Source organism: Streptomyces sp. DSM 120436 (genome assembly GCF_055778765.1).
On the sequence record NZ_JBSKBS010000001.1, the window covers coordinates 1,354,391 to 1,410,845 of the forward strand.

The window sequence follows — 56,455 nt, forward strand, 5'->3', positions numbered from 1 at the left end:
TCCTGGAGCATGCGCTGGGCGTCCTCGAGCCTCTGGTTGTTGACCTTGGGCACGGCCACCTTCTCGACTTCCTTCGCCTTGCCGATGAAGATCTCCACCGCGGTGCCCTTGGAGACCTGGGTGTTCGGCGGGATCGACGTGCGGATGACCTTGCCGACCAGGTTCGGGTCGTCGGTCTCCTCCTCGACACAGGTGCCGGTGAGGTTGTTCGGCCCCATCTGGGCCAGGGCCTCGTCACACGTCTTGTTGATGACGTTCGGGACCGTGGCCTTCTCCTCGGCCTTGGCGACGGTGAGGGTGACGGTCGTGCCCTTCTCCACCTCTTCACCGAGATCCGGCTTCTGCTCGATGACCGTGCCCGGCTCCTCGCCGCTGATCTCTTCCTCGACCTCGACGGCGAACTCGTACTTCTCGCCCTCGAGTTCGGCCTTGGCGTCCTCGAGGCTGTCGCCGATCACACTCGGCACCGCGACCTTCGGCGCACCGGTGGAGACCACCAGGTTGACAGTGTCCCCCTTCTCCACCTCGGTCCCGGCCTCCGGGTCCTGGTCGCAGATGTTGCCCTTGGCCTGGTTCTCGCAGGGCTTCTCCGTGAAGCTCAGCTGCAATTCGCTGTTGGCGGCGCGTTTCTCGGCGTCCGCCCTGGTCTCGCCGATGAAGTTGGGGGTCGCGACGACGCTGTTGTCCACTCCGTCACCGCTCATCACCCAGCGGCCGATCAAGATGGCGCCGATCAGGACCAGGACGCCCGCCACGACCAGCAGTATCGTGCTGGTGTTGTTCTTCTTCGGCGGGCGGCGCCGGCTCTGGCGGTCGTCGTAGCCGTAGCCGCCGTCGTCCGGGTTCATGGGCGGCAGCATCGAGGTGGCGCCCGCACCCGGGCCGGCGTCCGAGCGCAGCGCCGTCGTCGGCTGGTCGTCCGGGTAGCCGCCGTAGCCGGCGGCGCCCATGGCGGCGGTCGCCGCGACGGGCTGGCCGTCGAGGCAGGCCTCGATGTCGGCGCGCATCTCGTCGGCCGACTGGTAGCGGTAGTCGGGGTCCTTGACGAGCGCCTTCAGCACGATCGCGTCCATCTCGGGCGTGATCTCGGGGTCGAAGACGCTCGGCGGCTGCGGCTCCTCCCGGACGTGCTGGTAGGCGACCGCGACCGGAGAGTCGCCGACGAACGGCGGCCGGACGGTGAGGAGTTCGTACAGCAGGCAGCCGGTGGAGTACAGGTCGGACCGGGCGTCCACCTGCTCGCCCTTGGCCTGTTCCGGGGAGAGGTACTGGGCGGTGCCGATGACGGCGGCGGTCTGGGTCATCGTCATGCCGGCGTCGCCCATGGCGCGGGCGATGCCGAAGTCCATGACCTTGACCTGGCCGTTGCGCGTCAGCATGACGTTCGCGGGCTTGATGTCGCGGTGGACGATGCCGGCCCGGTGGGAGTACTCGAGTGCCTGGAGGATGCCGATGGTCATCTCCAGCGTCCGCTCCGGAAGGAGCTTGCGACCGCTGTGCAGCAGCTCACGGAGGGTGGAACCGTCGACGTACTCCATGACGATGTACGGGATGGAGACCCCGTCGATGTAGTCCTCGCCCGTGTCGTAGACCGCGACGATCGCGGGATGGTTGAGCGAGGCGGCCGACTGGGCCTCCCGGCGGAACCGGGCCTGGAAGGACGGGTCACGCGCGAGATCGGCGCGCAGCGTCTTCACTGCCACGGTGCGGCCGAGACGGGTGTCGTGGGCGAGGTAGACCTCCGCCATTCCACCACGGCCGAGCACCTGGCCCAGTTCGTACCGGCCGCCGAGGCGACGCGGCTCTTCCATAGCTACCTACCAGCCCTCTCCGTCGGTCCCGACCGGCACCCTTGTGCGATCGGAGGCTGCGTTCCGGGCCTACCGTACCCGGCTCTTTTTCTGTGGCCCTGGCAAAGTGCGTCAGCCGATACCGGACCGGTACCGCAACGTGCACCGATGTGAAGCGGACGTGACCGGGGTCACTGCTTGCTCTTGAGGACCGCCTCCATCACGTTCTTCGCGATCGGAGCGGCGAGACCACCACCGGAGATGTCACCCCGCACCGCGTTCTCGTCCTCGATGACGACCGCCACGGCGACGGGCGAGCTGCCGTCCTCCGCCTTGGCGTAGGAGATGAACCATGCGTAGGGGTTCTTGCTGTTGTTCTCACCGTGCTGGGCGGTACCGGTCTTGCCGCCGACCGTGACGCCGTCGATCTTTGCGTTGCCGCCGGTGCCGTCGTTGACGACCGTCTCCATCATCGACTGGAGGATCTGGGCGTTCTTCGCCGACATCGGCTCGCTCAGCTTCTCCGGGTCCGTCTTCTCGACGGTGTCCAGGCTGGGCGTCTGGAGCTCGTCGACCATGTAGGGCTTCATCAGGGTGCCGTTGTTGGCGACGGCGGCGGCGACCATGGCCATCTGCAGCGGGGTCGCCGCGGTGTTGAACTGGCCGATGGAGGAGAGCGCGACCTCCGACGGCTCCATGTCCTTGTCGAACACGGAGGCGTTGGCGCGCACCGGCGTGAAGTGCTCCTGGCCGAAGCCGAACTTCTCGGCGGTCTCCAGCATCTTGTCGTTGCCGATCTCGGTGCCGAGCTTGCCGAAGACGGTGTTGCAGGACACGCGCAGCGCCTCACGGAGGCTGGCGTCCTTGCAGGGCAGGTCGCCGTCGTTCTTCAGCTCGGTCGTGGTGCCCTTCATGATGTACGGCAGCGGGGTGTCGGTCTTCTGTTCCGCGTCCTCGACCTTGCCGTGCTCCAGCGCGGCCGCCGCCGTGACGACCTTGAAGGTCGAGCCGGGCGGGTACACCTCGCGCAGCGCCCGGTTGAGCATCGGGTCGTCCGGGTTGTTCTTCTTCTGCAGCTTCTGCCACGCCTTGGCGTCCGTCTCGAGGCTGTTGCCGGCGATCGTGGACGGGTCGTACGACGGGTAGGAGGCCAGCGCGAGGATCTTGCCGGTGGTCGGCTCCAGGGCGACGACGGAACCCTTGCCGCCCTGCTTCTTGAGGCCCTGGTAGGCGGCCTTCTGGGCGGCGCCGCTGAGGGTGGTGACGACGTTGCCGCCCTGCTTCTTCTCGCCCGTCAGCATGTCGAGCGTGTTGCGGAAGAAGAGACGGTCGTCGTTGCCGGTGAGGATGCCGTCCTCGATGGCCTCCAGCTGGGTGGCGCCGAAGGCCTGGGAGACGTAACCGGTGACCGGCGCCCACATGGCGCCGTCCTTGTACGTGCGCTTGTACGCGAAGTCGCCGCCGGTCGCCTTGTGGCCGGTGATGGGCTCGCCGTCGACGATGATGTCGCCGCGCGGTGTGGCGTACCGCTCGATCGCCACGCGGCGGTTCTTCTCGTCCGTCCGCAGCTTGTCGGCCTGGGCGTACTGGATCCAGTTGTCCCTGATGAGCAGGGCGAGCATGAGCAGGCCGCAGAAGATGGCGACCCGGCGCAGGGGCTTGTTCACGGGCGGACCACCTGGGTCATCTCGGCGTCGGGGTGGGAGGCGGGGGCGGGCGCCGGACGGCGGGCGGTGTCGCTGATCCTGAGCAGGATGCCGATCAGCGCCCAGTTGGCGATCACGGAGGAACCTCCGTACGCCAGGAAGGGCATCGTCATACCGGTCAGCGGGATGAGGCCCATGACGCCGCCGGCCACGACGAAGACCTGGAGGGCGAAGGCCCCGGAGAGGCCGATGGCGAGCAGCTTGCCGAACGGGTCGCGGGCGGCGAGGGCGGTCCGCACGCCCCGCTCCACGATCAGCGCGTAGAGCAGCAGCAGCGCCATGACGCCGGCCAGGCCCAGCTCCTCGCCGAAGGTGGCGAGGATGAAGTCGGAGTTGGCGGCGAAGCCGATGAGGTCGGAGTGGCCCTGGCCCCAGCCCGAGCCGAGGGTGCCGCCGGAGCCGAACGCCCACAGCGCCTGCATGGCCTGCTCGGAGTGGACGATGCCGTCCTGGACGCCGGCGCGGCTGAGCTCGAACTCGCGCATCGGGTCCAGCCAGGCCTGCACGCGCGTCTGGATGTGCGGCTCGAAGCTTGCCACGCCGACGGCGCCGGCCGCGGACATCAGCAGACCGAACACGATCCAGCTGGTCCGCTCGGTGGCGACGTACAGCATGATCACGAACATGCCGAAGAACAGCAGCGAGGTACCGAGGTCGGTCTCGAAGATCAGGATCAGGATGGAGATGATCCAGACCACGATGATCGGGCCGAGGTCACGGCCGCGGGGCAGGTAGAGGCCCATGAAGCGGCGGCTGGCGAGGGCCAGGGCGTCGCGCTTGACCATCAGGTAGCCCGCGAAGAAGACCGCGAGGACGATCTTGGCGAACTCACCGGGCTGAAGCGTGCCGAGACCCGGGATCTTGATCCAGATCTTGGCGCCGAAGACGTTGTGGCCGAGACCCGGGACCAGGGGCAGGAGCAGCAGCACCAGCGCGCCGGCCATCGAGATGTAGGTGTAGCGCTGCAGGACGCGGTGGTCCTTGAGGAAGAACAGCACGGCCACGAAGAAGGCCACACCGATCGCCGAGTACATCAGCTGCCGCGGCGCCGCCTCCACGAAGGTCCGGCTCGCCTGCAGCCTCTCGGACTGGTCCAGGCGCCAGATGGCGACCAGGCCCAGGCCGTTGAGCAGCGTGGCGAGCGGCAGCATCAGCGGGTCCGCGTACGGGGCGAACTTGCGTACGGCGAGATGGCCCAGGCCCGCCATCAGACCGAGTCCCAGGCCGTAGCTCAGCAGCCCGGCGGGCACCTGGTCGTCGAGGGCGAGTCCCACGTTGGCGTAGGCGAAGACCGGGATGACGACGGCGAACACCAGCAGCGCGAGCTCGGTGTTGCGGCGGCTGGGCGCGCCGATGGCACCGATCGTGGACGTGTGCTGCGTCGACGGGTTGGTAGTACTGCTCATCGTGTGACAGGGCCTCTCACGGCTTGCCTACTGCTTACCGCACAGCGAGACGACCTTCTGCTCTTCCTCCGAGAGGCTGGGGCCGGGGCTGGTAGTGGGTGCGGTCGTGGACGGGGGCGTGGACTGCTCCGGTGCCTTCGCCGGGCCCGAGGGGTTCGGCGTCGGCGATGCCTTGGACGCGAAGGAGGCGGGGGTGGTTCCCGTGGTGCCCCCGGCCTCGCCCTCACCGGTGCGCGCGTTCCTCTCGCCGGCGGCGGCGCGCCGCTCGGCCTGCTTCTTGCACGCGGAGGCCTGGACGGCCAGTTCCTCGATCTTCTCCCGCGCGCCGTACAGATCGCCCTCGACGATGGTCGCCTCGACCTGCTTGCGCTGGTAGGGCGGCAGGTACTTGAGTTCGATCTCGGGGTGATCCTTCTCGACCTTCGACAGGGACACCCAGGCCAGGTCCTGGTTGATGCCCCGGTACAGCGCGACGTGCTCGCCCTTGGCGCCGACGTAGTACTGCGTCTGCGTCCAGCGCCAGCCGCCGTACAGTCCGGCGCCGATGACGGCGAGCGCGAGCAGGCCGTACGCGGACCTCTTGAGCCACCGGCGGTTCTTGGCGGGCTTGACGAAGTCGTCGTCGCCGTAGTCGAAGCCGTCGGTCTGGATGAAACCGGTGACGTCGCCGCTGCCGGGCGGGCCGAACTCGCCGCCCCCGCCGCCCCCGCCGCGCCGCCGCCCGAGGCCGGAGGCGCGGCCCGCGGGCGTCTGCATGATGCCGTTGTCCTGCGGCTGGTTCTGGTTCTCCGCGACGGCGCCGACCACGACCGGGGCGTCGGAGAGCTGCCCGGCCAGGGTGTCCCCGGTGTCCAGGTCGAGGACGTCGGCGACGATCACGGTGATGTTGTCGGGCCCGCCGCCGCGCAGCGCCAGCTCGATCAGGTTCTGGACGGTCTCCTCGGGGCCCTGGTAGCTGGCCAGGGCCTCCTCGAGGGTCTGGTGGGAGACCACGCCGGACAGGCCGTCGGAGCAGATCAGGTAGCGGTCGCCGGCCCGCACCTCGCGGATGGAGAGGTCGGGTTCGACGTGCTCGCCGCTGCCCAGGGCCCGCATCAGCAGGGACCGCTGCGGGTGGGTGGTGGCCTCCTCCTCGGTGATCCGGCCCTCGTCCACCAGACGCTGCACCCAGGTGTGGTCCTGGGTGATCTGGGTGAGGACGCCGTCGCGCAGGAGGTAGGCGCGGGAGTCGCCGACGTGCACCATGCCCAGGCGCTGACCGGTCCACAGCAGCGCGGTCAGGGTGGTGCCCATGCCCTCGAGCTGGGGGTCCTCCTCGACCATCATGCGCAGCTGGTCGTTGGCCCGCTGGACGGCCGTGCCGAGGGAGGTGAGCAGGTCGGAGCCGGGCACGTCGTCGTCGAGGGCGACGATGGTGGAGATCGCCTCGGAGGAGGCGACCTCACCGGCGGCGGCGCCGCCCATGCCGTCGGCGATGGCGAGCAGGCGGGGACCGGCGTAACCGGAGTCCTCGTTGCCCTCCCGGATCATGCCTTTGTGCGATCCGGCGGCGAAGCGCAGGGACAGACTCATGCGCACCTCGCCCGTCGGCTCCGGGTACAGCCGGTCGTGTCGAGCCACACTGCCCACCCTCCGGTCGGGAGCGCGCCGGGACCCTGGGTGAGGACCCGCACCGCGTGCTCGCTCCGCTCGCTCATTCTCGTACTACTTCCGCAGCTCGATGACGGTCTTGCCGATGCGGATCGGTGCGCCCAGCGCGATCGGCGTGGGGGTCGTCAGCCGGGTCCGGTCCAGGTAGGTGCCGTTGGTGGAGTTCAGGTCCTCGACGATCCACTGCCCGTCGCGGTCCGGGTAGATCCTGGCATGGCGGCTGGAGGCGTAGTCGTCGTCCAGCACGATCGTGCTGTCGTGCGCCCGGCCCAGGGTGATGGTCTGGCCCTGGAGGGCGACGGTGGTGCCGGTCAGGGTGCCCTCGGTCACGACCAGCTTGGTGGGGGTGTTGCGGCCGCGGCGGCCGCCGCCGGCCTGCTGGCGCTGCTGGGGCGGCGCCTGGCGGGCCGCCTGCTGCCGGCCGGTCTCGCGCCGGGCTCCGCGCTGGGTGACGCGAGTGCCGAACAGATCACTCCGGATGACCTGCACGGCCACGATCACGAACAGCCACAGAACGGCCAGGAAACCCAGCCGCATGACCGTGAGGGTCAGCTCTGACATTGCCCCCGCTTCACCCTTCGGCTTGCCTATAGATAACGGTGGTGCTGCCCACGACGATCCGCGAGCCGTCGCGGAGCGTAGCGCGGGTGGTGTGCTGCCCGTCCACCACGATGCCGTTGGTGGAGCCGAGATCCTGGATCGTCGAGGGCGTTCCGGTCCGGATCTCGCAGTGCCGGCGCGAGACGCCGGGGTCGTCGATCCGCACGTCGGCCTCGGTGCTGCGGCCCATCACCAGGGTGGGGCGGGAGATCTGGTGGCGGGTGCCGTTGATCTCGATCCAGTAGCGGGTGCGGCCGCCGGGCACGGGACCGGGGGCCGCGGCCGGCGGGTAGCCGTAACCGCCGGGCCGGCCGGGCGGCGGCGCGACGGGCATGGGCGGGGCGCCCGCAGGGGCGGCCGGCGGGTAGCCATAGCCTCCGGGGCGGCCGGCGGGCGGAGCGGGAGCGGGAGCGCCGGGGGCCGCCGCCTGGCTGGCGGAGGAGGCGAGCGTGCGGCTGCGCACGCGGTACAGGCCGGTGTCGAGGTCCTCGGCCTTCTCCAGGTGCACCTTGATCGGGCCCATGAAGGTGTAGCGCTGCTGCTTGGCGTAGTCGCGGACCATGCCGGCGAGCTCGTCGCCGAGCTGGCCGGAGTACGGGCTCAGGCGCTCGAAGTCCGGGGTGCTCAGTTCGACGATGAAGTCGTTGGGGACGACGGTGCGGTCGCGGTTCCAGATGGTGGCGTTGTTGTCGCACTCCCGCTGGAGCGCACCGGCGATCTCCACGGGCTGGACCTCGGACTTGAACACCTTGGCGAAGGTGCCGTTGACCAGACCTTCGAGACGCTGCTCGAACTTCTTCAGGACTCCCATGGGGCACCTCCTCCGTCGCTGCCGTCCTGTGTACTGCCCCGTGCACCGTTGTGTGCACCGCTTACCTGGTACTGCTTACTGATCGTATCCACGCGCCGCCCGATCGGCTGGTTCCCCCTGCCCGCCCGGCCGCCGGGTGTCGACGCCTGACGAAGTTCCCTCCGAGGCTCCTCTTCGAACTCCGTCGGCCGTGGTGGTGCCCGTCGTTCTGCCATGGATCGTAGAGGGGGCCACAGACCAGTGTCCCGCACCCTGCGGCGGACTCCGTCCCCCTCTGGGGGAGACGGCCGGTACCGGTACGAGGTTGATACGTGAGGCGGTCACGGCTGCGGCACGGGTGGGCGTCCGGCGCGGGCCGGCAGGGGGGCCGTGGGCGGCGGAGGCACGGAGGGCGCGGAGGGCGCGGAGGGGGCGTACAGAGGGAGAAAGGAACGGCCGCGGGTTTTCCGCGGCCGGGTGTGAACGGAACGCCGGAGAGACGCCCGGAAGGGGTGGTGACGGCGTCGTTCCCGGTCGGAGGCGGTCCGCGCAGAAGGGATGTGAATCCACCCCGGACAGCGTGCTAATGTTCTCGATGTCGGAAGGCGCCAGGCCCCAGGGGGCAAGGACCGGAAGGCACACCCAATGCGCGGGTGGCGGAATAGGCAGACGCGCTGGATTCAGGTTCCAGTGCCCGAAAGGGCGTGGGGGTTCAACTCCCCCCTCGCGCACACCGTCGAACGGGCGGCATCCATCGGATGCCGCCCGTTTCGCATGTCCGGACCCGGTGGGGGCGGGGTGGGCGTGTGAGGAACATCTCATGATCGAATCGGGTGCGCAGGGGCGGCAAGAGGGGTGATCTCCGGTCGTAACGGGCCGTGGGGGTGTGGGCCGAGTCGCGCGCCGGGGGCGGGCGACCGGGCGTGGTCGAACGGCGGGCGGGCCGGCCGTGCGGGGCGTTCGTCCACGGTTGTCCACAAGGCGTGCGCTGTCCACAAGGCGTGCGCTGTCCACAGGGCTGACGCCCGCGCCCCCACCGGCTGTACGGTCGGCTCGATCGATGACGACACGTGTGCACCGCACACCTGTGCAGGGGAGAGGCGGTCGGGATGAGCGACGCCCGAGCCGGAGGGGCCGACGTGGCCGCCGGGGAGCCCGGGGCCCCGGCCGGGGAGACCGGGACCGGACGGCGGCTGCCGCAGGTGCCGGGATTCGGCCGCCGGCCCGCCGCGGGCAACCCCAGGCGGGAGGGCAAGACACTGCGCGGACGGGTGCCCCGGAGCGCCCACGCCGCCCTCGTCCCGGACGCCTCCCGGCCCGACGCCGTGACCGCCGTCGAGGAGTCCAGCCGCGGCCGGCTGCCCGGGCTGACGCCCCTCCGCGTCGGCCGCATGGCCGCCACCCCGTTCGCCTTCCTGCGCGGCTCGGCGGGACTCATGGCCCACGATCTGGCCCGCACGCCGGTGACCGGCATCGGCGCCCAGATCTGCGGCGACGCCCACGCGGCCAACTTCGGCCTCTACGGCGACGCCCGCGGCGGCCTGGTCATCGACCTCAACGACTTCGACGAGACCGTGCACGGTCCCTGGGAGTGGGACCTCAAGCGGCTCGCCGCCTCCCTCGTGCTCGCCGGGCGGGAGGCCGGCGCTGACGAGGACGTGTGCCGTGCGGCCGCCCAGGACGCGGTGGGCGCCTACCGCCGCACCATGCGCCTCCTGGCCAAGCTGCCGGCGCTGGACGCGTGGAACGCCATCGCGGACGAGGAGCTGGTCTCCCACGCGGACGCGCACGACCTCGTCGGCACCCTGGAGCGGGTCTCCGAGAAGGCCCGCGTCAACACCAGCGGCCGTTTCGCCGCCAGGTCCACCGAGCGCACCGAGGACGGCGGACGCCGCTTCGTCGACGCGCCGCCCGTGCTCCGCCGCGTCCCGGACTCCGAGGCGGCCGCCGTCGCCGCGTCCCTGGAGCAGTACCTCGGCACGCTCCCGGCCGACCGCCACCCCCTGCTCGCCCGGTACGCGGTGCACGACGTGGCGTTCCGCGTCGTCGGCACCGGCAGCGTCGGCACCCGCTCCTACGTCGTGCTGCTGCTCGACCATCGGGGCGAGCCGCTCGTGCTCCAGGTGAAGGAGGCCCGCCCCTCCGCCCTGATGCCGCACCTCCCGGCCGCCGGTTTCGACGCCCGGGACGCGGAACACGAGGGACGCCGGGTGGTCGAGGGCCAGAAGCGGATGCAGGTGATAAGCGACAGCCTGCTGGGCTGGACCACCGTCGACGGCCGTCCGTACCAGGTGCGGCAGTTCCGCAACCGCAAGGGCAGCGTGGACCCGGCCGCGCTGGCCGCCGACCAGATCGACGACTACGCCCGCATGACCGGGGCCCTGCTGGCCCGCGCCCACAGCCACAGCGCCGACCCCCGCCTCGTCGCCGGGTACTGCGGAAAGAACGACGAACTGGACGAGGCGGTCGCCGCGTTCGCCGTCGCCTACGCCGACCGCACCGAGGCGGACCACACGGATCTGGTGGTGGCGGTGCGCACCGGCCGGATCGCCGCGGAGACGGGGATCTGAGGCGGTCCGCCCCAGGACGGCCCGGCCCGGGCGCACGCCCCGGCGACGGGACGTGCGCCCCCGCAGGTGGCCTACGCTGTCCGGGTGACGACCCCGGAAGGTGACCAGGGAGAAGGCGCCGGCGCGCAGCGTACGCCCGCCGACGGTGGCGCGACGCGGCCCGAGGAGCGGCTGGAACAGGCCGTGCGGGCGGCGGAGAAGGCGCTGATCGAGTTCGAGATCGCCGTGGAGACGTTCCGCGTCGAGGTCGAGAACTTCTCCCGGCTGCACGAGCAGAAGCTGGGCCCCGTGTACGCCCGCCTCGAGGAGCTGGACGCCCGGATCCTCGAGGCCAGGGCGGCCCGCAGCGACGACCCCGAGGACCGGCGGCGGGCCGACGAGGCGCGCGCCCGGCTGGTGCCGATCCCCGGCGTCGAGGAGCTGATGAACGGCTGGATGGACGGGGACGGCCTGTTCCCCGAGGCCACCGCCATGCTCACGGACCGGCCGGTGCGGCCCCCGGAGCGGGTGCGGCCCAGCGAGGAGGCCCGCAAGCTCTACCGCGAGCTCGCCCGCAAGGCCCACCCCGACCTGGCGCAGGAGGACAAGGAGCGCGCCCGCCGCGAGGAGTTCATCACCCGGGTCAACGCCGCCTACGCCCGTGGCAACGCGGAGGAGCTGCGCGAGCTCGCCGAGGAGTGGGCCGCGGGACCGGAGCTGAAGCGCGCCCCGAGCCCGGCGGAAGAGCTCTACGCCCGCCTGGAGTGGCTCTCCCAGCGCAAGGAACTGCTCACGCTGGTCGCCAGGAACCTGGAGGAGAGCGCCATCGGTTCCATGCTGCGGCTGGCGCCCGACGACCCCGACCAGCTCCTCGAGGACATCGCCGCGCGGCTGCGGGCCCAGGTGGCCGAGCGCGAGGCGGAGCTGGCGGCGCTGCGGGACTGAAACCGGGTGTGCCCCGGGGTCCGGTAGCGTCGGGTGCATGAGTTTTGGAGCTGGTGTGCCCACGGTCCAGGTCGGCGATCTCAAGGACGGCGACTTCCTGCTGGACGTCCGTGAGGACGACGAATGGAAGGCCGGTCACGCCGAAGGCGCGCTGCACATCCCCGTCAGCGAGTTCGTCGCCCGCTACGGCGAGCTGACCGAGGCCGCCCCGCAGGACGGCCGGATCCATGTGATCTGCCGCTCCGGCGGACGGTCGGCCCAGGTCACCATGTACCTGGCCCAGCAGGGCATCGACGCCGTGAACGTGGACGGCGGGATGCAGGTGTGGGAGGCCGCGGGGCGTCCCGTCGTCACCGACGACGGGCAACCGGGGCACGTGCTCTAGCGGTCGCCCAGGACGCCCCGAGAAGTGTCCGAGCCCGCCGGTCCCGCCCCGCGGGACGGGACCGGCGGGCTCAGCCGTCCCAGTGGTCTCGGACGGGTCAGCGGTCGAAGTCGAGTTCCACCTTCTCCGTCACCGGGTGCGACTGGCAGGCCAGGACGTATCCCGCCTCCGTCTCCTCCGGCTCCAGGGCGAAGTTGCGGTCCATGCGCACCTCGCCGGAGACCAGGAACGCCCGGCAGGTGCCGCACACGCCGCCCTTGCAGGCGTAGGGCGCGTCGGGACGGTTGCGCAGCACCGCGTTCAGCAAGGACTCGCCGGCCTGGACGGGCCAGGTGCCGCCGCGTCCGTCGAGCCGTGCCGTGACCGTGCTGTGCGCGGGGGCGGCCGAGGCGGCGGCCGGGGCGGGCGGTCCGGAGTCCACGTGGAAGATCTCCTGGTGGATGCGGGAGCGGGGGACGCCCAGCCCGCGCAGCGCCCGGTCGGCGCCCTCCACCAGCCCGTACGGTCCGCACAGGAACCAGCCGTCCACCTGGTCCACCGGCAGCAGCGCCGGGAGCAGTGCGGTCAGCCGCTCCCGGTCCAGCCGCCCGGACGGCAGTCCCGCCTGCTGCTCCTCCCGGGAGAGCGCCGTCACCAGCTGGAACCGGTCGGGGTGGCGGTCCTTCAGATCGGCGACCTCTTCCAGGAACATCGTCGAGGCGGCCGTCCGGTCGCTGCGTATCAGGCAGAACCGTGCCCCCGGCTCGCGGGCCAGGAGTGTGGAGACGATCGACAGCACCGGCGTGATGCCGCTGCCGCCGACCACGGCCGCGTACAGACCGGGGGCCGGGGGGAGCGTGAAGCGTCCGGCGGGGGTCATGACCTCCAGCTCGTCGCCGAGGCCGATCTCCTTGAGCGCGTACGTGGAGAACACGCCGCCCTCCACGAACCGCACCCCGACCCGCAGGGTGCTCGGCGCCTCGCCGTCGGGGGCGGGGGAGCAGATCGAGTAGGTGCGGCGGATCTCCTCGCCGTCGGCGACGCGGCGCAGCGTGAGGTGCTGCCCGGGGAGGTGGCGGTACTCCTCGCGCAGTTCCGGGGGGACGGCGAGGGTGAGGGCGACGGAGTCGTCGGTGAGCCGGTCGACCGCGGCCACCCGGAGCCGGTGGAAGCGGGCCATCACAACTCCTTGAAGTGGTCGAACGGTTCGCGGCAGGACAGGCAGCGGCGCAGCGCCTTGCACGCGGTGGAGGAGAAACGGCTGAGCAGCTCGGTCTCGGGGGAGCCGCAGTGCGGGCAGCGCACGGGCTCCGGCCCGTCGGCGGGGCCGCTGTCGCGTGCGCGTGTGGGGCCCAGCTCGACGCGGGCGGGGCCGGGGGCGGCGCCCGTGCGGGGCGGGGCGATGCCGAACTCCCGCAGTTTGCGGCGGCCTTCGTCCGTGATGTCGTCGGTCGACCAGGCGGGGGCGAGGACCGTGCGCACGGTGACCTCGCGTACGCCGTGCTCGCGCAGCACGCGCTCTATGTCCAGGCTCATCGCCTCGACGGCCGGGCAGCCGGTGTAGGTCGGGGTCAGGTCGACCTCGACGCTGTCCGTGCCGTGCGCCCGCACCGCGCGGACCACGCCCAGCTCGCGCAGGGTCAGCACGGGCAGCTCGGGGTCGGGCACCGACCCGGCGAGCTCCAGCAGCCGCTCTTCCAGGGGCGTGGTGGTCACCATGTCGCCCCCGGGTGGCTGCGGTGCAGGTGCTGCATCTCGGCGAGCATCCGGCCGAAGGGCTCGGTGTGCAGGCCCTGGCGGCCCGCGCCGGCTCTCCAGGCCCCCGAGCGCGGCCCGTCCGGCAGCGTGAGCGTGGCGCGTCGCAGCACGTCCTCGATCACTTCCAGCCAGGTGCGCTCCAGACCGGTCCAGTCGACGTCGTCGATCCCCTCGACGGGCTGGAACATCTCGCCGGTGTAGCGCCACAGCGCGTCCACGGCCCGCTGCATCCGCGCGTGGCTCTCGTCCGTGCCGTCGCCGAGGCGCAGCGTCCACTGCTCGGCGTGGTCGCGGTGGTAGGCGGCCTCCTTGACGGCCTTGCCGGCCAGCGGGGCGAACGGGCCGTCGCCGGAGGCCAGCCGGCCGTGCAGGAGGTGCTGGTACACGGAGAAGTAGAGCTGGCGGGCGATGGTGTGGGCGAAGTCGCCGTTGGGCTGCTCCACCAGCTGGAGGTTGCGGAAGGCGCGCTCCTCGCGGAGGAAGGCCAGCTCGTCCTCGTCGCCGGCCATCGACAGCAGCACCCGGGCCTGGCCGAGCAGGTCGAGCGCGATGTTGGCGAGGGCGACCTCCTCCTCCAGCACGGGGGCGTGCCCGGCCCACTCGCCGAGGCGGTGGGAGAGCACCAGGGCGTCGTCGCCGAGGGCGAGCGCGGCGGTCGTGGGGACGGTGTCCGCGGGGGGTGTCGTGGTCACAGGTGCTGCACCCCCTCGGGGATCTCGTAGAAGGTGGGATGCCGGTAGGGCTTGTCGGCGGCCGGCTCGAAGAAGGGGTCCTTCTCGTCGGGCGAGGAGGCCGTGACGGCGGAGGACGGCACGACCCAGATGGAGACGCCCTCGCCGCGCCGGGTGTACAGATCGCGGGCGTTGCGCAGGGCCAGCTCCGCGTCCGGGGCGTGCAGGCTGCCGGCGTGGGTGTGGGACAGGCCCCGGCGCGAGCGCACGAAGACCTCCCACAGCGGCCAGTCGGTGTGGGTCATGCGCGCGTCGCTCCCGTCGTGTCGTTCCTGTGCCTGGCCGCGTGGGCCGCTGCCGCCTCCCGGACCCAGGCGCCCTCTTCGTGGGCCTTGCGGCGCCGGGACAGGCGCTGTTCGTTGCACGGGCCGTTGCCCTTGAGGACCTCCCAGAACTCCGACCAGTCGATGGCGCCGAAGTCGTAGTGCCCGCGCTCCTCGTTCCACCGCAGGTCCGGGTCGGGGAGAGTGAGGCCGAGCGACTCCGCCTGCGGGACGCAGATGTCGACGAAGCGCTGGCGCAGTTCGTCGTTGGAGTGCCGCTTGATCTTCCAGGCCATCGACTGGGCGGAGTGCTGCGACTCGTCGTCGGGCGGGCCGAACATCATCAGCGACGGCCACCACCAGCGGTCCACCGCGTCCTGCGCCATCGCGTGCTGCTCCGGCGTGCCCTTGCTGAGGGCCAGCAGCAGCTCGTACCCCTGGCGCTGGTGGAAGGACTCCTCCTTGCAGATGCGGACCATCGCGCGGGCGTACGGGCCGTAGGAGCAGCGGCACAGGGGGACCTGGTTGGTGATCGCGGCGCCGTCCACCAGCCAGCCGATGGCACCGACGTCGGCCCAGGTCAGCGTCGGGTAGTTGAAGATCGAGGAGTACTTCTGCCGGCCGGTGTGCAGCTTGTCCAGCAGCTCGTCGCGGCTCACGCCGAGGGTCTCGGCGGCGCTGTACAGATACAGTCCGTGCCCGGCCTCGTCCTGGACCTTGGCCATGAGGATGGCCTTGCGGCGCAGGGAGGGCGCACGCGTGATCCAGTTGGCCTCCGGCTGCATGCCGATGATCTCGGAGTGCGCGTGCTGGGCGATCTGCCGGACGAGCGTGGCGCGGTAGGCGTCCGGCATCCAGTCGCGCGGCTCGATCCGCTCGTCGGCGGCGACCGCCGCGTCGAAGGCGCTCTGGAGCGCGGCGGCGTCACCGGGGTCCGCCGGTGCGTCGTACGCGGTCGGACCGCCGGCCGTATCGCGGGCGGTTGCTGTCGCCATGGGGTCCCCCTCGACCTGGATGCTTTCCCTGAGCACGCTCCCGACCGATCGTTCGGTTCGTGCGATTCCATGGTGAGACGGGGGCCGCGAGGTGTCAACCGCTGTGGATAACCTGCCGGTGCCGGCCGCCGGCGCCTGCCCGGTGGCCGTATGCGGCGACCGCCACGGGGCGGAGCGCCGACGGGGCTGTGCCCGGGTGGCCGGGCTGAGTACCGTTCCGTGCGACGCGGCGGAGCGGCCGCGCCCCGCGCCGCGGGGGCTCGCGGCCGGGCGGACGCGGCGAGGGGCCGGGGAACTCGGGGATCGGGGCGGAATGGACGCGCAGGACAAGGGTTCGGACGCCCGGTACGGGCCCGCGGAGCCGGGCGCGCCGGGGTCGCGACCCCCGCTGCCCGGGCTCCCGCTGCCCGGGCCCCCGCTGTCCGGGCCCGCGGCGTCCGGGCCCGCGGCGTCGGCGGACGTACCGGACGAACCCGTCGTACCGGATGAGCTCGTCGTACCGCGGCCGCAGGTGTCACCGGAGAGTGAGGAGAGGACCGCTCGCGATCAGGTCGGCGGGCAGTCGCTGAGTGACGTCTCCGGTGAACCCGGTGCCGGGGTGGCCGGAGAGGATCAGCCCGGCGGGCAGTCGCTGAGCGAGGCTTCCGGCGAGCCCCGTACCGGAGTCGCCGCCCTCTCCCCGCGCTACCGGATCGGCGCCGTGCTCGCCCTCGCGATCGTCGCCATCGTGGTGTGCGTGCATCTCGGGATGGTGTTCCTGCACGTCGCGCCGCCGAACACGGTGAGCAGGAAGCACAGCGAGGCCATCGCCGACTGGATCTACCCGGAGTTCGAGCAGAACTGGAAGCTGTTCGCGCCGAACCCGTTGCAGCAGAACGTGTCCGTGCAGGTCAGGGCCGAGATCCGCACGCCGGACGGCGCCAGCCGCACCACCGGCTGGTACGACCTGTCGGCCCAGGACGGACGCGACATCGACGGCAACCCGGCGCCCAGCCACACCCAGCAGAACGAACTGCGCCGGGCCTGGGACTTCTACGTCTCCACGCACGACGACGACAACCGCCCGGTGGGTCTGCGCGGGGCGCTGTCCGAGACGTACCTGCGGCGGATCATGGTCATGCGCCTGGACCGGGCGGACGCGGCGGGACCGGACGGCGAGGTCGCCCGGGTCCAGGTCCGCTCGCGCACCACCGACGTGCCGCCGCCGTCGTGGAGCGAGGAGAAGGCGTCGGGCAAGACCGTGTACCGCGTGCTGCCCTGGTGGTCGCTGCCCGAGGACGAGGCCCGGGGAGGCATCGGGTGAACCGCTTCTCGCTCGCGGTCTCCCGGGCGATCGCCCGGGCCACCGACTCCGCCCTCGGCCCGTACCAGACCGCCGTGCTGCGCATCGGCTTCGGCCTCACCTGGCTGCTGTTCCTGCTGCGCGAGTACCCCCACCGGCAGGAGCTCTACGGCCCCGACAGCCCCTGGGCCTGGGACCTCGCCGCCCAGCTGGTCGCCTCGAACGACGCCTTCACCGTGCTGCTCTGGTCGGACAGCCGGATCTGGTTCGAGGCGGTCTACGCGCTGGCCGTGCTGTTCAGCCTCCTGCTGCTGCTCGGCTGGCGCACCCGCACCATGGCGGCGCTGTTCATGGTGGGTGTCCTGACGCTGCAGAACCGCAGCGTCTTCATGGGCGACGGCGGCGACAACGTCCTGCACATCATGGCGATCTACCTGGTCTTCACCCGTTGCGGCCGGGTCTGGTCCCTGGACGCGCGGCGGGCGCACCGGGCCGCCGAGGCACGCGCGCGTGGGGAGCGGCCGCGCGATCGGGTGGGCCCCGCGCTGTGGGCGGGGCTCGGCATCGTGCTGCTCCTGGGCTCGCTGGCGGGCCGGACGGACGGGGACTGGTTCATACCCGCGCTGCTGTGGACCGTGTGGCTCGGGCAGGCGGTGTGGTGGCTGGCCGGGCGGCCGGCGAGGACGGAGCAGCCGCGGATCCTGCTGGACGTCGCCGCGAACGTCGTGCACAACGGCGCGCTGCTGGTGATCATGGCGGAGACGTGCCTCATCTACGCCACGGCCGGCTGGTACAAGGTGCAGGGCTCCCGCTGGCAGGACGGCACCGCGGTCCACTACCCGCTGCACCTGGAGTACTTCTCCCCCTGGCCGTCGCTGGCGGAGCTGCTCACCGCCAGCGGCACCCTGGTGATGCTGGTGACCTATGTGACCGTCGTCGTGCAGGTCGCCTTCCCGTTCACGCTGTTCAACCGGCGGGTCAAGAACGCCCTGCTGAGCTTCATGATCCTGGAGCACGCGGTGATCGCCGTGGTGCTCGGGCTGCCCTTCTTCTCCCTGGCGATGATCGCGGCCGACGCGGTCTTCCTGCCCACGTCCTTCCTGCGCCGGACCGGCCGCCTGGCGGGACGCGCGTGGGGACGGCGGCGCCCGCGCGGGGAGGCGGCCCGGCTCCCGCCGCCGCGCCGTCCGGACGGTCCGCCCGTCAGGGGTCCGGCGCAGGCCGACCCGGCGGCCGACGGAGCGCCGGGCCCGCGCACGTAGGCTGCTCGACATGAGCGATCCCGTCCACGACCCGTCCGCCGTGTCACCGGCCGGCCCGGTGGCCGCATGGCGCCGGGCCGGCCCGGACGCGGTGCTGCTCGACGGCTTCCACGCCCTCAAGCACGCCGTGCGCTTCGGCGCCGAGGTGCTCGTCGCGCTCACCGCCGACCGGGCCGCCGCCCTGGCGCTCGCCGACGAGCTGGCCGAGGACGTGCGGGACACGCTGGCGGCGCTGCTGACGGAGGTGCCGTACGGGACGTACGCCTCGCTGGTGCCGCGTCCGCACCCCACGGCCGTCGCGGCGCTCGCCGTACGGCCGGACCGCGCGGACAACCTGACGAGGCTGGCGCACGCGCCGCGCACCGCGCCCGTGGTGGTCCTGGACCAGCCGCGCAACCTGGGCAACGCGGGGGCCGTGGTCCGGCTGGCCGCCGGCTTCGGGGCGGCCGGCGTCGTCACCACCGGGACGCTGGACCCCTGGCACCCCACCGTGGTGCGCGGCGGGGCGGGGCTGCACTTCGCCACCGCCGTGGAGCGCCTCACCGTGGACGAGCTGCCGCCCGGACCGGTCTTCGCGCTGGACCCGGAGGGCGAGGACATCCGCTCCCTGGAGCTGCCGGACGACGCGCTGCTCGCCTTCGGGTCGGAGCGCACCGGCCTCACGGCCGAGCTGCGGGAGCGGGCCGACCGTCTGGTGGCGCTGCCGATGCGCCCCCAGGTCTCCAGCTACAACCTCGCGACCAGTGTGGCCATGACGCTGTACCACTGGAGCGCCACCGGGGGCGCACCCTCCTGAGGCGGCTCACGCCTCCCGGCGCACCTCGACCACCCGGAAGCGGTTGGCGACGAAGGCGCCGTCGCACAGGGCCGCGTTGGCCGCCGGGTTGCCGCCGGAGCCGTGGAAGTCGGAGAAGGCGGCCGTCTGGTTGACGTAGACCCCGCCGGTGAGGTTCAGCGAGAGCTGGGCGGCCTCCTCCAGGCAGACCTCCCGCACGGCCTCCTCGACCTCCGGGGAGGTCGTGTACGCGCCGACGGTCATCGCGCCCTTCTCCCGGACCGTGCGCCGCAGCAGCTCCGTCGCGTCGGCGGCGGAGTCGACGGCGACCACGAAGGAGACCGGGCCGAAGCACTCGCTCAGGTAGGCGGCCTCGGCGTCCGGCTTGGAGCCGTCCAGCTTCACGATCACCGGCGTGCGCACCACCGCGCCCGGGAACTCCGGGTGGGTGATCTCGCGGGAGGCGAGCGCGACCTCGCCGAGCTCGGCGGCGGCCTCCAGGCGGGCCTTGACGTCCGGGTTGACGATCGCGCCCAGCAGGGCGTTGGCGCGGGCGTCGTCACCCAGCAGACCGTCGACCGCCCCGGCCAGGTCGGCGGCGACCTCGTCGAAGGACTTGGGGCCCTGGTCGGTGGTGATGCCGTCGCGGGGGACCAGCAGGTTCTGCGGGGTGGTGCACATCTGGCCGCTGTACAGGGACAGGGAGAACGCCAGGTTGGACAGCATCCCCCGGTAGTCGTCGGTCGACTCCACGACGACCGTGTTGACGCCGGCCTTCTCCGTGTACACCTGCGCCTGGCGCGCGTTGCTCTCCAGCCAGTCGCCGAACTCGGTGGAGCCGGTGTAGTCGATGATCCGGATCTCCGGGCGCGTGGCGAGCGTCTTGGCGATGCCCTCGCCGGGCCGCTCGGCGGCCAGCGCGACCAGGTTGGGGTCGAAGCCGGCCTCGGTGAGCACCTGGCGGGCGGCCTGGACGGTGAGCGCGAGCGGCAGCACCGCGCGCGGATGCGGCTTGACCAGGACCGCGTTGCCCGTGGCCAGGGAGGCGAACAGGCCCGGGTAGCCGTTCCACGTCGGGAAGGTGTTGCAGCCGATGACCAGGCCGATGCCGCGCGGGACCGGGACGAAGCTCTTGGTGAGGACGAGCGGGTCGCGCTTGCCCTGCGGCTTGGTCCACTCCGCGGTGCCGGGCGTGCGCACCTGCTCCGCGTACGCGTAGGCCACCGCCTCCATGCCGCGGTCCTGCGCGTGCGGGCCGCCGGCCTGGAACGCCATCATGAACGCCTGGCCGGAGGTGTGCATGACCGCCTGGGCGAACTCCATGGTCCGGTCGCTGATCCGCCGGAGGATCTCCAGGCAGACCACCGCGCGGGTCTCCGCGCCCGCGTCCCGCCAGGCGCGCATCCCGGCCTTCATGGCGGGCAGCAGCACGTCCGGGTCCGCGTGCGGGTAGCTCGTGCCCAGCTCGACGCCGTACGGGGAGGTCTCGCCGTCCACCCAGCCGTCCGTGCCGGGCTGGTCCAGGTCGATGCGGGTGCCGAGCAGGGCGTCGAAGGCGGCCTTGCCCGCGGCCATGTCCAGGCTGCCGTCCTCCCCGTACGCCTTCGGGTGCTCGGGGTGGGGGGACCAGTACGCGCGCGTGCGGATCGCTTCCAGGGCCCGGTCCAGGGTGGGACGGTGGCGGGCGATCAGCTCGGGCGCGGTGAGTTCGGCGGCCATGGGGGACCAACTCCTCGTCTCAGGAACTCTTCGTCGAGCTCTTGGACCTGTGCGGAAACGTAGTCAGGAACGGGCGGTCAGAGTTAGAGTAACCGAACGATCGGTCGGGACAAGGGGGTCCGCCGCATCTGTGGAAAACACCGTGCGGGAGGATCGCGCACATGACAGCACTCGACCTCAGCAGTCCCGTGGCCGTGGTCGGCACCGGCACCATGGGGCAGGGAATCGCCCAGGTCGCGCTGGTCGCGGGCCACCCCGTGCGGCTGTACGACGCCGCCCCGGGCCAGGCCCGCAAGGCCGCCGACGCGATCGGCGCCCGGCTCGACCGCCTGGTGGAGAAGGAGCGCCTCACCGCGGACGAGCGGGACGCGGCCCGCGCCCGCCTGACCTCCGTGGACGACCTGTCCGGCCTCGCCGGCTGCTCCCTCGTCGTCGAGGCGGTCGTGGAGCGCCTCGACGTCAAGCAGGAGCTGTTCCGGGCGCTGGAGGACGCCGTCGCCGACGACTGCCTCCTCGCCACCAACACCTCCTCCCTGTCGGTCACCGCGATCGGCGGCGCGCTGCGCGTCCCCGGCCGCTTCGTCGGCCTGCACTTCTTCAACCCGGCGCCGCTGCTGCCGCTCGTCGAGGTCGTCTCCGGCTTCGCCACCGACGTCGCCTCCGCCACGCGCGCGTACGAGACGGCCCGCGCCTGGGGGAAGACGCCGGTCGCGTGCGCCGACACCCCCGGCTTCATCGTCAACCGCATCGCGCGCCCCTTCTACGCCGAGGCCTTCGCGGTGTACGAGTCGCAGGGCGCCGACCCGGCCACCATCGACGCGGTGCTGCGCGAGTCGGGCGGCTTCCGGATGGGCGCCTTCGAGCTGACCGACCTCATCGGGCAGGACGTCAACGAGTCCGTGACGCACTCGGTGTGGCAGGCCTTCTTCCAGGACGTGCGCTTCCAGCCGTCCCTGGCGCAGCGCCGGCTGGTCGAGTCCGGCCGCCTCGGCCGCAAGACCGGCCGCGGCTGGTACGACCACCGGGAGGGCGCCGAGCGCCCCGAGCCGCACACCGCCGAGCCGGCCGAGCCGCCCGCGTACGTCGTCGCCGAGGGCGGCCTCGGGCCCGCGGCGGAGCTGCTCGACCTGATCCGCGGGGCGGGCATCGAGGTGCGCGAGGCCGAGGAGGACAACGGCACCCGCCTGGTGCTGCCGAGCGGCGGCCAGCTGGTCCTGGCCGACGGACAGACCTCCGCGGAGTTCCGCGACGTCGTCTACTTCGACCTGGCGCTGGACTACCGCAGGGCCACGCGCATCGCCCTGTCCCACGCCGCGCACACCTCCGCCGCCACCGTGGCCCAGGCCACCGGGCTGTTCCAGGCGCTCGGCAAGAAGGTGAGCGTCATCGGGGACGTCCCCGGGATGATCGTCGCGCGGACGGTGGCCCGGATCATCGACCTCGCCGCCGACGCGGTCGCCAAGGGCGTCGCCACCGAGGAGGACGTAGACACCGCGATGCGGCTCGGTGTGAACTACCCCCTCGGACCGTTCGAGTGGAGCCGCCGCCTCGGCCGCGGCTGGGCCGAATCCCTGCTGGACGACCTGCACGAGGTCGACCCGTCCGGCAGGTACGCGCCGTCCCTCGCGCTCTACCGGTACGCGTACGCCGCCGACCGGCCGGAGGACACCCCATGACCACCGCCAGGCGGGACACCTACACCCCGGAGACGCTGCTGTCGGTGGCGGTCCAGGTGTTCAACGAACGCGGCTACGACGGCACGTCCATGGAGCACCTCTCCAAGGCCGCCGGCATCTCCAAGTCGTCGATCTACCACCACGTGGCCGGCAAGGAGGAACTGCTGCGCCGCGCGGTGAGCCGGGCGCTGGACGGTCTCTTCGGGATCCTCGAGGAGGAGCACGCCCGCGTGGGGCGCGCCGCCGAGCGCCTGGAGTACGTCGTACGGCGCATGGTCGAGGTGCTGATCGCCGAACTGCCCTACGTGACGCTGCTGCTGAGGGTGCGCGGCAACACGGACACCGAGCGCTGGGCGCTGGAGCGGCGGCGCGAGTTCGACCACCGGGTGGCCGAGCTGCTGAAGGCCGCGGCGGCCGACGGGGACGTGCGGGAGGACATAGAGGTGCGGCTGGTGACCCGCCTGGTCTTCGGCATGATCAACTCCATCGTGGAGTGGTACCGGCCGGACGGGCGCGGCATGAACGAGCGCGAGGTGGCCGACGCGGTGGCGCAGCTCGCCTTCGGAGGGCTGCGCAAGGCGGGCGACGGCCGCGGGTGAGGACCGCGCCGGTGGACGACCGGTGGGGAGCGGACGGCCGGTCCCCTGCGCCCGCTGCCGATGGAGACGTCCTTCCGGAAGCTGCCGGACGGCCGGCACGAGGTCCTGGTACGGCGTGACAGAGGGCCGGACGTCCGGCTCCCCGCCCCGCCCGCCGGACCGTGCATGCCGTACGGTCTGGTCCGTGCGGTGAGGGGACCGCGCCCGGCGGCGAGGCTTCCGGCATGCGGTGGCACGCGGCGCCGCCTTCCAGGGCTTCGAGGTCGTCACCCCGAGCCGTCACCGCCGGTCCGGGACGAAGGTGCTCCGCCGGGACGGTGCTGCGGCGACGGACGCCGAGCCGCGCGTGGCCCGGGCCTGCCGGGCGTGGAGCGGCCTGCCCACCGAGGGCCGCGGTGCCGGGCCGGCGCCGCTCGACGCGGACGCGCCGGCCAGGACCGGACCGCGGCTGGACGCCGCCGCGAAGCGCTGGACCGCCGTGCCGGTCGGCGGGGAGCTGCTCCGGCGCTGGGGAGTGGACGGCTGACGGCTGTCGTCCGGGTCACCACTGCGGCTCCAGGTCCTCCTCCTCGAACACCAGCAGCGTGCGGGTGCTGAGCACCTCGGGAATGGCCTGGATCCGGGTCAGCACCAGCTCGCGCAGTGCCCGGTTGTCCGGCGTGTGCACCAGCAGCAGCACGTCGAAGTCCCCGCCCACCAGGGCGATGTGGGAGGCGCCGGGGAGCTGCCTGAGCTGCTCGCGCACCGTGCGCCAGGTGTTCTGCACGATCTTCAGCGTGATGTAGGCCGATGTGCCGTGGCCGGCGCGTTCGTGGTCGACGCGGGCGCCGAAACCCCGGATGACGCCGTCCTCCACGAGCCGGTTGATCCGCGCGTAGGCGTTCGCCCGGGAGACGTGCACCCGCTCGGCGACCGACCGTACCGACGCGCGGCCGTCCGCCTGCAGCATCCGCAGGATGTCCTGGTCGATCGCGTCGAGAGGCCGTGCCGGCGGCAGTGGCCCCGTCCCCTCCTGGCCCTCGGCCATTTGTTCAGATGCCACCCGCCCCCACCTCTCAGCCGTGGACGTCCTGCCTCTATCCCATGGTGTGGAGAACCGTTTGTCCACAGCCTGGTGCCACCCGTAGCCAAAATGTGCCGACGACCGAACAATCGGTTGGTGAGGCGCGTCACAGACGCCGCGCCTCCGTCAGTCGTCCCACGAGGAGGTGCCGTCATGACGGTGATGGAGCAGCGGGGGGCCTACCGGCCGACTCCGCCGCCCGCCTGGCAGCCCCGTACCGACCCCGCCCCCCTGCTGCCCGACGCGGAGCCGTACCGCGTGCTCGGCACCGAGGCGGCGGCGAAGGCCGACCCCGGGCTGCTGCGCCGGCTGTACGCGGAGCTGGTGAAGGGCCGCCGCTACAACGCGCAGGCCACCGCCCTCACGAAGCAGGGCCGTCTCGCGGTCTACCCCTCCAGCACCGGCCAGGAGGCGTGCGAGGTCGCCGCCGCCCTGGTGCTCGAGGAGCGCGACTGGCTGTTCCCGAGCTACCGCGACACCCTCGCGGTCGTCGCGCGCGGTGTGGACCCGGTCGAGACCCTCACCCTGCTGCGCGGCGACTGGCACAGCGGCTGGGACCCCTACGAGCACCGGGTGGCCCCGCTGAGCACCCCGCTCGCCACCCAGCTGCCCCACGCCGTCGGCCTCGCCCACGCCGCCCGCCTCAAGGGCGACGACGTGGTGGCGCTCGCCATGGTCGGCGACGGCGGCACCAGCGAGGGCGACTTCCACGAGGCGCTGAACTTCGCGGCCGTCTGGCAGGCCCCGGTCGTCTTCCTCGTCCAGAACAACGGCTTCGCGATCTCCGTCCCGCTCGCCAAGCAGACCGCTGCCCCCTCGCTGGCCCACAAGGCCGTCGGCTACGGCATGCCCGGCCGCCTGGTCGACGGCAACGACGCGGCCGCCGTGCACGAGGTCCTCGCCGACGCGGTGCGCCGTGCCCGCGCGGGCGGCGGGCCGACCCTGGTCGAGGCGGTCACCTACCGCGTGGACGCCCACACCAACGCCGACGACGCGACCCGCTACCGCGGCGACGCCGAGGTCGAGACGTGGAGACGGCACGACCCGATCGCCCTGCTGGAGCGGGAGCTGACCGGCCGCGGCCTGCTGGACGAGGCCGGCGTCGAGGCCGCCCGGCAGGACGCCGAGACCATGGCGGCGTCCTTGCGCGCCCGCATGAACCAGGACGCGGAGCTCGACCCCATGGACCTGTTCACGCACGTCTACGCCGAGCCCACCCCCCAGCTGCTGGAGCAGCGTGAGCAGCTGAGGGCCGAGCTGGCGGCCGAGGCCGAAGCGGAAGGAGCGCGGCCATGACCACCGTCGCCGTGAAGCCCGCCACCATGGCGCAGGCCCTCACGCGCGCGCTGCGCGACGCCATGACCGACGACCCGTCCGTGCACGTCATGGGCGAGGACGTCGGCACACTCGGCGGCGTCTTCCGCATCACCGACGGCCTGGCCAAGGAGTTCGGCGAGGACCGCTGCACGGATACGCCGCTGGCCGAGGCGGGCATCCTCGGCACGGCCGTCGGCATGGCCATGTACGGGCTGCGGCCGGTCGTGGAGATGCAGTTCGACGCCTTCGCCTACCCCGCGTTCGAGCAGCTCGTCTCGCACGTGGCGAAGATGCGCAACCGCACCCGCGGCACGATGCCGCTCCCCCTCACGATCCGCATCCCCTACGGCGGCGGCATCGGCGGCGTCGAGCACCACAGCGACGCGTCCGAGGCGTACTACATGGCGACTCCGGGGCTCCATGTCGTCACGCCCGCGACCGTCGCCGACGCGTACGGCCTGCTGCGGGCGTCCATCGCCTCCGACGACCCGGTGGTCTTCCTGGAACCCAAGCGGCTCTACTGGTCCAAGGACGCCTGGAACCCGGAGGAGCCGACGGCCGTCGAGCCGATCGGCCGTGCGGTGGTGCGTCGCTCCGGCCGGAGCGCCACCCTCGTCACCTACGGGCCGTCCCTCCCCGTCTGCATGGAGGCGGCCGAGGCGGCCCAGGCCGAGGGCTGGGACCTGGAGGTCGTCGACCTGCGCTCGCTGGTGCCGTTCGACGACGAGACGGTGTGCGCCTCGGTGCGGCGGACGGGACGCGCGGTCGTCGTCCACGAGTCGGGCGGCTTCGGCGGCCCCGGCGGGGAGATCGCGGCCCGGGTCACGGAGCGCTGCTTCCACCACCTGGAGGCGCCGGTGCTGCGCGTGGCCGGGTTCGACCTGCCGTACCCGCCGCCGATGCTGGAGCGTCACCACCTGCCCGGTGTGGACCGGATCCTGGACGCCGTGGGGCGTCTGCAGTGGGAGGCCGAGAGCTGATGGCACAGGTGCTGGAGTTCAAGCTGCCCGACCTCGGCGAGGGGCTCACCGAGGCGGAGATCGTGCGCTGGCTGGTCGAGGTCGGTGACGTGGTCGTCGTGGACCAGCCGGTCGTCGAGGTCGAGACGGCCAAGGCGATGGTGGAGGTGCCCTGCCCCTACGGCGGTGTGGTCACCGCCCGCTTCGGCGCGGAGGGCACCGAACTGCCGGTGGGCGCCCCGCTGCTGACGGTGGCGGTCGGGGAGACGGCGGACGGCCGCCCGGCCGGGGACCCGGACGGCGCGGGCACCGCGGACGGCGCGGGCTCCGACGGCGTGAGCGGCCGGAAGCCGGCCGCCGAGGGCTCCGGCAACGTGCTGGTCGGCTACGGCACCTCGCACGCCCCGGCCCGGCGCCGCCGGCTCCGCACCACCGCCTCCGCGGTGAACGGGCAGCCCAGGACGCCGGAGCCCGCGCGGGCGACGCGGCCGACGGACACCCCGCAGGGCACGCCCGGCCCGCGGTCCGGCGGCGGCACGGCGCCGGCGGACGGCCCGGTCCCCGTGATCTCCCCGCTGGTCCGCAGGCTGGCCCGGCAGAACGGCCTGGACCTGCGGGAGCTGACCGGTTCCGGCCCTGACGGGCTGATCCTGCGCGCGGATGTGGAGCGTGCCCTGCGGGCCGCCGCGGCCGAGGAGCGCTCGGACACGGCGGCCATCGCCGCCGCACCGGTCCCGGCGGCCAGCCCGGCGCCGGCCGCCTCCTCCGGGAGCACCCCGTCGGTCACCCGCGTTCCCCTCAAGGGCATCCGCGGCGCCGTCGCCGACAAGCTCTCCCGCAGCCGCACCGAGATACCGGACGCGACCTGCTGGGTGGACGCCGACGCGACGGAGCTGATGCGGACCAGGGCCGCGATGAACGCGGCGGGCGGACCGAGGATCTCCGTGCTGGCGCTGCTGGCCCGGATCTGCACGGCCGCCCTCGTCCGCTACCCGGAGCTCAACGCCTCGGTGGACACCGGGGCCAGGGAGATCGTCCGGTACGCGGACGTGCACCTCGGGTTCGCGGCGCAGACCGAGCGGGGACTGGTCGTCCCCGTGGTCCGCGACGCGCACACACGGGACGCGGAGTCGCTGACGGCGGAGTTCGCCCGGCTGACCGAGGCGGCACGCGCGGGCACGCTGACGCCCGCGCAGCTCACCGGTGGCACGTTCACCCTGAACAACTACGGGGTGTTCGGCGTCGACGGGTCCACGCCGATCATCAACCATCCCGAGGCCGCCATGCTCGGCGTCGGCCGCATCGTTCCCAAGCCGTGGGTGCACGAGGGCGAGCTGGCGGTCCGGCAGGTCGTGCAGCTCTCGCTCACCTTCGACCACCGGGTGTGCGACGGCGGCACGGCGGGCGGATTCCTGCGGTACGTGGCCGACTGCGTGGAACAGCCGGCGGTGCTGCTGCGGACGCTGTGACCGAGACGGTCCGGCCTGACGGGCCCGTCGGCTGACCTGAGGGGACCTCCGGCCGGCCTCATCGGGCCGTCGTCCGGCTTGACGGGTCCGTCGCGTCCGGCTTGACGGGTCCGTCGTCCGGCCTCACCGGGCCGTCGTCCGCCCTGACGGTCCACCGTCCGGCCTCACCGGCCCGCCGCCCGGCCTCACCGGCCCGCCGCCCGGCCTCACCGTCCCCCGGCGGGTCGCCCACCTCTTCCCACGCGCCCCTGAGCGCCCCCGCGTTCCCTGTGATCGCGGGGGCACGCATACTCGGGGGATGACCGAGCACCAGCCGCCCGCCGCTGTGCACGCCGCTGTGCACGACACCGCGCACAGCGCCGCGTACGACGCCGTCGTGCTCGCCGGCGGTGCGGCCCGGCGGCTGGGCGGTGCCGACAAGCCGGCCGTGCGGGTCGGCGGACGGCCGCTGCTCGACCGGGTGCTCGCGGCCTGCGCCGACGCCCGTACCACGGTGGTCGTGGCCGGCCCCCGCCCCACCGCGCACCCCGTCACCTGGGCCCGCGAGGACCCGCCGGGCGGCGGTCCCCTCGCCGCCCTCGACGCCGGACTGCGGCACGTCACCGCCGAGCACGTCGTGCTGCTCTCCGCCGATCTGCCCTTCCTCGACGGCCGCACCGTCGCCGCGCTGCTGGACGCCCTGCGCCGAGGCGCGGCCGACGGCGTGCTGCTGACCGACTCCGACGGCCGGGACCAGCCGCTGGTGGCCGCGTACCGCACCGGTTCCCTGCGCCGTGAGCTGGCCGTGCTCACCGCCCGGCACGGCGGTGCGGCCGGGCTGCCCGTGCGCCGGCTCACCGGCGCTCTCGACCTTCTCCGCATCTCCGACCCGGTGGCGTCCTTCGACTGCGACACCTGGGACGACATCGCCACTGCCAGGGCACGCATCAGGGAGCATGGACACGTGTTGGACGAATGGATCTCCGCAGTCAAGGACGAGCTGGGCATCGACCTGGACGTCGACACCGGCGTGCTGCTCGACCTCGCCCGTGACGCCGCCCACGGGGTGGCGCGGCCGGCCGCCCCGTTGACCACCTTCCTCGTCGGCTTCGCGGCCGCGCGGGCGGGCGGTGACGCCGACGCCGTGGCCGAGGCCGCCCGCAAGGCCGTCGCACTGGCCAACCGCTGGGCCGAAGAGGACACCCAGGACGCCACCGCCCCCGCTTCCCCCTCGGGCGGCGCGGACCCCGATACCCGCACGGACGCCGGATGACCGCGCGCACACCCCGGGCCGGTGCGGACGCCGACGACTTCGACGTCGAGGAGGCGCTCGCCCTCGTGAACGGCTCCCACGCCCCCGGTGCCCGCCCGTCCGGCGCCCACACCCACGGCGCCCCCGCCTCCTCCGCCTCCGGCGTCCCCGTCCCCGGTGCTCCCGCGCACCGTGGCGGCACCGACTGGGCGGAGGCCCGGGCGCTCGCCGGACGCGCCCCCCGCCGGGGCGGCGGCCACCGCACCGGGTACCTCGCCCCCGTCTCGGTCCCGCTGTCCTCCGCACTCGGCCTCACCCTGGCCGCCCCGTTGATCGCGCTGACCGACCTGCCGTCGTTCGACACCTCCGCGATGGACGGCTGGGCGGTCTCCGGTCCCGGCCCCTGGGACGTACGGGAGGAGGGCGTCCTCGCCGGGCACACCGCGCACGCGCCGCTGACCGACGGGGAGGCCGTCCGGATCGCCACCGGCGCCCGTGTTCCGCCGGACACCACCGCCGTGCTCCGCAGCGAGCACGGCCGCACCGACGACAAGGGCCGGCTGTACGCCACCGCCGCCACCCGGGCGCCGCACACCGTCTCGCACGGCCAGGACATCCGCCCGCGCGGCCAGGAGTGCCGCAAAGGCGACCAGTTGCTGCCCGCGGGCACGCTGGTGACCCCGCCGGTGCTCGGCATGGCCGCGGCCGCCGGGTACGACACGCTCACCGTCGTCCCCCGCCCCCGTGTCGCCGTGTGCGTGCTCGGCGACGAACTGCTCGGGGAGGGCCTGCCGCACGACGGGCTGATCCGGGACGCGCTGGGCCCGCTGCTGCCGCCGTGGCTGCGCGCGCTCGGCGCCGATGTCGTCGACGTACGGCGGGTCGGGGACGACGAGGACGCCCTGCGCCGGGCGCTGACGGCCTGCGACGCCGATGTCGTGATCACCACGGGCGGCACCGCCGCGGGCCCGGTCGACCATGTGCACCCCGCTCTGCGCCGGCTCGGCGCCGAGCTGCTGGTGGACGGGGTCGCGGTGCGTCCCGGTCACCCGATGCTGCTGGCCCGGATCACGGAGAAGCAGTACCTCGTCGGTCTGCCGGGCAACCCGCTCGCGGCCGTGTCCGGTCTGGTCACCCTCGCCGAGCCGCTGCTGCGGACCCTCGCGGCCCGTCCCGCCCCGGAGGGGTACACGCTGCCCCTCAGGGACGCGGTGCAGGGGCACCCGCACGACACGCGGCTGGTTCCCGTCGCTCTCCGCGGTGACCGGGCGCTGCCGTTGCTCTACAACGGTCCGGCCATGCTGCGCGGGATCGCCGCGGCGGACGCGCTGGCCGTCGTACCGCCGGGGGGCGCCAAGCCCGGACAGGAGGCGGAACTGCTGGACCTGCCCTGGGCGTCCGGGGGAATCGGGGTGTGTTTCACGTGAAACTTCCGGGCCAGGACGTCATCGCCCGTCAGGCCGACGAACATCTGGTGACCTATCGGGTCAAGCTGCCGCGCAAACTGGTGGAACACCCGATCCGCCAGGTCGCCAAGCGGCTGTCGATGGCCCTGCTGGTGCTCGTGGTGACGGCGCTGATCGTGTACGCCGACCGCGACGGCTACCACGACAACTCCGACGGACCCGTCGATCTCCTCGACGCGTTCTACTACGCGACCGTCACCCTCTCCACCACGGGGTACGGCGACATCACGCCGGTGTCGGACGCGGCCCGGCTCACCAACATCTTCGTCATCACGCCGCTGCGGGTGATGTTCCTGATCATCCTGGTCGGTACCACCCTCGAGGCCCTCACCGAACGCACCCGGGAGGAATGGCGTCTGACCCGCTGGAGGTCCACGTTGCGCGATCACACCGTAGTCGTCGGATTCGGGACCAAGGGAAGGTCCGCGATCAAGACGGTCTGTGCGACGGGGCTCCGCAAGGAGCAGGTCGTGGTGGTCGATCCCAGTGCCAAGGCGATCGACGCGGCCACGGCGGACGGTTACGCGGGCGTCATAGGGGACGCGACGCGCAGCGAGGTGTTGAAGCGGGCCGAGCTCCAGCGGGCCCGTCAGGTCATCATCGCGACCCAGCGCGACGACACCGCGGTCCTGGTGACGCTGACGGCGCGCCAGCTCAACCGGAACGCGAAGATCGTCGCCGCGGTCCGCGAGGAGGAGAACGCGCCGCTGCTCAAGCAGTCGGGCGCCGACGCGGTCATCACCAGCGCCAGCGCGGCCGGGCGGCTGCTGGGCCTTTCCGTGCTGAGCCCGGCCGCGGGCATGGTCATGGAGGACCTGATCCAGCAGGGCACCGGGCTGGACGTGGTGGAACGTCCGGTCATAAAGGCCGAGGTGGGGAAGACCCCGCGGGAGCTGGACGACCTGGTGGTGAGCGTCGTACGCGGGCACCGGGTGCTCGGCTACGACGACCGGCAGGTCGGAACGCTGGAGCTGACGGACCGGCTGATCACGATCGTGCGGGTCACACCGGTCACCCAGGTGACCCCGGACATCCGTCCTCTCCGCAGCTGAGAGCCGTTCCTGCAGCTGAGAGCCGTTCCCGCAGACGAGAGCCGTTCTCCTGCCTGCTGAGAGCCGTTCCCGCCCGCTGAGAACCGTCTCCGCAGCCGCACAAGGCGACGGCCCCGAGGGATCGACTCGCTCGACTCCTCGGGGCCGTACCGCGTCCTGGACCCCCTGCTGTCCTGGACCCCCTGCTGTCCTGGACCGCCCTGCTGTCCGTACAGCTCTACTTGCGGTTGTAGAGCCGCATCGTGACCGGCCCGAAGACGACGATGAACACGGCCGACCAGCCCAGCGTCCACATGATGTCGGCGGCCGGCCACTCGCCGGCCATCAGTCCGCGGACCGCCGAGGCCAGATGGGTCACCGGGCTGTTGTTGACGAAGGCCTGGAGCCAGCCGGGCATGGTGCGAGGGTCGACGAAGACGTTGGACAGGAAGGTGAGCGGGAAGATCACCATCATGCTGACGCTCATCACCGACTTCTCGGTGCGCAGCAGCAGCCCGAACATCGTCCAGATCCACGAGAAGGCGAACGAGAACAGCAGCAGGAGCGCGATCCCGGCCACCACCCCGAGGACGCCGCCGTCGGCACGGTAGCCGAGCAGCAGGCCCATGCACAGCATGATCACGGACGCGATGGTGTAGCGCAGGGCGTCGCCGAGCAGATAGCCGACCATCGCCGAGGGCCGCCAGATCGGCAGCGAGCGGAAGCGGTCGAAGACGCCCTTCTCGATGTCGATGTTCACCGAGACGCCGGTGTACATGGTGATCATGACGACCGACATCACGAGGATGCCCGGCAGGACGAACTGGATGTAGTCCGTCGGCGACCCCGCCAGCGCACCGCCGAAGAGGTACGTGAACATCAGCAGGTTCATGATCGGGAACGCGGTGACGTCGAAGAGCTGCTCGGGCACGTGCTTGATCTTCAGCATGGCGCGCCAGCCGAACGTCAGGGACGTGGACAGGGAGCTGGGCCGCGACGGCCGCTCCTTGGCGACCAGCAGGGCCGCCAGGGACTCGGTGCTGACCGGCGCGAGTTCCTTGGTCTCCGTGCTCGTGGCCGTGCTCATGCCGCCACCTCGTCCTTCGTGTCGGTGTGGGTGCCGGTTTCGGGGCCGGTGCCGTCCTCGGCGCCGGTCCCATGGCCGGTCAGCGCGAGGAAGACCTCGTCGAGGCTCGGCTGGCCGAGGGAGAAGTTGTCGACGGTGATCCCGGCCAGGGACAACTCGGTGAGGGCCCGGGCGGCCTGGTCGGCGGCGCTGCCGCTGGTCGCGGCGTTGAGCCGGGCGGTGAGCGCCACCGGGTCGGGTTCCAGCTGCACCTCGGCGAGCAGCATCTCGCGCAGCAGCCGCTCGGCGTCGCCGCGCCGGTCGGGGTCGCGCAGCCGCACGTGGACGGAACCGGCGCCCACGGACGCCTTGAGCTCGCCCTTGGTGCCCTCGGCGATCACCCGGCCCGTGTCGATCACCGCGATGCGGGACGCGAGCTGGTCGGCCTCGTCCAGGTACTGCGTGGTCAGCAGCACCGTGGTGCCCTGGGCGACGACCGCGCGCACGATGTCCCACACCTGGTTGCGGCTGCGCGGGTCGAGGCCGGTGGTGGGCTCGTCGAGGAACAGCAGGTCAGGGGTGTTGAGGATGGACGCGGCGATGTCGATGCGGCGCCGCATGCCGCCCGAGTAGTGCTTGATCTGCTTGCCCGCCGCCTCGGTGAGACCGAACGCCTCCAGCAACTGGGCGGCGCGCTCGCGTGCCGCGGGCTTGCGGTGCCCGAGCAGCCGGCCGAGCAGGACGAGGTTCTCGGTGCCGGTGAGGTCCTCGTCCACCGACGCGTACTGGCCGGTGAGACTCACCCGGGAGCGGACCGCGTCGGCGTCGTGCACGACGTCGTGACCGAAGACACGGGCCTCGCCGCCGTCCGGGCGCAGCAGGGTGGCGAGCATCTTCACGGTGGTGGTCTTGCCGGCGCCGTTCGGCCCGAGGACGCCGTAGACCGTCCCGGTGGGCACCGCGAGGTCCACGCCGTCGACGGCCCGTGTCTCGCCGAAGGTTTTGACCAGGCCCGTGGTCTCGATCGCCAGGCCGGACGTCTGCGTGCTCATGCTTCGGGTCCTTCCGCGTACGGGGCTACGCATGGACAGACCTTCACCGTCGCGCAAACTCATCGGTCCCGCACGCGGTTTTTCCGGCGTCCGCGCCGGACTCCGCCGGGGGGCGGGCGCGACTCCCCAGGGGACGGGCGCGACTCCCCAGGGGACGGACGCGACTCCCCGGGGTGAGCCGCGGGCGCCGCCCCCCGGAGTACCGTCCCCCTCATGCATGCGATCACGATTCCCGAACCCGGTGGTCCCGAGGCGCTGGTCTGGGACGAGGTCCCCGATCCGGTGGCCGGCGAGGGCGAGGTCCTCGTCGACGTGGTGGCCACGGCCGTCAACCGCGCCGACATCCTGCAGCGCCAGGGCTTCTACGACCCGCCGCCCGGCACCTCCCCCCACCCCGGCCTGGAGTGCTCCGGCCGGATCGCCCAGGTCGGTCCCGGGGTGAGCGGCTGGGCCGTCGGCGACGAGGTCTGCGCGCTGCTCTCCGGCGGCGGTTACGCCGAGAAGGCGGCCGTTCCCGCGGGGCAGCTGCTGCCCGTCCCCGAGGGGCTCACCGTCGACCGGGCCGCCGCGCTGCCCGAGGTGGTCTGCACGGTCTGGTCGAACGTCTTCATGGTCGCCCACCTGCGCCCCGGCGAGACGTTCCTCGTGCACGGCGGATCGAGCGGCATCGGCACCATGGCGATCCAGCTCGCCAAGGCCGTCGGGGCGAAGGTCGCCGTCACCGCGGGCACGAAGGAGAAGCTGGAGCGCTGTGCCGAGCTGGGCGCGGACATCCTGATCAACTACCGCGAGCAGGACTTCGTGGCCGAGCTGCGGGAGGCCACCGACGGCAGGGGCGCGGACGTCATCCTGGACAACATGGGCGCCAAGTACCTGGACCGCAACGTCCAGGCCCTCGCCGTGAACGGCCGGCTCGTGATCATCGGCATGCAGGGCGGGGTGAAGGGCGAGCTGAACATCGGCGCCCTGCTCGCCAAGCGCGCCGCGATCACCGCCACCACTCTGCGCGCCCGCCCGCCGGAGGAGAAGGCCGCGATCGTGGCGGCCGTACGGGAGCACGTGTGGCCGCTGGTGTCCGGCGGTCACGTCCGTCCGGTGATCGACCGGGAGATCCCCATGCCGGATGCCGCCGAGGCGCACCGGGTGGTGGAGGACAGCTCCCACATCGGCAAGGTCCTGCTGATCACGCCCAACTGAGTCCGGCGGGGCCGGGGGTCAGTGCGTTCCGCGGTCCTGACGCAGCCGCAGCCCCAGGTGGGCGAGGGCGCAGCCGAGGCCGATGAGGACCAGGCCGCTGCCCAGCGGCAGGATCCGCAGCACCGGTTCGGCGGCGGCGCCCGCGACCGCGTCCGGCTCAGCGGCCGGCGACGAGGCGGCGGGCGCCGGAGCCGCCGCCGAGGAGGCGGGCGCGGACGGGGCGGCCCCGCCCGCGTCACCGGCAGGGGACTCCTCCGCCGAGCCGTCCCCCGGCTCCGGCGAGCCGTCCCCCGGCTCCGCCGGGGCGGGCGCGTCGAGCCGGGCGTCGGGCCGCCGTGCCCCGTCGCCGTCCGGCCGTCCGGCCGCCTCGCGGGGGTCCGTGCCCTTCTTCTCGGCACCCCGCCGGGGCGGCGCGGTGTCCCGGGACTCCTCCCCCGCCGTCTCCTGCCGCCCGGGCCGGTCGCGCCCCTCCCCCGGCCCGCCTCCGGTCCGGGACGCGGTGGACGAGACCGAGACCGAGGGCGACGGGGAGGCGGAGGGGGAGCGGGACACCGCGCGTGCCCGTGCGCTCCCGGCGCCATCGGCGCCCGTCGACGTGCGCTCCGTCCCGAACGCCGTACCGGTGGTCGTGCGCTCCGTCCCGAACGCCGTACCGGTGGTCGTGCGCTCCGTCCCGAACGCCGTACCGGTGGTCGTGCGCTCCGTCCCGAACGCCGTACCGGTGGTCGTGCGCTCCGTCCCGAACGCCGTACCGGTGGTCGTGCGCTCCGTCCCGAACGCCGTACCGGCGGTCGTGCGCTCCGTCCCGAACGCCGTACCGGCGGTCGTGCGCTCCGCCCCGAACGCCGTACCGGCGGCGGTCGGGGGTCCCGCGAGCGGGCCGTACGGCGTCAGCACGGCGCCCGCCGTCAGAGCGAGCGTCGCCCCCAGTGTGCGCAGCGATGGAGTCACGGCCGTGACCTCCCGCGCCGGCCGGTGCTCGGCCGCACCGTCGGCAAGATGGGCCGGATGGACGCCCCCAGCCTCGCAGCGGCGGACGGGACCGGCATGTCGGACAGGGCCGTCCGGAGGACCCCGCGCGGCGGCCGCTTCCGGGGGCGGCACCGCGCCGGGAAGGGGGCGTGCGCGACAATGGCCGAATGGAGATGCCGAGGAACGAACGGTCGCCGGAGAATCCGCAGATCCTGGTCGTGGGCCAGGACGGTATGGCGCTCAGCGGCGGCAAGGGGGACGAGGACTCCCGTGAGACCCCGGTGACGGAGCAGGTGGAGCAGCCGGCGAAGGTCATGCGGATCGGCAGCATGATCAAGCAGCTGCTGGAGGAGGTGCGCGCCGCTCCTCTCGACGAGGCCAGCCGCAACCGCCTCAAGGAGATCCACGCCAGTTCGGTGAAGGAGCTCGAGGACGGGCTGGCGCCGGAGCTGGTCGAGGAGCTGGAGCGGCTTTCCCTGCCCTTCACGGACGAGGCCACCCCCAGTGACGCGGAGCTGCGCATCGCGCAGGCCCAGCTGGTGGGCTGGCTGGAGGGGCTCTTCCACGGGATCCAGACGACGCTCTTCGCCCAGCAGATGGCGGCGCGCGCCCAGCTGGAGCAGATGCGCCGCGCGCTGCCGCCGGGCGCCGCAGAGGGATCCGAGGACTCCCACCCGGGCGGCCGCTCGGGCGGCCCGTACCTGTAGACCGCCTCATGGACCGGGGGGCCGCCCCCGCCCGACCGCACCGAAGGGGCCCGGCACGGATGCCGGGCCCCTTCCGTACGCGTGCGGGCGCTCCGCGGGCGCGGAGCCGCCGGGTCAGGACGTCGGCGGGTTGCCCGTCGAGACCTTGAGCGTGATCTGCGGCATGTCCTCCGGGTCGACGTCGGTGCCGGCCGGCGGGAACTGCTCGCGGACCGACCCCTCGCCGTAGGTGTTCTCGTCCACCTCGACGATCTTGAGGTTGCCGCCCCAGCCCGCGGCCTGGAAGCACGCCTTCACCGAGGCGATGTGCTTGAACTTGAAGTCGGGAAGCTGGACCTTGTCGGGGTCGTTGTACGCCTCCTGCGGGTCCTCGCACTTCTCCGGGTCGATCGTCTTGGACGTGTCCGGACCGCGGTAGCCCTCGGGCTTGGCCGTCGAGGCGGACGCGCCGCCGCCCGCCCGCGGGTCCTTGTCGTCCCCGTTGTTGAGCGCCAGCGCCGTGACCAGGCCGCCGACCGCCAGCACCGCGACGAGGACCGAGGCGACGATCACCGGAGTGTTCCGGCCGCGTCCCGCACCGCCGTTGCCGGGGCCCTGCGGCGAGATCGTGTACGGCGCGGGCGTCGACGGACCCTGCTGGGCGTACGGCGGCGGGTAGCCGCCCTGCTGCGGGTAGCCGTACGACGGGGCGGGCGTGGCCGGGGCGGGGGCCGGGGAGTTGTAGGGGTTCGGCGGCGGGGGCGTGGGCTGGTACGGCGTCTGGACGCTGCCCGCGGGCGCCTGGCCGGACCGGTCGACCGGCGGGAAGACCGCGGAGCCGACACCGGCGCCGCTGGGCGTCCGGCCGCCGGGCACGATGCTGGGCGGGGCCGCCTGGAAGGACTGCGCCACCCGCAGGCACTCCCCGCGCATGGCCTCCGCGCTGGGGAAGCGCTCGTTCGGGTTCTTCCGCAGCGCGCGGGCGATCAGCGCGTCCACGGCCGGAGGCAGCGAGCGGTTGACGGAGGAGGCGACCGGGGGTTCCTCCTGCACGTGCGCGTAGGCGATGGCGAGCGGGGAGTCGGCGTCGAACGGCAGTCGGCCGGTGACCAGCTGGAACAGCATGATGCCGACCGAGTACAGGTCGGAGCGCGCGTCGACGCCCCGGCCGAGCGCCTGCTCCGGGGAGAGGTACTGCGGGGTGCCGACGACCATGCCGGTCTGCGTCATCGACGTCACGCCGGACTGCATGGCGCGGGCGATGCCGAAGTCCATCACCTTGACCACGCCGCGCTTGGTCATCATCACGTTGCCGGGCTTGATGTCGCGGTGGACCAGCCCCATCTCGTGGCTGATCTCCAGCGCCGCCAGCACGTCGGCGGTGATCCTCAGCGCCTTGTCGGCGGGCATCGCGCCGTGCTGCCGCACGTCCTCGTCGAGCACGGAGCCGAGCGGGCGGCCCTCCACGTACTCCATGACGATGTACGGCGTCGTCATGCCGTCCACGTCGTCCTCGCCGGTGTCGAACACCGAGACGATGTTGGTGTGCGTGAGCTTCGCCACGGACTGGGCCTCGCGGCGGAAGCGCTCACGGAACGCCTGCTCCCGCCCGAGTTCCGTGTGCAACGTCTTGATCGCGACCTGGCGGTCCAGCACCGTGTCGTGGGCGAGGTGCACCGAGGCCATGCCACCCTGGCCGAGCAGGTCCAGCAGTTGGTAGCGTCCGCCCGCGAGCGCCCGCCCCGTGTGCCGGCCCTGTGCGCCGTCCTGGCTCATGTTCCGCGTCCCCCGTAGCCTCTCCGGCGTCCGGCACCGCCGTCGGTGACCCGTCCCGTCGTAGCTTGTCGTCGTCGCTGTCGTGGATCGACAGTGCTATTCCCGGCCAAGTCTGCCCCAGGGCACCGACACGTCAAGCGTGGTGCCCGTTCCGTGACCGTACGCGAAAGAAGCGTCGCGGAAGCGTTACAGCGGCCGTCCCTCCGGTACACGGAATTTGCACGACGGTACGGAGTGCGGGTTTGATGACCGGTCCGTCGCGTGCCGGATCCGGCAGCCCGTCCCGGACCGAAGGCCCCGGCAGAGGCTGTAGCGTGGCCGACGGAGACCGTGACAACACCGCGCGCACCGCGGGCAGAAACGACGGCGAGGACTGATGGCACAGCAGCAGCGCGCTCAGGGCCCGTCCGACCCCGAGGCGACTGGCGGCGGCATGTCGGACGCGCCGGACAACTGGGGCAACGGCGGGCTGGTCGGCGACGGCCGGTACCGGCTCACGCACCGGCTCGGCCGGGGCGGCATGGCCGAGGTGTTCGCCGCCGAGGACGTACGCCTCGGGCGTACCGTCGCCGTCAAGCTGCTGCGCTCCGACCTGGCCGAGGACCCGGTGTCCAAGGCGCGCTTCACGCGCGAGGCCCAGTCGGTGGCCGGCCTCAACCATCACGCGATCGTCGCCGTGTACGACTCCGGCGAGGACATGATGGGCGGCCAGTCCGTGCCGTACATCGTGATGGAGCTGGTCGAGGGCCGCACCATCCGCGACCTGCTGATGAACGCGGAGGCCCCGGGCCCGGAGCAGGCGCTGATCATCGTCTCGGGCGTCCTGGAGGCCCTGGCCTACTCGCACCAGCACAACATCGTGCACCGCGACATCAAGCCGGCCAACGTCATCATCACCCACAACGGCGCCGTGAAGGTGATGGACTTCGGCATCGCCCGCGCCATGCACGGCGCGTCCACGACGATGACGCAGACCGGCATGGTCATGGGCACCCCGCAGTACCTCTCCCCGGAGCAGGCGCTCGGCAAGGCCGTCGACCACCGCTCCGACCTGTACGCCACCGGCTGCCTGATGTACGAACTGCTGGCGCTGCGTCCGCCGTTCACCGGCGAGACGCCGCTGTCGGTGGTCTACCAGCACGTCCAGGACATCCCCACGCCTCCCTCGGAGGCCTCGGACGCCTGCCCGCCCGAGCTGGACGGGCTGGTGATGCGCTCCCTCGCCAAGGACCCGGACGACCGTTTCCAGACGGCCGAGGAGATGCGCGGACTGGTCCAGTACGCGCTGCAGATGCTCTACGAGCAGGGCGGCCACACCGGCACCTGGAACACCGGGCCGGTGGACATGCACGAGGGCCCGCGCACGCCCGCGGCCGGGTTCGCCGGCACGGCGGTCATGCCGCACCCGGAGCACTCCGGCACGGCCGCCATCCCGCAGCCGATCCTGCCCACCGGGTACGGCGGCGGTGACGACGGCGGCTTCGAGGGCCACGGCAACCGGGGCAGCGGCCGCGGCAAGCTGTGGATCCTCGCCGTGCTCGCGGTGATCGCCGTCGCGGCGGGCGTCGCCCTCGCGCTGAACAACGGCGGCGGCGGGGACGGGGGCGGCAAGACCGACCCCTCGCCGTCGGTCTCCCGGAGCACCCAGGAGGAGACGGCCAGCGAGTCGCCGACCGACGAGGAGACCGAGGAGACGACCGATCCCGGTACGGAGACCGGTACCGACCCGGGCACGGGATCGGGCGGGAACTGGGACCAGCCGTACACGCCGCCCTCGTATCCGACGGACACCGAGACCGAGACCGAGGCGCCGAGCGCCCCGCCGTCGTCCGCGCCGCCGACCCAGTCGGGCGGCACCGAGGACGGCGGCACGGAGAACGGCGGCACCGAGGACGGCGGCACGGAGAACGGCGGCACCGAGAACGGCGGCACCGAGAACGGTGGAGCCGGCGGCCCGGGCGGCGCCGGCGACCCGGGCGGGGCCAACGCCGGAGTGCCGGGCGGCTCGGGCGGCTGACCGGCCTCCCCGCCCCTCGACCGGAGGGTCCGCCCTCGCTCAGGGCACCCCGTGACGCCCCCTACGGCACCCCGTGCCGTAGGGGGCGTCCGCTCTTCCCGTGCCCGGCCCGGCCGGGATAACGTGCCGTTGCTCCGGCCTCCTGCAAGGCTGTGACCAGCGCGCCTTCCGGGCCTACCCCGATTTACTTGGATATCCAAGCAAAATCGCAGGTCAGAGGGGGTTTCACAGAAATGTGGAGCACTGGGTAACGTGCTGGGTGCAGGGCGCTCGCCGGGGCACCTGTCACGCCTGTTCCCGGCCGAGTGGCACCCACCCCGTGCCCGGTGGTCGGAACAGGTGAGCCGCACTGGCCCACCGGCAACCCCGGGGGCCGGACCGACGGAGGAGCACACGTGACCGTGGAGAGCACTGCCGCGCGCACACCGCGACGCAGCGCCGGAAACAAGGCCGGCACCACCGGCACCAAGCGCACCACCAGCACCACCAAGAAGGCCGCCGGCGCCAGGAAGAGCGCCGAGCCCGCCCTCGTCCAGCTGCTGACGCCCGAGGGCAAGCGCGTCAAGAACGCCGAGTTCGACCAGTACGTCGCCGACGTCACGGCCGAGGATCTGCGCGGTCTGTACCGCGACATGGTGCTCACCCGTCGCTTCGACGCCGAGGCCACCGCGCTCCAGCGCCAGGGCGAGCTGGGCCTGTGGGCCTCGCTGCTCGGGCAGGAGGCGGCGCAGATCGGCTCCGGCCGGGCGCTGCGCGACGACGACTACGTCTTCCCCACCTACCGCGAGCACGGCGTCGCCTGGTGCCGCGGGGTGGACCCGACCAACCTGCTCGGCATGTTCCGCGGCGTCAACAACGGCGGCTGGGACCCGAACGGCAACAACTTCCACCTGTACACGATCGTCATCGGCTCCCAGACGCTGCACGCCACGGGCTACGCGATGGGCGTCACCAAGGACGGCGCCGACAGCGCGGTCATCGCGTACTTCGGCGACGGCGCCTCGAGCCAGGGCGACGTGGCCGAGGCCTTCACCTTCTCCGCGGTCTACAACGCGCCCGTGGTGTTCTTCTGCCAGAACAACCAGTGGGCGATCTCCGAGCCGACCGAGAAGCAGTCCCGCGTGCCGCTGTACCAGCGTGCGCAGGGCTTCGGCTTCCCGGGCGTGCGCGTGGACGGCAACGACGTGCTGGCGAACCTCGCCGTCACCAAGTGGGCCCTGGAGCGGGCCCGCGCCGGTGAGGGACCGACGCTCGTCGAGGCGTTCACGTACCGCATGGGCGCGCACACCACCTCCGACGACCCGACCCGCTACCGCACGGACGACGAGCGGCTCGCCTGGGAGGCGAAGGACCCGATCCTGCGCCTTCGCCGTTACCTCGAGGCTTCGAACCACGCGGACGAGGGATTCTTCGCGGAACTGGAGACCGAGTCCGAGGCGTTGGGCAAACGAGTGCGCGAAGCGGTCCGTGCCATGCCGGACCCGGACCACTTCGCCATCTTCGAGAACGTGTACGCGGACGGCCACGCGCTGGTCGACGAGGAGCGGGCGCAGTTCGCCGCCTACCAGGCCTCGTTCGCGGACGAAGACGGGGGTAAGTGACATGGCTGAGAAGATGGCTCTGGCCAAGGCGATCAACGAGTCGCTGCGGCGCGCCCTGGAGACGGACCCGAAGGTCGTCGTCATGGGCGAGGACGTCGGCAAGCTCGGCGGCGTGTTCCGGGTGACGGACGGCCTGCAGAAGGACTTCGGCGAGAGCCGCGTCATCGACACCCCGCTCGCCGAGTCGGGCATCGTCGGCACCGCGATCGGCCTGGCCCTGCGCGGTTACCGCCCGGTGGTGGAGATCCAGTTCGACGGCTTCGTCTTCCCGGCGTACGACCAGATCGTCACGCAGCTCGCGAAGATGCACGCCCGTGCGCTGGGCAAGGTCAAGATGCCCGTCGTCGTGCGCATCCCCTACGGCGGCGGCATCGGGGCGGTGGAGCACCACTCCGAGTCCCCCGAGGCCCTGTTCGCGCACGTGGCAGGCCTGAAGATCGTGTCGCCGTCGAACGCGTCGGACGCGTACTGGATGATGCAGCAGGCCATCCAGAGCGACGACCCGGTGATCTTCTTCGAGCCGAAGCGGCGCTACTGGGACAAGGGCGAGGTCGACACCGAGGCGATCCCCGGCCCGCTGCACACCGCGCGCGCGGTGCGCGAGGGCACGGACCTGACCCTCGCCGCGTACGGCCCGATGGTGAAGCTCTGCCAGGAGGTCGCCGACGCGGCGGCCGAGGAGGGCCGCAGCCTGGAGGTGCTCGACCTGCGCTCGGTCTCCCCGATCGACTTCGACGCGATCCAGGCGTCGGTGGAGAAGACCCGCCGCCTGGTCGTCGTCCACGAGGCGCCGGTGTTCTTCGGCTCCGGCGCGGAGATCGCCGCCCGGATCACGGAGCGTTGCTTCTACCACCTGGAGGCCCCGGTGCTGAGGGTCGGCGGCTACCACGCCCCGTACCCGCCGGCCCGTCTGGAGGAGTCCTACCTCCCGGACCTGGACCGGGTGCTCGATGCCGTCGACCGCTCGCTGGCGTACTGAGGAGAGGGTCGTGACGACGATGACGAACGCGTCCGTACGCGAGTTCAAGATGCCGGACGTGGGCGAGGGCCTCACCGAGGCCGAGATCCTCAAGTGGTACGTCCAGCCGGGTGACACCGTCACCGACGGCCAGGTGGTGTGCGAGGTGGAGACGGCGAAGGCCGCCGTCGAGCTGCCCATCCCCTACGACGGCGTGGTCCGCGCCCTGCACTTCCCCGAGGGCACCACGGTCGACGTGGGCACGTCCATCATCGCGGTGGAGGTGGCGGGCGCGGCCCCGGCAGGGGAAGAGGCCCCCGCGGCCCCCGCCCCCACAGCCGCCGCCGAGCCGGAGAAGCCCGCGGAGCCCGCGGCCCGCCAGCCGGTGCTGGTCGGTTACGGCGTCGCCACGTCCTCCACCCGCCGCCGCCCGCGCAAGCAGGCGCAGGACACCGCGGCCCAGCAGGCCGCGCCCGCGGTCCAGGCGGAGCTGAACGGCCACGGCGCCGCCTCGGCGACCCCGGCGGCTCCGGTGACCCCGGCCGCTCCGGTGGCCCCAGCGGCCCCCGCGGCCTCGGCGGCCCACGCGCAGCGACCGCTGGCGAAGCCGCCGGTGCGCAAGCTGGCCAAGGACCTGGGCGTCGACCTGGCGACGGTCACCCCGACCGGCCCCGGCGGCGTCATCACCCGCGAGGACGTCCACGCGGCCGTCGCCGCGGCCCAGGCGCGGCAGCAGCCGGCCGCCCCCGCCGCCCCGTCCGCCCAGCCGTCCGCCCCGGCTGCCGCGCCCGCCCAGTCTGCGGCCCCGGCGTCGTACGACTCCGCCCGCGAGACGCGGATCCCCGTCAAGGGCGTCCGCAAGGCGACGGCGGCGGCGATGGTCGGCTCGGCGTTCACCGCGCCGCACGTCACGGAGTTCGTGACGGTCGACGTGACCCGCACGATGAAGCTGGTCGAGGAGCTGAAGCAGGACAAGGAGTTCACGGGCCTGCGGGTGAACCCCTTGCTGCTGATCGCGAAGGCCCTGCTGGTCGCGATCCGGCGCAACCCCGACATCAACGCCTCCTGGGACGAGGCGGCGCAGGAGATCGTGGTCAAGCACTACGTGAACCTGGGCATCGCGGCGGCCACCCCGCGCGGCCTGATCGTGCCGAACATCAAGGACGCCCACGCCAAGACGCTGCCCGAACTGGCCGCGTCCCTGGGTGAACTGGTGTCCACGGCCCGGGAGGGCAAGACCTCCCCGTCCGCCATGCAGGGCGGCACGGTCACGATCACCAACGTCGGCGTCTTCGGCGTCGACACGGGCACGCCCCTCCTCAACCCGGGTGAGTCCGCGATCCTCGCGGTCGGCGCGATCAAGCCCCAGCCGTGGGTCCACAAGGGCAAGGTCAAGCCCCGCCAGGTCACCACCCTGGCCCTCTCCTTCGACCACCGCCTGGTCGACGGCGAGCTGGGCTCCAAGGTCCTCGCCGACGTGGCGGCGGTCCTGGAGCAGCCGAAGCGGCTGATCACCTGGGCCTGACGGCCGGCGGTCACGGCAGGAGGGGCGCCGCACACGACTGACGTGCGCGGCGCCCCTCCTCATGTCCGGGGACCCGGGGACCCAGGGAACCCGGGCACCCGGGGACGCGGGCGGACCAGGTGGATCAGAGCTTGCTGAAGGCGTAGTTCATGAGGGCCTTCGCGTCCTTCTCGCGCTGGGCGGCGGAGGAGGAGGCGAGGACGGTGCCGACGACCGTCTTGCCCTTGCGGGTGGCGGCGAAGACCAGGCAGTACTTGGCCGTCGGGCCCGAGCCGGTCTTCACGCCGAGGGTGCCGCTGTAGCTGTTCAGCAGGGTGTTGGTGTTGACCCACGGCGCCATGGTGCGGGTGCCGCCCGTCCGGGTCTTCGTCTTCGCCGTGTACCTCTTCGTCTTCACGATCGAGCGGAAGGTGGCGTTCTTCATCGCGCTGCTCGCGATCTTCGTCAGGTCGCGCGGCGTGGAGTAGTTCTTGCCGTTGCCGATGCCGTCGAACGAGTCGAAGTGGGTGTTCTTCAGGCCCAGCTTCTTCGCGTCGGCGTTCATCTTGCCGATGAACGACTTCACGCGGGCCGCGCGGGTCTTGCCGGTGCCGAACTTGTCGGCCAGCGCGTACGCGGCGTCGCAGCCGGACGGCAGCATCAGCCCGTACAGCAGCTGGCGGACGGTGACCTTGTCGCCGACGATCAGCCGCGCGGACGAGGCGTTCTTCGACACGATGTAGTCGCTGTACGCCTTCTGGATGGTGACCGTGGAGTTCAGGTTCAGGTTCTTCTGGGAGAGCACGACCTTCGCGGTCATGATCTTGGTGGTGGAACCGGTCGCGCGGCGGGTGTCCCCGAGCTTCGTGTACAGCGTCTTGCCGTTCGCGTTGTTGATCACGAAGCCGCCCTTGGCGACGACGGACGGAACGGGAGCGGCGGCCTGCGCCGGCGCCGCGTAGAGCGCTCCGGAGGCGAGCACGGCGCCGGTGGTCACGACGACGCAGGCGGCTCTGCGGAGACGGATGCCCTGGATGCCGATATTCAAGTCAGATACCCCGATTTACCGTGAACGGCCGTGCTGACCGGCCTGGTTGAGGAGCGGCCACACGGAAGGGGCCGCACGTGTCTGACGCGTACACCGAAGGAATGGTTGTACGGAGAAGGCCGTTTCTTCCCGGCGGATGCCATTCCGCATCGTGGACGGATCCTTCCATGCGTACGTGTTGTATCTATGCTGTCCGCATGAGTGTGTCCGCCGCCGTGAAACGTCCCCCCGCCGCCGACCGCGTCTACGCCCACGTCAAGCAGGGCGTCCTGGAGCGCACGTACGAGGGCGGGACGCTGCTCACGGAGGGCGAGCTGGCCGAGGCCGTGGGCGTCTCCCGCACGCCCGTGCGCGAGGCCCTGCTGCGGCTCGAGGCCGAAGGGCTGATCAGGCTCTACCCGAAGAAGGGCGCGCTGGTGCTGCCGGTCTCCGCGCAGGAGATCGCCGACGTCGTGGAGACGCGGCTGCTCGTCGAGGAGCACGCGGCGCGCAAGGCGGTGCCCGCGCCCCCCGGGCTCATCGAGCGCCTGGAGGAGCTGCTCGCGCGCCAGAAGGAGGAGGCGGCCGCCGGCGACTTCGCCGCGGCCTCCGTCACCGACCGCTGCTTCCACGCCGAGATCGTCCGCAGCGGCGGCAACGAGATCCTCTCCCGCCTCTACGACCAGCTGCGCGATCGTCAGCTGCGCATGGGCCAGGCCGTGATGCACTCCCACCCCGACCGCATCGCCAAGACCCTCGCCGAGCACGAGGAGATCCTACGGGCGCTGCGCTCCGGTGACGCCGAGGCGGCCGTGGAGATCGTCCACGGGCACGTCGGCTGGTTCTCGCACCTGGCCCGGGGAGAGGTGCGATGAGCGGTGCCTCCCCGCGCGGCGCCGGCCCGCTGCCCGGCGATCCTCCCCCCGAGGGGGTGCCCCCGGGCGGGCGGCGTGCGCTCGCCGTCTGGGGGACCGGCGTCTCCGTCTACTTCGTCGCCGTCATCTTCCGCACGTCCCTGGGGGTGGCCGGCCTCGACGCGGCCGACCGGTTCGACGTGGGCGCCTCCGCGCTGTCCACGTTCTCCATCCTCCAGCTGCTGGTCTACGCCGGCATGCAGATACCCGTCGGCCTGCTGGTGGACCGGCTCGGTACGAAGAAGGTGCTGAGCCTGGGCGCGGTGCTGTTCACGGTCGGACAGCTCGGCTTCGCCCTCTCCCCGACGTACGGCATGGCGCTCGCCTCGCGCGCGCTGCTGGGCTGCGGCGACGCGATGACCTTCATCAGCGTGCTGCGGCTGGGCTCGCGGTGGTTCCCCGCGCGGCGCGGGCCGCTGGTCGGGCAGATGGCCGGGCTCATCGGCATGGCGGGCAACCTCGTCTCCACGCTGGTCCTCGCGCGGCTGCTGCACGGCGTCGGCTGGACGGCGGCGTTCGCGGGCAGCTCGCTCGCGGGTGTGGTGGTCCTCGTCCTGGTCCTGCTGTTCCTGAAGGACCACCCCGAGGGCCACGAGCCGGAGCCGGTCCCCCACCAGGGCGCCGCCTACGTCCGCCGGCAGATCGCCGCGTCCTGGCGGGAGCCGGGGACCCGGCTGGGGCTGTGGGTGCACTTCACCACCCAGTTCCCGGCGATGGTGTTCCTGCTGCTGTGGGGGATGCCGTTCCTGGTGGAGGCGCAGGGGCTGTCCCGCGCGGTCGCCGGTGAGCTGCTCACCCTGGTGGTGCTGGCCAACATGACCGTCGGCCTCGTCTACGGCCAGGTCGTCTCCCGGCACCACGGGGCGCGGCTGCCGCTGGCGCTGGGCACGGTGGGCGCGACGGCCCTGCTGTGGGCCGTCACGCTGGCCTGGCCGGGGGACAGGGCGCCGATGTGGCTGCTGGTCGTGCTGTGCGCGGTGCTGGGGGCCTGCGGCCCGGCGTCGATGATCGGCTTCGACTTCGCCCGCCCCGCCAACCCGCCCGAGCGGCAGGGCACGGCCTCCGGCATCACCAACATGGGCGGCTTCGTCGCCTCCATGACGACCCTCTTCGCGATCGGCGTCCTGCTGGACGCCACCGGCGACGACTACACGGTCGCCTTCTCGGCGGTCTTCGTCCTCCAGGCCCTGGGCGTCGCCCAGATCCTCCGCCTCCGCGGACGCGCGGCCCGCCGCGAACGGGAACGGCTGGTCGCCAGCAAGGTGTCCACGGTCCACGTCCCGGTCTGACGGCCCGGCGGGCGGCGGCCGGGACGGGGACGGGCACGGACCCGGGACGCCGCCCGGGCCGGGAACGGCGTGCGGCCCCGTCCGGCCCGGGGACGGACGGGACACCGCCGGCGGCGTCAGGAGCGCCGCTCGTGCGCCCGCCCGGCGACTCCCGCTCGGCTGGTGCCCCGGCGCCGGACGGACGCCGGACCCGCGCGGCGCCGGGCCCGGCCCCGCGGTGAGCGGGTGCCGCCCCGTGCCGGCCGGGGCAGGAGCGTGCTCACGGTGTCGCTTGCGGAGGCCGCCCTGCCGACGGTTCCGTGCGCCGACCAGGGCGGGAGCGTGCCTACGGCGTCACCCGCAGTGCCCCAGCCCTGCCGTGAGCGGTGCCGCCCCGCCGGGGGTCCCCCGCGCCGGCCGGGGCGAGCCGCCCGAGCCCTCGGTCAAGGCGTCACCGCGAAGTGGCGGAGGATCGCCGCGGCCAGGTCCTGGTCGCCCTCCGTCTTCACGCGGTCCGCGACCGCCTCCGCCGTCACGCGGCCGCAGGCCAGGCGGAGGTAGGTCTCCCAGTCGAGGGTGAGGGTGGCGGCCGGGCCGAGGGCCGGGGCGGTCTCCAGGGTGCCGCGGCCCTGGATGTCGACGCGGATCGTGCGCAGGAACTCCACCGGGCCGTGCACGTCGACGACCACCGCGGAGCTGCGCGGCGCCTGCGCCCGTTCGGCGACGACCCGCGGCAGCTCGTCGAGCAGGACGTCGCGGGCGACGTGGGCGCCGGGGGAGTCCAGGTTGCCGGGGCGGCCCAGCGCGGTGCGCAGGTCCTGTTCGTGCGCCCACACGTCGAAGGCGTGCCGGCGCATCGACTCCTCCAGCGTCAGCTCCGTGCCCAGCGGCCCGCGCACCTTGGTGCCGGGGTCACGGGACTCGTTCCGCAGCTGGCGGTTGCGCCGGATGATCATCAGCTCCAGCTCGGAGGTCATCTCCGGCGCCGTGTGGTGGCGGCGCACGTCGACCTGCATCTCCATGTACCGCTGGTGGTCGTTGGTGACGTGGAACAGGTCGCGCGGCAGCGTGTGGATCGGCCGGGGGTCGCCGTACATCTCCGAGTCGAGGCCGATGACGTGGGAGACCACGTCGCGGACGGACCAGCCCGGGCAGGGCGTGCGCCGGTTCCAGTCGGCTTCCGGCAGCGGCTGCACCAGCTCGGATATCGCCTCGATGGAGTGGGACCAGGCGTCGGCGTAGGGCTGGAGGGCGGGATGCAGACTCACGGAACGGGACCCCTCGGCGGTCGGTACACGGGCAGGTTGTGGCGGCGGTGCCAGTGGGCGGCGGCTGCACTTCGTGGGTGTCTCGGGTCCCCCGGTTCTCGGCTTCGCTCGAACCGGCGGGACCCCCAAGTTACGCTGCTGGCAGGCACCCCGGCAGTGCTTTCGTGTGACGATCGTAGGCCCGTGGACGCGGGTCGAATGCCAGGACGGTGGTAGTGTGCGCGCTTCCTTGCTCCAAGTCGCCGTGAACGAGGACGAACCGGTCGAATCGCGTCGGCGCCGGGTGGCCGCGCTGGTGCGCGATCAGGCCGGAGCGGATCTCGTCGTCCTCCCCGAGCTGTGGACCACGGGCGCCTTCGCCTACGAGGGCTTCGGCGCCGAGGCGGAACCGCTTCAGGGGCCGACGTACGAGGCGATGGCCAAGGCGGCGAGCGAGGCGGGCGTGTGGCTGCACGCGGGGTCCGTCCCGGAGCGGGACCCCGGCGGCACCCTCTACAACACCTCCCTGGTCTTCTCCCCCTCCGGTGAACTCGCCGCCTCCTACCGGAAGATCCACCGCTTCGGCTTCGACAAGGGCGAGGCCGTGCTGATGGGGGCGGGCGAGGACCTGGTGACGGTCCGTCTGCCGGACACCGTCGTGGGCGTGGCGACCTGCTACGACCTGCGCTTCCCCGAACTCTTCCGCGGCCTGGTCGACGCCGGCGCGGAGACCTTCGTCGTCCCGGCGGGCTGGCCCGAACGGCGCCGCGCGCACTGGACGCTGCTGGCGCGGGCGCGCGCGGTGGAGAACCAGGCGTTCGTCCTCGCGTGCGGAACGGCCGGGACGCACGCGGGGGTTCCCCAGGCGGGTCACTCGGTCGTGGTGGACCCGTGGGGCGAGGTCCTCGCCGAGGCGGGCCCCGGCGAGGAGGTCCTGACGGTCGACTTCGACCCGGCGACGGTGGCGGGCACCCGGGACCGCTTCCCGGCCCTCAAGGACCGCGTCCTGGGCCTGGACCGCCCCCGCCGCTGACCCGTGGGGGGAAGCCCCCCGGGGGTTACCCCTCCCGCTCCTTCTCCGCCAGGTGGATCACGCACACCGCCACCGCGATCAGCAGCGCCGGGTCGGCGTCGTCGCGGACGACGTCGACGCCGTAGGTGTCGCGGAGGGTCAGCAGACGGCGGGAGATCACGGCGAGGAGTTCGCCGTCGTACTCCACGGCGAACTCCCGGTCGAGGATCCGCCCGCTGACGTCCAGCTCGGTGCCGCCGTCCGCCAGCGACACCCGGTAGTGGTTCCGCAGCAGCGACAGCCGCTTGCGGCGCACCGTCGCCAGCGGCTCCCCGCCCCGCTCGATCACCATGGTGTCCCGCAGCGCGAACATCTTCTGGCGGATGTCGATGAGCACATGCCCCTCGGCGTCCTTCAGCTCGAAGGTGTCCCGCAGCCGCATCGCCTTGCCGTCGACGAGGAAGACCTTGGCGCCGCGCTCGTCCTCGATCCAGTAGTCGTCCCCGATGCCGAGGATCCGGTCCCGCACGAAGAATCTCATGGTCCGACGGCTTCCCCGTCCCGCCGTGTCCGACGCCGCCGCTAGGCCGACGGACGGAGTGCGCACCGCCCCCGTCCGGCGTCCCGTGGTGGCACGCTGGACACATGGACGACGCCACTCCCGCTCCCCGGGCCCGCCGCCCCGCACGGGTGCGCGCCCCGGAGCTGACCGGCAAGGGCGGCTGGCTGAACACGGGGGGCAGGGAGCTCACCCTCGCCGGCCTGCGAGGACGCATCGTGCTGCTGGACTTCTGGACGTTCTGCTGCGTCAACTGCCTGCACGTCGTCGACGAGCTGCGCGAGCTGGAGGAGCGGCACCGGGACACGCTCGTGGTCATCGGCGTGCACTCGCCGAAGTTCCCGTACGAGACGGAGCACGCGGCGGTGGCCGACGCCGTGGAGCGGTACGCGGTCACGCATCCCGTCCTGGACGACCCCGAGCTGACGACGTGGTCGCAGTACGCGGTGCGGGCCTGGCCGACGCTGGCGGTCGTCGACCCGGAGGGGTACGTCGTGGCCACGTACGCCGGCGAGGGGCACGTCCCCGAGATCGAGCGGCTGGTGACCGGGCTGGAGGCCGAGCACGCCGCGAAGGGCACCCTCCGGCGCGGCGGCCTCCCCTGCGCGCCCCCGGAGCCGGAACCGACCGTGCTGCGCTTCCCCGGCAAGGTGCTGCGCCTGCCGACGGGGACCTTCCTGGTCACGGACACCACCCGGCACCAGGTCGTGGAGCTGGCGGAGGACGCGGAGACGGTCCTCAGGCGGTTCGGCAGCGGCGAGCGCGGCCTGACGGACGGCCCGCCCGACCGGGCGCGCTTCCAGGAGCCGCAGGGACTCGCGCTGCTCCCGGACGGCGCCGTGGTCGTCGCCGACACCGTCAACCACGCCCTCAGACGGCTCGACCCGGAGTCCGGGGAGGTCACCACCCTCGCCGGCACCGGCTCCCCCTGGCGCCCCGGCGACGCGACGGACGGCCCGGCCCGTCAGGTGAACCTCTCCTCCCCGTGGGACGTCACCTGGTGGCGGGACAGGGTGTGGATCGCCATGGCCGGCATCCACCAGCTCTGGTCCTACGACCCCGCCGAGGGCGCCGTCGCCCGCGCGGCCGGGACGGGCGGGGAGAACCTCGTCGACGGACCGGCGAAGGAGGCCCTGTTCGCGCAGCCCTCGGGGCTCGCGGTGACATCGGACGGGCTGTGGGTGGCCGACTCCGAGAGCTCCGCCCTGCGCCGGCTGGGACCGGACGGACGGGTGCGCACCGCCGTCGGCGCGGGGCTGTTCGCCTTCGGGCACCGCGACGGCCCCGCGGACGATGCGCTGCTCCAGCACCCGCTCGGGGTGACCGCGCTGCCCGACGGCTCGCTGGCCGTCAGCGACACCTACAACCACGCCCTGCGCCGCTACGACCCGGCCACCGGAGAGGTGACCACCCTCGCCACCGGCCTGCGCGAGCCCGGCGGGGCGGTGGTCGCCGGCGAGGACGTCGTGGTGGTGGAGTCGGCCCGTCACCGGCTGACCCGGCTGCGGCTCCCCGCGGAGGTGCTGAGCCCGCCCGTGGCGGACCGGTCCGTCACCGAGGTCGCCGCCGGCCCGGTCCGCCTGGACGTGGCCTTCACACCCCCGCCCGGGCAGAAGCTCGACGCGCGGGACGGCCCCGCGACCCGCCTGCTGGTGTCCGCGTTCCCGCCCGCGCTGCTGCGCAGCGGAGAGGGCGCGGGAGACGATCTCTCCCGCGCCCTCGTGACCGACCCCGCCGTGGGGCGGGGGGTGCTGCGTGTCGTGGCGACGGCGGCTGCGTGCGACGCCGCCCCGGACGCCTTCCATCCGGCCTGCCGTGTGCACCGCCGTGAGTGGCGGCTGGCCGTGCGTCCCGTCGCGGGAGGCACGGACCGGCTGGCGCTGGAGCTGTCCGGCGCGGACGGTACCGGGCGGGCGTCCGGTCAGACGCCGTACCCGTCGCTGTAGCCGTCGCGGGTGTGCGGACGGGCCGGGTCGTCGACGACCGGGGTGGCGGGGGGTACCACGACCCGCCGACGCCGGGCGATGCTGCTGAAGGTCGCGACGCCGATCAGTCCGACGATCATGAAGATGACGCCGACCAGGTCAAGGTTGACACCCTGCATGTCCCAGTCGGTCGCGAACGTGAGGATTGCTCCCACGGCGATGAGGATGATGCATCCGCCGAGGCCCATGAGTGTCGCCTCCCTGTCCGGTGTTTCCGGTGCGACCCGGGTACCCGGCAGGGCGGCTCCCATGCGCCCTGGCGCGCAGGGGAGTTGACCACTCGTCGGATCACTGCTAGGGAACGCGAAGCGTCCGCCGCCCCGGACTAGCCCTCCAGGAACGCCGTCAGCGCGTTCGCCAGCAGGAACGGGTCCTTGGCGCCGCACAGTTCGCGGACGCTGTGCATCGACAGGATGGCCACGCCGATGTCGACCGTCCGGATGCCGTGCCGGGCCGCGGTGATCGGGCCGATCGTGGTGCCGCACGGCATCGCGTTGTTGGAGACGAACGACTGGAAGGGCACCCCGGCCTTCTCGCAGGCCGCCGCGAACACCGCGCGTCCCGAACCGTCCGTGGCGTAGCGGTTGTTGACGTTGACCTTGAGGATCGGGCCGCCGTCGACGCGCGGGTGGTGCGTCGGGTCGTGCCGCTCCGCGTAGTTGGGGTGCACGGCGTGCCCGGTGTCGGACGACAGGCAGACGGTCCCGGCGAGGGCGCGGGCCCGGTCCTCCGGCGAGCCGCCGCGGGCGAACACCGAGCGCTCCAGGACGTTGCCGAGCAGCGGGCCGTCCGCGCCGGTGTCGGACTGCGAGCCGTTCTCCTCGTGGTCGAAGGCGGCGAGCACGGGGATGTACGACAGCTCCGCACCGCGCCCGGCCGCGGCGGTCAGCGCGGCCGTGCCGGCGTGCACGGACAGCAGGTTGTCCATCCGCGGCCCCGCGACCAGCTCGCGGTCGCGGCCCAGGTAGGCGGGCGGTTCGACCGGGTGCACCATCAGGTCCCAGCCGGTGACCGAGCCGGCCGGCAGCCCGGCGGTCTCCTCCAGGAAGGCGATGAGGTCGCCGTCGCGGACGTCGTCGCCCAGGCCCCACACCGGCTGCATGTGCCGCTGCTTGTCGAGCTTGAGGCCGTCGGAGTTGACCGCGCGGTCCAGGTGGATGGCGAGCTGGGGGACCCGCAGCAGCGGCCGGTCGACGTCGACCAGGCGGGTCGAGCCGTCGCGCAGGGACAGCCGCCCGGCCAGGCCCAGGTCGCGGTCGAGCCAGGAGTTGAGCAGCGGGCCGCCGTAGATCTCCACGGCCACCTGGCGCCAGCCGTGGGCCCCGCTGTCGGGCCGCGGCTTGACCCGCAGGGTGGGGGAGTCGGTGTGGGCGCCGACGATCCGGAAGGGCGTGTGGGGGTCCGCCCCCTCGGGGACGTACCAGGCGACGATCGCGCCGCCGCGCAGCACGTACCTGCCGCCGGCCGCGCCGTCCCAGGCGTCCGTCTCCGCGACCTGCCGGAAGCCCGCCTTCTCCAGCCGTTCGGCGGTGTTCGCCACGGCGTGGTACGGCGTGGGGCTCGCCGCCAGGAAGGACATCAGGTCGTCGGTGTGGCCGCGGTCGAAGCGGGGGGGTGCGCTCATGGGTTCACCTTAACGAGCGCGAGGGCCCGCTTCCCTGTGCGGGAGCGGGCCCTCGCGGGGGTCCGGCCGGGGTCCGTACGGGTCTCGTACGGGTCTGTGCGGGAGGGTCCCGTAAGGGCCCGGAAGCGACTAGAACGCCGCCTCGTCCAGTTCCATCAGGTCCAGCTCGACGCCCTCGGCGACCTTGCGGGCCAGGGTGACGCCCGGCAGGACGTTCGCCGCGAAGAACTTCGCCGCCGCGATCTTGCCGGTGTAGAACGCCTTGTCCTTGGCGGAGGCCGTCGGGAGCTTCTCGGCGGCGACCGCGGCGTGCTTGAGCAGCAGGTAGCCGACGACGACGTCACCGGAGGCCATCAGCAGGCGGGTGGTGTTCAGGCCCACCTTGTAGATGTTCTTGACGTCCTTCTCGGTGGCCGCGAGGTCGGTGAGCATCAGGCCGACGATGGCCTCCAGCTCGACGGCGGCCTTGGCCAGGTGCTCGCGGGCGCCCGCCAGCTCCTCGCCGCCCTCGCCGATCGCGAGGAACTTCTTGATGTCCTCGGCGAGCGAGTTCAGCGCCGCGCCCTGGTTGCGGACGATCTTCCGGAAGAAGAAGTCCTGGCCCTGGATCGCGGTGGTGCCCTCGTAGAGGGTGTCGATCTTGGAGTCCCGGATGTACTGCTCGACCGGGTACTCCTGCAGGAAGCCGGAGCCGCCGAAGGTCTGCAGCGACTGGGCGAGCTGCTCGTAGGCCTTCTCGGAGCCGTAGCCCTTGACGATCGGCAGGAGCAGGTCGTTCATCGCGTGCTCGGTGGAGGCGTCCTCGCCGTTCGCCTCCTTGAGCTGGATGGCGTCCTGGACGGACGCGGTGTACATCACCAGGGCGCGCATGCCCTCCGCGTACGCCTTCTGCGTCATGAGCGAGCGGCGCACGTCGGGGTGGTGGGTGATGGTGACCTTGGGCGCGGTCTTGTCCATGAAGTTGGCCAGATCGGGGCCCTGGACGCGCTCCTTGGCGTACTCCAGCGCGTTCAGGTAGCCCGTCGACAGCGTGGAGATCGCCTTCGTGCCGACCATCATGCGGGCGAACTCGATGATGCGGAACATCTGGCGGATGCCGTCGTGCTTGTCGCCGATCAGCCAGCCCTTGGCGGGGTGCTTGTCGCCGAACGTCATCTCGCAGGTGTTGGAGGCCTTCAGGCCCATCTTGTGCTCGACGTTCGTGGCGTAGACGCCGTTGCGCTCGCCCAGCTCGCCGGTCTCGAAGTCGAAGAGGTACTTCGGGACGAGGAAGAGGGACAGGCCCTTGGTGCCGGGGCCGGCGCCCTCGGGACGCGCGAGCACGTAGTGGAGGATGTTCTCCGACATGTCGTGCTCACCGGACGTGATGAAGCGCTTCACGCCCTCGATGTGCCAGGAGCCGTCCTCCTGCTGCACGGCCTTGGTGCGGCCGGCGCCGACGTCCGAGCCGGCGTCCGGCTCGGTGAGCACCATCGTGGAGCCCCACTGCTTCTCCGTGGCGATCTTCGCGATGTGCTTCTGGACCTCGTTGCCCTCCTCGAAGAGGATGCCCGCGAAGGCGGGGCCCGAGGAGTACATCCACACGGCCGGGTTGGCGCCCAGGATCAGCTCGGCGTAGGCCCAGATGAGGGAGCGGGGCGCGGTGGTGCCGCCGATCTCCTCGGGCAGGCCGAGCCGCCAGTACTCGGAGTCCATGAAGGCCTGGTAGCTCTTCTTGAAGGACTCGGGGACGGGCGCGGTGTTGGTCTCCGGGTCGAAGACCGGCGGGTTGCGGTCGGCGTCGGCGAAGGACTCCGCGAGCTCGTTCTCGGAGAGGCGGGCCAGCTCCTCCAGGATGCTCTTCGCGGTCTCGACGTCCATCTCCTCGAACGGGCCCGTGCCGTACAGCTTGTCGCGCCCGAGTACCTCGAAGAGGTTGAACTCGATGTCGCGGAGATTCGACTTGTAGTGCCCCATGGCGACGGCTCCGTTTGAGAGGGATCGGCGAGGGACTGGTCCTCGCGACTGATTCACGTACCGACAAGTAGCTCCGATGATGCTACCCGTCGGTAATAAGAAGCAACCCCGATCCGGACATCTGTGACCCAGCCCTCGCGCGGGGTCAGTAGTCTGTGCGCCATGTACGGCTACGACCAGAGTGCGGGGACACAACAGGGTTACGTGCCGCCGCAGCAGCAGATGCAGGGCGGGTACGGGCAGCAGACGCCCGCGTATCCCGAACCGTCCGCACCCTCGCTCGCCGACGCCGTGCGCGCGTTCACCACGGGCCAGATGGCGGCGGAGGACTTCCAGCAGATCTTCGCGACGTCCAAGGTCTACTGCCCGCGCGGTGACAACCCCGGCTTCCTCGCCCTGCACAACACCCAGCAGCCCGTGATCCCGATGTTCACCTCGCTCAAGGAGCTGCGGCGGTACGCGGGCAAGGAGTCCAAGTACTTCGTGATCACCGGCGCCGAGGTGATCGACCTGCTGCCCACGGGCTACGGCTTCGTGCTGGACATGGAGGGCGAGCACCGGATGGTGTTCGACGCCAAGGCCGTGGAGCAGATGGTCGAGTTCGCGATGCGCCGCATGTACGGCTGACGCCATCACCG

Annotated in this window: 49 protein-coding genes and 1 tRNA gene (1 of these 50 only partly in view); 27 read left to right on the top strand and 23 right to left on the bottom strand. The window is 72.5% G+C overall.

Annotated features, from left to right (window positions below):
• The 6 genes from pknB to ACWH4W_RS06235 form a co-directional block, all read right to left on the bottom strand.
• Nucleotides 1-1,811: the 5' portion of a Stk1 family PASTA domain-containing Ser/Thr kinase gene (pknB, locus tag ACWH4W_RS06210; protein ID WP_473074799.1), read on the bottom strand. Its footprint begins 148 nt before the window's first position; 1,811 of the gene's 1,959 nt are visible here — the first part of the coding sequence; the start codon lies at nt 1,809-1,811; its stop codon lies beyond the left edge, outside the window.
• 170 nt (nt 1,812-1,981) lie between these two features.
• Nucleotides 1,982-3,457, bottom strand: a complete 1,476-nt coding sequence (locus ACWH4W_RS06215) for a peptidoglycan D,D-transpeptidase FtsI family protein (protein WP_473074800.1) — start codon at nt 3,455-3,457, stop codon at nt 1,982-1,984.
• Nucleotides 3,454-4,902 (bottom strand): FtsW/RodA/SpoVE family cell cycle protein, encoded by a 1,449-nt coding sequence (locus tag ACWH4W_RS06220; protein WP_473074801.1) that lies wholly within the window; start codon nt 4,900-4,902, stop codon nt 3,454-3,456. The genes ACWH4W_RS06215 and ACWH4W_RS06220 overlap by 4 nt, the downstream gene beginning before the upstream one ends.
• A gap of 27 nt (nt 4,903-4,929) precedes the next feature.
• On the bottom strand, nt 4,930-6,474 hold the full coding sequence (locus ACWH4W_RS06225) for a Stp1/IreP family PP2C-type Ser/Thr phosphatase (protein WP_473077428.1): 1,545 nt from the start codon (nt 6,472-6,474) through the stop codon (nt 4,930-4,932).
• A 132-nt stretch (nt 6,475-6,606) separates the two neighbouring features.
• Nucleotides 6,607-7,113, bottom strand: a complete 507-nt coding sequence (locus ACWH4W_RS06230; RefSeq protein ID WP_473074802.1) for an FHA domain-containing protein FhaB/FipA — start codon at nt 7,111-7,113, stop codon at nt 6,607-6,609.
• Nucleotides 7,114-7,123: 10 nt separating this feature from the next.
• Nucleotides 7,124-7,963 carry an FhaA domain-containing protein gene (locus ACWH4W_RS06235; protein WP_473074803.1) on the bottom strand — a complete coding sequence of 280 codons (840 nt, stop codon included), beginning with the start codon at nt 7,961-7,963 and terminating at the stop codon, nt 7,124-7,126.
• A 626-nt stretch (nt 7,964-8,589) separates the two neighbouring features.
• Here ACWH4W_RS06235 and ACWH4W_RS06240 point away from each other — a divergent pair.
• From ACWH4W_RS06240 to ACWH4W_RS06255, 4 genes are all read left to right on the top strand, one after another.
• Nucleotides 8,590-8,673 (top strand) — tRNA-Leu (locus ACWH4W_RS06240).
• Between the two features lie 378 nt (nt 8,674-9,051).
• Nucleotides 9,052-10,512, top strand: a complete 1,461-nt coding sequence (locus ACWH4W_RS06245; protein WP_473074804.1) for a DUF2252 domain-containing protein — start codon at nt 9,052-9,054, stop codon at nt 10,510-10,512.
• Nucleotides 10,513-10,596: 84 nt separating this feature from the next.
• Nucleotides 10,597-11,436 (top strand): J domain-containing protein, encoded by an 840-nt coding sequence (locus ACWH4W_RS06250; RefSeq protein ID WP_473074805.1) that lies wholly within the window; start codon nt 10,597-10,599, stop codon nt 11,434-11,436.
• Between the two features lie 55 nt (nt 11,437-11,491).
• Nucleotides 11,492-11,821, top strand: coding sequence for a rhodanese-like domain-containing protein (locus ACWH4W_RS06255; protein ID WP_106413363.1), 330 nt, complete (start codon nt 11,492-11,494; stop codon nt 11,819-11,821).
• A 97-nt stretch (nt 11,822-11,918) separates the two neighbouring features.
• Here ACWH4W_RS06255 and paaE read toward each other — a convergent pair whose 3' ends face one another.
• The 5 genes from paaE to paaA are packed head-to-tail and all read right to left on the bottom strand — an operon-like array spanning nt 11,919 to nt 15,547.
• Nucleotides 11,919-12,980, bottom strand: a complete 1,062-nt coding sequence (paaE, locus tag ACWH4W_RS06260; protein WP_473074806.1) for a 1,2-phenylacetyl-CoA epoxidase subunit PaaE — start codon at nt 12,978-12,980, stop codon at nt 11,919-11,921.
• Nucleotides 12,980-13,519, bottom strand: coding sequence for a 1,2-phenylacetyl-CoA epoxidase subunit PaaD (gene paaD / locus ACWH4W_RS06265; RefSeq protein ID WP_473074807.1), 540 nt, complete (start codon nt 13,517-13,519; stop codon nt 12,980-12,982). Before paaD ends, paaE begins: the two co-directional genes overlap by 1 nt.
• Nucleotides 13,513-14,250 carry a 1,2-phenylacetyl-CoA epoxidase subunit PaaC gene (gene paaC, locus ACWH4W_RS06270; protein ID WP_473074808.1) on the bottom strand — a complete coding sequence of 246 codons (738 nt, stop codon included), beginning with the start codon at nt 14,248-14,250 and terminating at the stop codon, nt 13,513-13,515. The genes paaD and paaC overlap by 7 nt, the downstream gene beginning before the upstream one ends.
• Nucleotides 14,247-14,534 carry a 1,2-phenylacetyl-CoA epoxidase subunit PaaB gene (paaB, locus tag ACWH4W_RS06275; RefSeq protein WP_024886305.1) on the bottom strand — a complete coding sequence of 96 codons (288 nt, stop codon included), beginning with the start codon at nt 14,532-14,534 and terminating at the stop codon, nt 14,247-14,249. Before paaB ends, paaC begins: the two co-directional genes overlap by 4 nt.
• Nucleotides 14,531-15,547 (bottom strand): 1,2-phenylacetyl-CoA epoxidase subunit PaaA, encoded by a 1,017-nt coding sequence (gene paaA, locus ACWH4W_RS06280; protein WP_473074809.1) that lies wholly within the window; start codon nt 15,545-15,547, stop codon nt 14,531-14,533. Before paaA ends, paaB begins: the two co-directional genes overlap by 4 nt.
• 313 nt (nt 15,548-15,860) lie before the next feature.
• Here paaA and ACWH4W_RS06285 point away from each other — a divergent pair, with 313 nt between their 5' ends.
• Genes ACWH4W_RS06285 through ACWH4W_RS06295 form a run of 3 tightly spaced genes read left to right on the top strand, consistent with a single transcriptional unit; the run spans nt 15,861 to nt 18,887 of the window.
• Nucleotides 15,861-16,850 (top strand): DUF5819 family protein, encoded by a 990-nt coding sequence (locus ACWH4W_RS06285; protein WP_473074810.1) that lies wholly within the window; start codon nt 15,861-15,863, stop codon nt 16,848-16,850.
• Nucleotides 16,847-18,091: an HTTM domain-containing protein gene (locus tag ACWH4W_RS06290; RefSeq protein WP_473074811.1), complete on the top strand. Its 1,245-nt coding sequence runs from the start codon at nt 16,847-16,849 to the stop codon at nt 18,089-18,091. The genes ACWH4W_RS06285 and ACWH4W_RS06290 overlap by 4 nt, the downstream gene beginning before the upstream one ends.
• A gap of 10 nt (nt 18,092-18,101) precedes the next feature.
• A complete protein-coding gene (locus ACWH4W_RS06295) occupies nt 18,102-18,887 on the top strand; it encodes a TrmH family RNA methyltransferase (RefSeq protein ID WP_473074812.1) in 786 nt (261 codons plus the stop codon).
• A 6-nt stretch (nt 18,888-18,893) separates the two neighbouring features.
• On the opposite strand, the gene paaN is transcribed toward ACWH4W_RS06295, so the two are convergent.
• On the bottom strand, nt 18,894-20,585 hold the full coding sequence (gene paaN / locus ACWH4W_RS06300; RefSeq protein ID WP_473074813.1) for a phenylacetic acid degradation protein PaaN: 1,692 nt from the start codon (nt 20,583-20,585) through the stop codon (nt 18,894-18,896).
• Nucleotides 20,586-20,746: 161 nt separating this feature from the next.
• Between paaN and ACWH4W_RS06305 the strand changes: the two genes are divergently transcribed.
• The 3 genes from ACWH4W_RS06305 to ACWH4W_RS06315 all read left to right on the top strand — a co-directional run bounded on the left by ACWH4W_RS06305 (nt 20,747) and on the right by ACWH4W_RS06315 (nt 23,386).
• Entirely contained in the window at nt 20,747-22,261 is a 1,515-nt protein-coding gene (locus ACWH4W_RS06305; RefSeq protein WP_473074814.1) for a 3-hydroxyacyl-CoA dehydrogenase, read from the top strand.
• On the top strand, nt 22,258-22,860 hold the full coding sequence (locus ACWH4W_RS06310) for a TetR/AcrR family transcriptional regulator (RefSeq protein WP_473074815.1): 603 nt from the start codon (nt 22,258-22,260) through the stop codon (nt 22,858-22,860). The genes ACWH4W_RS06305 and ACWH4W_RS06310 overlap by 4 nt, the downstream gene beginning before the upstream one ends.
• Nucleotides 22,861-23,089: 229 nt before the next feature.
• A complete protein-coding gene (locus tag ACWH4W_RS06315; protein WP_473074816.1) occupies nt 23,090-23,386 on the top strand; it encodes a hypothetical protein in 297 nt (98 codons plus the stop codon).
• A 15-nt stretch (nt 23,387-23,401) separates the two neighbouring features.
• Here ACWH4W_RS06315 and ACWH4W_RS06320 read toward each other — a convergent pair whose 3' ends face one another.
• A complete protein-coding gene (locus ACWH4W_RS06320; RefSeq protein WP_106413353.1) occupies nt 23,402-23,887 on the bottom strand; it encodes an Lrp/AsnC family transcriptional regulator in 486 nt (161 codons plus the stop codon).
• 189 nt (nt 23,888-24,076) lie between these two features.
• Between ACWH4W_RS06320 and pdhA (ACWH4W_RS06325) the strand changes: the two genes are divergently transcribed.
• The 6 genes from pdhA (ACWH4W_RS06325) (at nt 24,077) to ACWH4W_RS06350 (ending at nt 31,417) form a co-directional block, all read left to right on the top strand.
• A complete protein-coding gene (gene pdhA, locus ACWH4W_RS06325) occupies nt 24,077-25,219 on the top strand; it encodes a pyruvate dehydrogenase (acetyl-transferring) E1 component subunit alpha (RefSeq protein ID WP_473074817.1) in 1,143 nt (380 codons plus the stop codon).
• Nucleotides 25,216-26,220: an alpha-ketoacid dehydrogenase subunit beta gene (locus ACWH4W_RS06330; protein ID WP_473074818.1), complete on the top strand. Its 1,005-nt coding sequence runs from the start codon at nt 25,216-25,218 to the stop codon at nt 26,218-26,220. The genes pdhA (ACWH4W_RS06325) and ACWH4W_RS06330 overlap by 4 nt, the downstream gene beginning before the upstream one ends.
• Nucleotides 26,220-27,668, top strand: a complete 1,449-nt coding sequence (locus tag ACWH4W_RS06335) for a dihydrolipoamide acetyltransferase family protein (RefSeq protein ID WP_473074819.1) — start codon at nt 26,220-26,222, stop codon at nt 27,666-27,668. Before ACWH4W_RS06330 ends, ACWH4W_RS06335 begins: the two co-directional genes overlap by 1 nt.
• Nucleotides 27,669-27,966: 298 nt before the next feature.
• Complete coding sequence (locus ACWH4W_RS06340) at nt 27,967-28,920, top strand: NTP transferase domain-containing protein (RefSeq protein ID WP_473074820.1); 954 nt, start codon at nt 27,967-27,969, stop codon at nt 28,918-28,920.
• Nucleotides 28,917-30,326, top strand: coding sequence for a molybdopterin molybdotransferase MoeA (locus ACWH4W_RS06345; RefSeq protein ID WP_473074821.1), 1,410 nt, complete (start codon nt 28,917-28,919; stop codon nt 30,324-30,326). Before ACWH4W_RS06340 ends, ACWH4W_RS06345 begins: the two co-directional genes overlap by 4 nt.
• On the top strand, nt 30,323-31,417 hold the full coding sequence (locus tag ACWH4W_RS06350) for a potassium channel family protein (protein ID WP_473074822.1): 1,095 nt from the start codon (nt 30,323-30,325) through the stop codon (nt 31,415-31,417). The genes ACWH4W_RS06345 and ACWH4W_RS06350 overlap by 4 nt, the downstream gene beginning before the upstream one ends.
• A 217-nt stretch (nt 31,418-31,634) precedes the next feature.
• Here the strand turns inward: ACWH4W_RS06350 and ACWH4W_RS06355 are convergent, their stop codons facing one another.
• Nucleotides 31,635-32,483: an ABC transporter permease gene (locus ACWH4W_RS06355; protein WP_473074823.1), complete on the bottom strand. Its 849-nt coding sequence runs from the start codon at nt 32,481-32,483 to the stop codon at nt 31,635-31,637.
• Nucleotides 32,480-33,514, bottom strand: coding sequence for an ATP-binding cassette domain-containing protein (locus ACWH4W_RS06360; RefSeq protein WP_473074824.1), 1,035 nt, complete (start codon nt 33,512-33,514; stop codon nt 32,480-32,482). Before ACWH4W_RS06360 ends, ACWH4W_RS06355 begins: the two co-directional genes overlap by 4 nt.
• Nucleotides 33,515-33,727: 213 nt before the next feature.
• Here ACWH4W_RS06360 and ACWH4W_RS06365 point away from each other — a divergent pair, with 213 nt between their 5' ends.
• A complete protein-coding gene (locus ACWH4W_RS06365; RefSeq protein WP_473074825.1) occupies nt 33,728-34,711 on the top strand; it encodes an NAD(P)H-quinone oxidoreductase in 984 nt (327 codons plus the stop codon).
• A gap of 18 nt (nt 34,712-34,729) precedes the next feature.
• Here the strand turns inward: ACWH4W_RS06365 and ACWH4W_RS06370 are convergent, their stop codons facing one another.
• Nucleotides 34,730-35,662: a hypothetical protein gene (locus ACWH4W_RS06370; RefSeq protein ID WP_473074826.1), complete on the bottom strand. Its 933-nt coding sequence runs from the start codon at nt 35,660-35,662 to the stop codon at nt 34,730-34,732.
• 188 nt (nt 35,663-35,850) lie between these two features.
• Between ACWH4W_RS06370 and ACWH4W_RS06375 the strand changes: the two genes are divergently transcribed.
• Nucleotides 35,851-36,390: a bacterial proteasome activator family protein gene (locus ACWH4W_RS06375; RefSeq protein WP_473074827.1), complete on the top strand. Its 540-nt coding sequence runs from the start codon at nt 35,851-35,853 to the stop codon at nt 36,388-36,390.
• Nucleotides 36,391-36,504: 114 nt separating this feature from the next.
• Here ACWH4W_RS06375 and ACWH4W_RS06380 read toward each other — a convergent pair whose 3' ends face one another.
• The gene (locus tag ACWH4W_RS06380; protein ID WP_473074828.1) at nt 36,505-38,145 is read right to left on the bottom strand and encodes a protein kinase domain-containing protein; all 1,641 of its coding nucleotides are present in this window, start codon (nt 38,143-38,145) and stop codon (nt 36,505-36,507) included.
• Between the two features lie 376 nt (nt 38,146-38,521).
• On the opposite strand from ACWH4W_RS06380, the gene ACWH4W_RS06385 reads away from it, so the two are divergent.
• The 4 genes from ACWH4W_RS06385 (at nt 38,522) to ACWH4W_RS06400 (ending at nt 44,246) form a co-directional block, all read left to right on the top strand.
• On the top strand, nt 38,522-40,162 hold the full coding sequence (locus tag ACWH4W_RS06385) for a protein kinase domain-containing protein (RefSeq protein ID WP_473074829.1): 1,641 nt from the start codon (nt 38,522-38,524) through the stop codon (nt 40,160-40,162).
• A gap of 395 nt (nt 40,163-40,557) precedes the next feature.
• A complete protein-coding gene (gene pdhA / locus ACWH4W_RS06390) occupies nt 40,558-41,763 on the top strand; it encodes a pyruvate dehydrogenase (acetyl-transferring) E1 component subunit alpha (RefSeq protein ID WP_473074830.1) in 1,206 nt (401 codons plus the stop codon).
• Between the two features lies 1 nt (nt 41,764).
• Nucleotides 41,765-42,742, top strand: coding sequence for an alpha-ketoacid dehydrogenase subunit beta (locus ACWH4W_RS06395; protein ID WP_473074831.1), 978 nt, complete (start codon nt 41,765-41,767; stop codon nt 42,740-42,742).
• Nucleotides 42,743-42,761: 19 nt separating this feature from the next.
• Entirely contained in the window at nt 42,762-44,246 is a 1,485-nt protein-coding gene (locus tag ACWH4W_RS06400) for a dihydrolipoamide acetyltransferase family protein (protein WP_473077429.1), read from the top strand.
• 124 nt (nt 44,247-44,370) lie between these two features.
• Here ACWH4W_RS06400 and ACWH4W_RS06405 read toward each other — a convergent pair whose 3' ends face one another.
• A complete protein-coding gene (locus ACWH4W_RS06405) occupies nt 44,371-45,273 on the bottom strand; it encodes a D-alanyl-D-alanine carboxypeptidase family protein (protein WP_473074832.1) in 903 nt (300 codons plus the stop codon).
• Between the two features lie 203 nt (nt 45,274-45,476).
• Here ACWH4W_RS06405 and ACWH4W_RS06410 point away from each other — a divergent pair, with 203 nt between their 5' ends.
• Nucleotides 45,477-46,127 carry a GntR family transcriptional regulator gene (locus ACWH4W_RS06410; protein WP_473077430.1) on the top strand — a complete coding sequence of 217 codons (651 nt, stop codon included), beginning with the start codon at nt 45,477-45,479 and terminating at the stop codon, nt 46,125-46,127.
• The gene (locus tag ACWH4W_RS06415; RefSeq protein WP_473074833.1) at nt 46,124-47,455 is read left to right on the top strand and encodes an MFS transporter; all 1,332 of its coding nucleotides are present in this window, start codon (nt 46,124-46,126) and stop codon (nt 47,453-47,455) included. Before ACWH4W_RS06410 ends, ACWH4W_RS06415 begins: the two co-directional genes overlap by 4 nt.
• A 422-nt stretch (nt 47,456-47,877) precedes the next feature.
• On the opposite strand, the gene ACWH4W_RS06420 is transcribed toward ACWH4W_RS06415, so the two are convergent.
• Nucleotides 47,878-48,702, bottom strand: a complete 825-nt coding sequence (locus ACWH4W_RS06420) for a maleylpyruvate isomerase family mycothiol-dependent enzyme (protein WP_473074834.1) — start codon at nt 48,700-48,702, stop codon at nt 47,878-47,880.
• A 217-nt stretch (nt 48,703-48,919) separates the two neighbouring features.
• Between ACWH4W_RS06420 and ACWH4W_RS06425 the strand changes: the two genes are divergently transcribed.
• Nucleotides 48,920-49,714: a carbon-nitrogen family hydrolase gene (locus ACWH4W_RS06425; protein WP_473074835.1), complete on the top strand. Its 795-nt coding sequence runs from the start codon at nt 48,920-48,922 to the stop codon at nt 49,712-49,714.
• 25 nt (nt 49,715-49,739) lie between these two features.
• Here the strand turns inward: ACWH4W_RS06425 and ACWH4W_RS06430 are convergent, their stop codons facing one another.
• On the bottom strand, nt 49,740-50,234 hold the full coding sequence (locus ACWH4W_RS06430) for an LURP-one-related/scramblase family protein (protein ID WP_473074836.1): 495 nt from the start codon (nt 50,232-50,234) through the stop codon (nt 49,740-49,742).
• A gap of 104 nt (nt 50,235-50,338) precedes the next feature.
• Between ACWH4W_RS06430 and ACWH4W_RS06435 the strand changes: the two genes are divergently transcribed.
• Nucleotides 50,339-52,198, top strand: coding sequence for an NHL domain-containing thioredoxin family protein (locus tag ACWH4W_RS06435; RefSeq protein ID WP_473074837.1), 1,860 nt, complete (start codon nt 50,339-50,341; stop codon nt 52,196-52,198).
• Here the strand turns inward: ACWH4W_RS06435 and ACWH4W_RS06440 are convergent.
• From ACWH4W_RS06440 to ACWH4W_RS06450, 3 genes are all read right to left on the bottom strand, one after another.
• Nucleotides 52,174-52,425 carry a DUF6458 family protein gene (locus ACWH4W_RS06440; protein WP_473074838.1) on the bottom strand — a complete coding sequence of 84 codons (252 nt, stop codon included), beginning with the start codon at nt 52,423-52,425 and terminating at the stop codon, nt 52,174-52,176. The genes ACWH4W_RS06435 and ACWH4W_RS06440 overlap by 25 nt on opposite strands.
• 137 nt (nt 52,426-52,562) lie before the next feature.
• Complete coding sequence (locus ACWH4W_RS06445) at nt 52,563-53,861, bottom strand: M18 family aminopeptidase (protein ID WP_473074839.1); 1,299 nt, start codon at nt 53,859-53,861, stop codon at nt 52,563-52,565.
• A gap of 129 nt (nt 53,862-53,990) precedes the next feature.
• Entirely contained in the window at nt 53,991-55,817 is a 1,827-nt protein-coding gene (locus tag ACWH4W_RS06450) for an acyl-CoA dehydrogenase (protein WP_473074840.1), read from the bottom strand.
• Between the two features lie 162 nt (nt 55,818-55,979).
• On the opposite strand from ACWH4W_RS06450, the gene ACWH4W_RS06455 reads away from it, so the two are divergent.
• Nucleotides 55,980-56,444, top strand: coding sequence for an SseB family protein (locus ACWH4W_RS06455; RefSeq protein ID WP_473074841.1), 465 nt, complete (start codon nt 55,980-55,982; stop codon nt 56,442-56,444).
• Nucleotides 56,445-56,455 lie beyond the last annotated feature (11 nt).

Coding starts and splice junctions, on each gene's coding strand:
- paaA (WP_473074809.1), bottom strand. CDS start 15,547: ATGGCGACAGCAACCGCCCGCGATACGGCCGGCGGTCCGACCGCGTAC.
- pdhA (WP_473074817.1), top strand. CDS start 24,077: ATGACGGTGATGGAGCAGCGGGGGGCCTACCGGCCGACTCCGCCGCCC.
- ACWH4W_RS06375 (WP_473074827.1), top strand. CDS start 35,851: ATGGAGATGCCGAGGAACGAACGGTCGCCGGAGAATCCGCAGATCCTG.
- ACWH4W_RS06435 (WP_473074837.1), top strand. CDS start 50,339: ATGGACGACGCCACTCCCGCTCCCCGGGCCCGCCGCCCCGCACGGGTG.
- ACWH4W_RS06440 (WP_473074838.1), bottom strand. CDS start 52,425: ATGGGCCTCGGCGGATGCATCATCCTCATCGCCGTGGGAGCAATCCTC.
- ACWH4W_RS06295 (WP_473074812.1), top strand. CDS start 18,102: ATGAGCGATCCCGTCCACGACCCGTCCGCCGTGTCACCGGCCGGCCCG.
- ACWH4W_RS06225 (WP_473077428.1), bottom strand. CDS start 6,474: ATGAGTCTGTCCCTGCGCTTCGCCGCCGGATCGCACAAAGGCATGATC.
- ACWH4W_RS06360 (WP_473074824.1), bottom strand. CDS start 33,514: ATGAGCACGCAGACGTCCGGCCTGGCGATCGAGACCACGGGCCTGGTC.
- ACWH4W_RS06320 (WP_106413353.1), bottom strand. CDS start 23,887: ATGGCCGAGGGCCAGGAGGGGACGGGGCCACTGCCGCCGGCACGGCCT.
- ACWH4W_RS06400 (WP_473077429.1), top strand. CDS start 42,762: ATGACGAACGCGTCCGTACGCGAGTTCAAGATGCCGGACGTGGGCGAG.
- ACWH4W_RS06305 (WP_473074814.1), top strand. CDS start 20,747: ATGACAGCACTCGACCTCAGCAGTCCCGTGGCCGTGGTCGGCACCGGC.
- ACWH4W_RS06450 (WP_473074840.1), bottom strand. CDS start 55,817: ATGGGGCACTACAAGTCGAATCTCCGCGACATCGAGTTCAACCTCTTC.
- paaE (WP_473074806.1), bottom strand. CDS start 12,980: ATGGCCCGCTTCCACCGGCTCCGGGTGGCCGCGGTCGACCGGCTCACC.
- paaB (WP_024886305.1), bottom strand. CDS start 14,534: ATGACCCACACCGACTGGCCGCTGTGGGAGGTCTTCGTGCGCTCGCGC.
- ACWH4W_RS06395 (WP_473074831.1), top strand. CDS start 41,765: ATGGCTGAGAAGATGGCTCTGGCCAAGGCGATCAACGAGTCGCTGCGG.
- ACWH4W_RS06330 (WP_473074818.1), top strand. CDS start 25,216: ATGACCACCGTCGCCGTGAAGCCCGCCACCATGGCGCAGGCCCTCACG.
- paaN (WP_473074813.1), bottom strand. CDS start 20,585: ATGGCCGCCGAACTCACCGCGCCCGAGCTGATCGCCCGCCACCGTCCC.
- ACWH4W_RS06365 (WP_473074825.1), top strand. CDS start 33,728: ATGCATGCGATCACGATTCCCGAACCCGGTGGTCCCGAGGCGCTGGTC.
- ACWH4W_RS06340 (WP_473074820.1), top strand. CDS start 27,967: ATGACCGAGCACCAGCCGCCCGCCGCTGTGCACGCCGCTGTGCACGAC.
- ACWH4W_RS06230 (WP_473074802.1), bottom strand. CDS start 7,113: ATGTCAGAGCTGACCCTCACGGTCATGCGGCTGGGTTTCCTGGCCGTT.
- paaD (WP_473074807.1), bottom strand. CDS start 13,519: ATGGTGACCACCACGCCCCTGGAAGAGCGGCTGCTGGAGCTCGCCGGG.
- ACWH4W_RS06310 (WP_473074815.1), top strand. CDS start 22,258: ATGACCACCGCCAGGCGGGACACCTACACCCCGGAGACGCTGCTGTCG.
- ACWH4W_RS06445 (WP_473074839.1), bottom strand. CDS start 53,861: ATGAGCGCACCCCCCCGCTTCGACCGCGGCCACACCGACGACCTGATG.
- ACWH4W_RS06285 (WP_473074810.1), top strand. CDS start 15,861: ATGGACGCGCAGGACAAGGGTTCGGACGCCCGGTACGGGCCCGCGGAG.
- ACWH4W_RS06345 (WP_473074821.1), top strand. CDS start 28,917: ATGACCGCGCGCACACCCCGGGCCGGTGCGGACGCCGACGACTTCGAC.
- ACWH4W_RS06415 (WP_473074833.1), top strand. CDS start 46,124: ATGAGCGGTGCCTCCCCGCGCGGCGCCGGCCCGCTGCCCGGCGATCCT.
- ACWH4W_RS06245 (WP_473074804.1), top strand. CDS start 9,052: ATGAGCGACGCCCGAGCCGGAGGGGCCGACGTGGCCGCCGGGGAGCCC.
- ACWH4W_RS06335 (WP_473074819.1), top strand. CDS start 26,220: ATGGCACAGGTGCTGGAGTTCAAGCTGCCCGACCTCGGCGAGGGGCTC.
- ACWH4W_RS06380 (WP_473074828.1), bottom strand. CDS start 38,145: ATGAGCCAGGACGGCGCACAGGGCCGGCACACGGGGCGGGCGCTCGCG.
- ACWH4W_RS06235 (WP_473074803.1), bottom strand. CDS start 7,963: ATGGGAGTCCTGAAGAAGTTCGAGCAGCGTCTCGAAGGTCTGGTCAAC.
- ACWH4W_RS06430 (WP_473074836.1), bottom strand. CDS start 50,234: ATGAGATTCTTCGTGCGGGACCGGATCCTCGGCATCGGGGACGACTAC.
- ACWH4W_RS06385 (WP_473074829.1), top strand. CDS start 38,522: ATGGCACAGCAGCAGCGCGCTCAGGGCCCGTCCGACCCCGAGGCGACT.
- ACWH4W_RS06220 (WP_473074801.1), bottom strand. CDS start 4,902: ATGAGCAGTACTACCAACCCGTCGACGCAGCACACGTCCACGATCGGT.
- ACWH4W_RS06355 (WP_473074823.1), bottom strand. CDS start 32,483: ATGAGCACGGCCACGAGCACGGAGACCAAGGAACTCGCGCCGGTCAGC.
- ACWH4W_RS06455 (WP_473074841.1), top strand. CDS start 55,980: ATGTACGGCTACGACCAGAGTGCGGGGACACAACAGGGTTACGTGCCG.